54 protein-coding genes, 3 tRNA genes and 1 pseudogene (1 of these 58 running past the window's edge) are annotated in these 57,671 nt (G+C 42.1%); 47 read left to right on the top strand and 11 right to left on the bottom strand.

Features of this window, described 5'->3' with window-relative positions:
* Positions 1–899, bottom strand: partial view of an LPS export ABC transporter permease LptF gene (lptF, locus tag WCP75_RS00285; protein ID WP_336276261.1) — the 5' portion only. Its footprint begins 286 nt before the window's first position; only the first 899 of its 1,185 coding nucleotides appear in the window; it begins with the start codon at positions 897–899; the stop codon falls past the left edge of the window.
* Positions 900–1,297: 398 nt separating this feature from the next.
* Here lptF and WCP75_RS00280 point away from each other — a divergent pair, with 398 nt between their 5' ends.
* Together WCP75_RS00280 and WCP75_RS00275 are read left to right on the top strand one after the other, a co-directional pair.
* Entirely contained in the window at positions 1,298–1,744 is a 447-nt protein-coding gene (locus tag WCP75_RS00280; protein ID WP_336276260.1) for a DNA polymerase III subunit chi, read from the top strand.
* 155 nt (positions 1,745–1,899) lie between these two features.
* On the top strand, positions 1,900–2,169 hold the full coding sequence (locus WCP75_RS00275; protein WP_336276259.1) for a hypothetical protein: 270 nt from the start codon (positions 1,900–1,902) through the stop codon (positions 2,167–2,169).
* On the opposite strand, the gene WCP75_RS00270 is transcribed toward WCP75_RS00275, so the two are convergent.
* Positions 2,166–3,455 (bottom strand): MFS transporter, encoded by a 1,290-nt coding sequence (locus WCP75_RS00270; protein WP_336276258.1) that lies wholly within the window; start codon positions 3,453–3,455, stop codon positions 2,166–2,168. The two genes, WCP75_RS00275 and WCP75_RS00270, sit on opposite strands and share 4 nt — an antisense overlap.
* A 484-nt stretch (positions 3,456–3,939) precedes the next feature.
* On the opposite strand from WCP75_RS00270, the gene WCP75_RS00265 reads away from it, so the two are divergent.
* From WCP75_RS00265 to WCP75_RS00250, 4 genes are all read left to right on the top strand, one after another.
* Positions 3,940–4,131, top strand: coding sequence for a hypothetical protein (locus WCP75_RS00265; RefSeq protein ID WP_336276257.1), 192 nt, complete (start codon positions 3,940–3,942; stop codon positions 4,129–4,131).
* 533 nt (positions 4,132–4,664) lie between these two features.
* Positions 4,665–7,337, top strand: coding sequence for a BafA family autotransporter (gene bafA / locus WCP75_RS00260; RefSeq protein WP_336276256.1), 2,673 nt, complete (start codon positions 4,665–4,667; stop codon positions 7,335–7,337).
* A 402-nt stretch (positions 7,338–7,739) separates the two neighbouring features.
* Positions 7,740–7,883, top strand: a complete 144-nt coding sequence (locus WCP75_RS00255; protein WP_336276255.1) for a hypothetical protein — start codon at positions 7,740–7,742, stop codon at positions 7,881–7,883.
* A gap of 305 nt (positions 7,884–8,188) precedes the next feature.
* Complete coding sequence (locus WCP75_RS00250; protein WP_336276254.1) at positions 8,189–8,494, top strand: hypothetical protein; 306 nt, start codon at positions 8,189–8,191, stop codon at positions 8,492–8,494.
* Positions 8,495–8,505: 11 nt separating this feature from the next.
* Here the strand turns inward: WCP75_RS00250 and WCP75_RS00245 are convergent, their stop codons facing one another.
* Complete coding sequence (locus WCP75_RS00245; RefSeq protein WP_336276253.1) at positions 8,506–8,628, bottom strand: hypothetical protein; 123 nt, start codon at positions 8,626–8,628, stop codon at positions 8,506–8,508.
* 111 nt (positions 8,629–8,739) lie between these two features.
* On the opposite strand from WCP75_RS00245, the gene ndk reads away from it, so the two are divergent.
* Positions 8,740–9,162, top strand: coding sequence for a nucleoside-diphosphate kinase (ndk, locus tag WCP75_RS00240; RefSeq protein WP_336276252.1), 423 nt, complete (start codon positions 8,740–8,742; stop codon positions 9,160–9,162).
* A 99-nt stretch (positions 9,163–9,261) separates the two neighbouring features.
* Here ndk and pgsA read toward each other — a convergent pair whose 3' ends face one another.
* From pgsA to WCP75_RS05030, 3 genes and pseudogenes are all read right to left on the bottom strand, one after another.
* Positions 9,262–9,843 (bottom strand): CDP-diacylglycerol--glycerol-3-phosphate 3-phosphatidyltransferase, encoded by a 582-nt coding sequence (gene pgsA / locus WCP75_RS00235; RefSeq protein WP_336276251.1) that lies wholly within the window; start codon positions 9,841–9,843, stop codon positions 9,262–9,264.
* Between the two features lie 74 nt (positions 9,844–9,917).
* The gene (gene uvrC, locus WCP75_RS00230) at positions 9,918–11,900 is read right to left on the bottom strand and encodes an excinuclease ABC subunit UvrC (RefSeq protein WP_336276250.1); all 1,983 of its coding nucleotides are present in this window, start codon (positions 11,898–11,900) and stop codon (positions 9,918–9,920) included.
* A 73-nt stretch (positions 11,901–11,973) separates the two neighbouring features.
* A pseudogene (locus tag WCP75_RS05030) lies at positions 11,974–12,093 on the bottom strand (hypothetical protein); the annotation flags it as partial.
* A 327-nt stretch (positions 12,094–12,420) separates the two neighbouring features.
* Between WCP75_RS05030 and serS the strand changes: the two are divergent.
* The 7 genes from serS to WCP75_RS00195 all read left to right on the top strand — a co-directional run bounded on the left by serS (position 12,421) and on the right by WCP75_RS00195 (position 18,440).
* Positions 12,421–13,698 carry a serine--tRNA ligase gene (gene serS, locus WCP75_RS00225; protein ID WP_336276249.1) on the top strand — a complete coding sequence of 426 codons (1,278 nt, stop codon included), beginning with the start codon at positions 12,421–12,423 and terminating at the stop codon, positions 13,696–13,698.
* A 135-nt stretch (positions 13,699–13,833) separates the two neighbouring features.
* Positions 13,834–14,493 carry a protein-L-isoaspartate(D-aspartate) O-methyltransferase gene (locus WCP75_RS00220; protein ID WP_336276248.1) on the top strand — a complete coding sequence of 220 codons (660 nt, stop codon included), beginning with the start codon at positions 13,834–13,836 and terminating at the stop codon, positions 14,491–14,493.
* 164 nt (positions 14,494–14,657) lie between these two features.
* Positions 14,658–15,824 carry a peptidoglycan DD-metalloendopeptidase family protein gene (locus WCP75_RS00215; protein ID WP_336276247.1) on the top strand — a complete coding sequence of 389 codons (1,167 nt, stop codon included), beginning with the start codon at positions 14,658–14,660 and terminating at the stop codon, positions 15,822–15,824.
* A gap of 381 nt (positions 15,825–16,205) precedes the next feature.
* Positions 16,206–16,661: a preprotein translocase subunit YajC gene (gene yajC / locus WCP75_RS00210; RefSeq protein ID WP_336276246.1), complete on the top strand. Its 456-nt coding sequence runs from the start codon at positions 16,206–16,208 to the stop codon at positions 16,659–16,661.
* A 386-nt stretch (positions 16,662–17,047) separates the two neighbouring features.
* The gene (locus WCP75_RS00205; RefSeq protein WP_336276245.1) at positions 17,048–17,170 is read left to right on the top strand and encodes a hypothetical protein; all 123 of its coding nucleotides are present in this window, start codon (positions 17,048–17,050) and stop codon (positions 17,168–17,170) included.
* 14 nt (positions 17,171–17,184) lie between these two features.
* Positions 17,185–17,571 carry an Mth938-like domain-containing protein gene (locus tag WCP75_RS00200; RefSeq protein ID WP_336276244.1) on the top strand — a complete coding sequence of 129 codons (387 nt, stop codon included), beginning with the start codon at positions 17,185–17,187 and terminating at the stop codon, positions 17,569–17,571.
* Positions 17,568–18,440: a phytoene/squalene synthase family protein gene (locus WCP75_RS00195; protein WP_336276243.1), complete on the top strand. Its 873-nt coding sequence runs from the start codon at positions 17,568–17,570 to the stop codon at positions 18,438–18,440. The genes WCP75_RS00200 and WCP75_RS00195 overlap by 4 nt, the downstream gene beginning before the upstream one ends.
* A gap of 554 nt (positions 18,441–18,994) precedes the next feature.
* Here the strand turns inward: WCP75_RS00195 and WCP75_RS00190 are convergent.
* Positions 18,995–20,878 carry a peptidyl-prolyl cis-trans isomerase gene (locus tag WCP75_RS00190; protein WP_336276242.1) on the bottom strand — a complete coding sequence of 628 codons (1,884 nt, stop codon included), beginning with the start codon at positions 20,876–20,878 and terminating at the stop codon, positions 18,995–18,997.
* Between the two features lie 156 nt (positions 20,879–21,034).
* On the opposite strand from WCP75_RS00190, the gene tpiA reads away from it, so the two are divergent.
* From tpiA to WCP75_RS00110, 16 genes are all read left to right on the top strand, one after another.
* Positions 21,035–21,799, top strand: a complete 765-nt coding sequence (gene tpiA, locus WCP75_RS00185; protein WP_336276241.1) for a triose-phosphate isomerase — start codon at positions 21,035–21,037, stop codon at positions 21,797–21,799.
* 82 nt (positions 21,800–21,881) lie between these two features.
* Entirely contained in the window at positions 21,882–22,316 is a 435-nt protein-coding gene (gene secG / locus WCP75_RS00180) for a preprotein translocase subunit SecG (RefSeq protein ID WP_336276240.1), read from the top strand.
* 72 nt (positions 22,317–22,388) lie between these two features.
* The gene (gene pyrG / locus WCP75_RS00175) at positions 22,389–24,023 is read left to right on the top strand and encodes a CTP synthase (protein ID WP_336276239.1); all 1,635 of its coding nucleotides are present in this window, start codon (positions 22,389–22,391) and stop codon (positions 24,021–24,023) included.
* Between the two features lie 32 nt (positions 24,024–24,055).
* Entirely contained in the window at positions 24,056–24,892 is an 837-nt protein-coding gene (gene kdsA / locus WCP75_RS00170; protein ID WP_336276238.1) for a 3-deoxy-8-phosphooctulonate synthase, read from the top strand.
* A 74-nt stretch (positions 24,893–24,966) separates the two neighbouring features.
* Entirely contained in the window at positions 24,967–26,235 is a 1,269-nt protein-coding gene (gene eno / locus WCP75_RS00165; RefSeq protein ID WP_336276237.1) for a phosphopyruvate hydratase, read from the top strand.
* A gap of 81 nt (positions 26,236–26,316) precedes the next feature.
* Positions 26,317–26,583 (top strand): hypothetical protein, encoded by a 267-nt coding sequence (locus WCP75_RS00160; protein WP_336276236.1) that lies wholly within the window; start codon positions 26,317–26,319, stop codon positions 26,581–26,583.
* Entirely contained in the window at positions 26,573–26,725 is a 153-nt protein-coding gene (locus tag WCP75_RS00155; RefSeq protein ID WP_336276235.1) for a hypothetical protein, read from the top strand. The genes WCP75_RS00160 and WCP75_RS00155 overlap by 11 nt, the downstream gene beginning before the upstream one ends.
* A gap of 75 nt (positions 26,726–26,800) precedes the next feature.
* Complete coding sequence (locus tag WCP75_RS00150; RefSeq protein WP_336276234.1) at positions 26,801–27,199, top strand: TM2 domain-containing protein; 399 nt, start codon at positions 26,801–26,803, stop codon at positions 27,197–27,199.
* Positions 27,200–27,552: 353 nt separating this feature from the next.
* Positions 27,553–27,882: an FtsB family cell division protein gene (locus tag WCP75_RS00145; protein WP_336276233.1), complete on the top strand. Its 330-nt coding sequence runs from the start codon at positions 27,553–27,555 to the stop codon at positions 27,880–27,882.
* A 127-nt stretch (positions 27,883–28,009) separates the two neighbouring features.
* Positions 28,010–29,050 (top strand): pyruvate dehydrogenase (acetyl-transferring) E1 component subunit alpha, encoded by a 1,041-nt coding sequence (gene pdhA / locus WCP75_RS00140; protein ID WP_336276232.1) that lies wholly within the window; start codon positions 28,010–28,012, stop codon positions 29,048–29,050.
* Between the two features lie 16 nt (positions 29,051–29,066).
* Entirely contained in the window at positions 29,067–30,440 is a 1,374-nt protein-coding gene (locus tag WCP75_RS00135; protein ID WP_336276231.1) for a pyruvate dehydrogenase complex E1 component subunit beta, read from the top strand.
* Between the two features lie 14 nt (positions 30,441–30,454).
* The gene (locus WCP75_RS00130; RefSeq protein WP_336276230.1) at positions 30,455–31,777 is read left to right on the top strand and encodes a pyruvate dehydrogenase complex dihydrolipoamide acetyltransferase; all 1,323 of its coding nucleotides are present in this window, start codon (positions 30,455–30,457) and stop codon (positions 31,775–31,777) included.
* A gap of 216 nt (positions 31,778–31,993) precedes the next feature.
* Complete coding sequence (lpdA, locus tag WCP75_RS00125; RefSeq protein ID WP_336276229.1) at positions 31,994–33,454, top strand: dihydrolipoyl dehydrogenase; 1,461 nt, start codon at positions 31,994–31,996, stop codon at positions 33,452–33,454.
* 67 nt (positions 33,455–33,521) lie between these two features.
* Entirely contained in the window at positions 33,522–34,484 is a 963-nt protein-coding gene (gene lipA / locus WCP75_RS00120) for a lipoyl synthase (RefSeq protein WP_336276228.1), read from the top strand.
* A gap of 2 nt (positions 34,485–34,486) precedes the next feature.
* On the top strand, positions 34,487–34,948 hold the full coding sequence (locus WCP75_RS00115) for a type II toxin-antitoxin system RatA family toxin (protein ID WP_336276227.1): 462 nt from the start codon (positions 34,487–34,489) through the stop codon (positions 34,946–34,948).
* Between the two features lie 540 nt (positions 34,949–35,488).
* Positions 35,489–35,671: a hypothetical protein gene (locus WCP75_RS00110; protein WP_336276226.1), complete on the top strand. Its 183-nt coding sequence runs from the start codon at positions 35,489–35,491 to the stop codon at positions 35,669–35,671.
* Between the two features lie 73 nt (positions 35,672–35,744).
* On the opposite strand, the gene WCP75_RS00105 is transcribed toward WCP75_RS00110, so the two are convergent.
* Genes WCP75_RS00105 through rirA form a run of 3 tightly spaced genes read right to left on the bottom strand, consistent with a single transcriptional unit; the run spans position 35,745 to position 37,890 of the window.
* The gene (locus tag WCP75_RS00105) at positions 35,745–36,230 is read right to left on the bottom strand and encodes a CinA family protein (RefSeq protein ID WP_336276225.1); all 486 of its coding nucleotides are present in this window, start codon (positions 36,228–36,230) and stop codon (positions 35,745–35,747) included.
* A complete protein-coding gene (locus WCP75_RS00100) occupies positions 36,231–37,421 on the bottom strand; it encodes a bifunctional 2-C-methyl-D-erythritol 4-phosphate cytidylyltransferase/2-C-methyl-D-erythritol 2,4-cyclodiphosphate synthase (RefSeq protein WP_336276433.1) in 1,191 nt (396 codons plus the stop codon). It abuts the gene before it with no gap.
* Positions 37,422–37,434: 13 nt separating this feature from the next.
* On the bottom strand, positions 37,435–37,890 hold the full coding sequence (gene rirA, locus WCP75_RS00095) for an iron-responsive transcriptional regulator RirA (RefSeq protein WP_336276224.1): 456 nt from the start codon (positions 37,888–37,890) through the stop codon (positions 37,435–37,437).
* A 184-nt stretch (positions 37,891–38,074) separates the two neighbouring features.
* On the opposite strand from rirA, the gene WCP75_RS00090 reads away from it, so the two are divergent.
* The 13 genes from WCP75_RS00090 (at position 38,075) to WCP75_RS00030 (ending at position 56,167) form a co-directional block, all read left to right on the top strand.
* Positions 38,075–40,324: a sensor histidine kinase NtrY-like gene (locus WCP75_RS00090; protein ID WP_336276223.1), complete on the top strand. Its 2,250-nt coding sequence runs from the start codon at positions 38,075–38,077 to the stop codon at positions 40,322–40,324.
* Position 40,325: 1 nt separating this feature from the next.
* Positions 40,326–41,684: a nitrogen assimilation response regulator NtrX gene (ntrX, locus tag WCP75_RS00085; protein ID WP_336276222.1), complete on the top strand. Its 1,359-nt coding sequence runs from the start codon at positions 40,326–40,328 to the stop codon at positions 41,682–41,684.
* 3 nt (positions 41,685–41,687) lie between these two features.
* Positions 41,688–43,064 (top strand): Trk system potassium transporter TrkA, encoded by a 1,377-nt coding sequence (gene trkA / locus WCP75_RS00080; RefSeq protein WP_336276221.1) that lies wholly within the window; start codon positions 41,688–41,690, stop codon positions 43,062–43,064.
* 884 nt (positions 43,065–43,948) lie between these two features.
* Positions 43,949–44,578, top strand: a complete 630-nt coding sequence (clpP, locus tag WCP75_RS00075) for an ATP-dependent Clp endopeptidase proteolytic subunit ClpP (RefSeq protein ID WP_336276220.1) — start codon at positions 43,949–43,951, stop codon at positions 44,576–44,578.
* Positions 44,579–44,778: 200 nt separating this feature from the next.
* Positions 44,779–46,053: an ATP-dependent Clp protease ATP-binding subunit ClpX gene (gene clpX / locus WCP75_RS00070; RefSeq protein WP_336276219.1), complete on the top strand. Its 1,275-nt coding sequence runs from the start codon at positions 44,779–44,781 to the stop codon at positions 46,051–46,053.
* Positions 46,054–46,235: 182 nt separating this feature from the next.
* Complete coding sequence (gene lon / locus WCP75_RS00065) at positions 46,236–48,659, top strand: endopeptidase La (protein WP_336276218.1); 2,424 nt, start codon at positions 46,236–46,238, stop codon at positions 48,657–48,659.
* Between the two features lie 225 nt (positions 48,660–48,884).
* Entirely contained in the window at positions 48,885–49,163 is a 279-nt protein-coding gene (gene hbs, locus WCP75_RS00060; RefSeq protein ID WP_336276217.1) for a non-specific DNA-binding protein Hbs, read from the top strand.
* Between the two features lie 1,636 nt (positions 49,164–50,799).
* A tRNA-Leu gene (locus tag WCP75_RS00055) sits at positions 50,800–50,882 on the top strand.
* A 132-nt stretch (positions 50,883–51,014) separates the two neighbouring features.
* On the top strand, positions 51,015–52,442 hold the full coding sequence (tig, locus tag WCP75_RS00050; protein ID WP_336276216.1) for a trigger factor: 1,428 nt from the start codon (positions 51,015–51,017) through the stop codon (positions 52,440–52,442).
* A 126-nt stretch (positions 52,443–52,568) separates the two neighbouring features.
* Positions 52,569–54,068, top strand: coding sequence for an Asp-tRNA(Asn)/Glu-tRNA(Gln) amidotransferase subunit GatB (gene gatB / locus WCP75_RS00045; protein WP_336276432.1), 1,500 nt, complete (start codon positions 52,569–52,571; stop codon positions 54,066–54,068).
* Positions 54,069–54,224: 156 nt separating this feature from the next.
* The gene (locus tag WCP75_RS00040) at positions 54,225–54,623 is read left to right on the top strand and encodes an NADH:ubiquinone oxidoreductase subunit NDUFA12 (protein WP_336276215.1); all 399 of its coding nucleotides are present in this window, start codon (positions 54,225–54,227) and stop codon (positions 54,621–54,623) included.
* A gap of 85 nt (positions 54,624–54,708) precedes the next feature.
* A complete protein-coding gene (locus tag WCP75_RS00035; protein WP_336276214.1) occupies positions 54,709–55,107 on the top strand; it encodes a DUF2155 domain-containing protein in 399 nt (132 codons plus the stop codon).
* 319 nt (positions 55,108–55,426) lie between these two features.
* Positions 55,427–56,167 carry a rhomboid family intramembrane serine protease gene (locus WCP75_RS00030; RefSeq protein WP_336276213.1) on the top strand — a complete coding sequence of 247 codons (741 nt, stop codon included), beginning with the start codon at positions 55,427–55,429 and terminating at the stop codon, positions 56,165–56,167.
* On the opposite strand, the gene WCP75_RS00025 is transcribed toward WCP75_RS00030, so the two are convergent.
* Positions 56,157–56,987, bottom strand: coding sequence for a TrmH family RNA methyltransferase (locus tag WCP75_RS00025; protein WP_336276212.1), 831 nt, complete (start codon positions 56,985–56,987; stop codon positions 56,157–56,159). The genes WCP75_RS00030 and WCP75_RS00025 overlap by 11 nt on opposite strands.
* Before the next feature lie 204 nt (positions 56,988–57,191).
* Here WCP75_RS00025 and WCP75_RS00020 point away from each other — a divergent pair.
* From WCP75_RS00020 to WCP75_RS00005, 4 genes are all read left to right on the top strand, one after another.
* A tRNA-Tyr gene (locus tag WCP75_RS00020) sits at positions 57,192–57,275 on the top strand.
* A gap of 27 nt (positions 57,276–57,302) precedes the next feature.
* A tRNA-Gly gene (locus WCP75_RS00015) sits at positions 57,303–57,376 on the top strand.
* Positions 57,377–57,385: 9 nt separating this feature from the next.
* Positions 57,386–57,565, top strand: coding sequence for a hypothetical protein (locus WCP75_RS00010; protein ID WP_336276211.1), 180 nt, complete (start codon positions 57,386–57,388; stop codon positions 57,563–57,565).
* A partial coding sequence (locus WCP75_RS00005; RefSeq protein ID WP_336276431.1) for a GTP-binding protein occupies positions 57,546–57,671 on the top strand: 126 nt, incomplete at its 3' end. The genes WCP75_RS00010 and WCP75_RS00005, both read left to right, overlap by 20 nt.

Below are 57,671 nucleotides of genomic sequence, written 5' to 3'. Positions count from 1 at the left end.
CTTGCGTCTCCTGCTGCTGCTATTGCGATTAATGCAAAAACAATAGGGTAAAGCCATGCTGTGAGTCTTCGATGAAACTCGGCTCTATATTGGAGCGGTTTCCGTTGGTAGTAGGGATCTTTTGGGTCTGGATTTAGAAGGTAAGAGAGAGTTCTATCTTTAGGGTAAAGGGTAGGCGCTCCATCATTGGGGATAAGATCACTTAAGCTAAAAACGTATGAGCTGAACTGGATAATTGAAGCGTTGCTATTTTGATGATTGATTCTCTCTATTTCTCCCCCATTAAGAAGCAAAAAATTTCCGCTCTCATCACTAACGATTGATGCTTTTGTTGCATAATAAAAAACGTCAGCTTTAGGATCTCGTTGGTCAGCAATAAAAAGGCGACCGATAGTTCCATCCGGGTTGCGTTCACCAATTTCTACGTAGAAATTATTCGTTAATTTTTTGAAACTGCCTTCACGAATAAAAACATTAATAAGGTCAGAATGAGCATTTGCTACCATTTTACGCATGTTAAGACGCGCCTGAGGAGTGATGAAGTTGGCTATAGAAAAGGACAAGCACGATGCGATAACAGCGAGGAGAAAAATAGGTTTCCAAATAGAGCTTTTAGGAAAACCAGCGGCACTTATGATAGTAAGCTCTGAATCTTGATTCATCGTTGAAAGAGTGGTTGTAATTGCGATCAATAATGCGAACGGGATGACAAGAAAAACGACAGAGGGAAGCAATGACAGTGAGAAATATAAAATTGTCAAGAATGTTTGTCTGCTCGTTGTAAGAAAGTCAATTTTCGCAAGGATCTGCACAGTCCAACTAATAGCAACTGCCATAATCATTACAGTGCTGAACAAAACAAAAACGCGCTTTAGGATGTATAATTCAATGATACGCATAAGCTCAAATAACATCCCTAATTTTCAGAATCTGAGATTCTATAATGTGTTAGGTTAACCAATACATCCAAATTGAACAATCGTACTTAGACCTTGCATATATTTACGAGGGTTATTTTCGCATAAGCAACAGAAAATGATCGGACAATTCCCACTCATTCTGCCATATATTGTATTATATTTTCAAGTGTGGTTTACGAAGTGACTAAGGGATAAAAATTTTTATTAATTTTCAGAATGATAGTTTTTCCTTTTGTTTTGTAATACGCATGAAATAACAGAAGGTATATAATTGGGAAAGAGGGATCATGTTCTGCGACGATTTCTTTTTGGTCAGGGGGGGGTGGGATTTTGTGGAAAAATGTTGGGTTCTTTCAATTTGTACAAGGGCTAAGAGGGTGGATATTCTTTTTTATCATTTAATGCTGTCAACGCTAGAAGATATTTTGCCAACACTTGTGGAACGGGCGTTGATGCGCTTTAGCAAAGTAACAATACAGTGCGTAAGCAAAGAACAATGCGAAGCTATAGATACGCGTTTATGGGTTTATTCTGATGAATCATTCATTGGGCACGGGACCGAAAGTGATAAACATCAAAATTTTCATCCCGTATTTCTTACCACAGGGCAAGATAATCCAAATAATTCAAAAATACGCTTTCTTACGGAAGGAGCTGTTTGCTCAAGCATTGATGCTTATCAGCGACTTGTAGTGATATTTGATGGTCGAAATGATGAGCAGTTGAGACTCGCTCGTGCACAGTGGAAAAAATATAAAACGGAGGATTATAATCTAACTTATTGGCAGCAAACTGAAGGTAGAAGTTGGAAAAAACAGACTTAATGTGCATGATATTTTTTGTTATGATATTTTTATTCACAATACGTATGGGAACACTGATTTAGCGTTTTTTGTTGCAAAGAGGGCTTGTAGGAAATCATCATTTTTAGAAAAAGTTAAAATTAAAAATGTAGCCCATGATAAAAAAAGTGGACAGAATGGTTGTAATCTTTGATCGATTTTTGCTTATTTCTTGGGCTGTGATGCTGTCCTTTTTTTGTGTTTCGTGGTTGGGTACAACACATATTTTATCAGAATTGTTTTCTATTGCTTATGTTAGCGGCGTCGCGGATGTTTTGTTCTTTCTTCTAAGTGCGTTGTTTGCTGGAATACTGTGGTGGAGCGTGCCTAGACCACTACCTTTAAAAATGAGATTGGCGGCATTTTTGCCGCCAGCGCTTGCTTTGTTTTTTTTCATTGTGTTTTAGTTAGATATTTCCTCATCCGTAAATCCAATGAAGCAAGCAAGAGAAATAAAAGAAGAAATGAGCAAATAGTAGCCAATATAAGAAATACCAAAGTGTTGTACTAGATACTCTGCGATATAAGGTGCAAGAGATCCACCTGCGATACCGGACAAGTTAAAAGTTACAGCAGATCCTGTATACCGAATTTCTGTTGGGTATGGTGAAGCCAAAACAGCACCGAGCGGACTGTATACCATTCCCATTAGCGATAGGCCAACGATAGAGATTGCAAAGATTCCTACGATTCCAAGATCCAATAAAGAAGGAATTGCGAGAGAATAGACGCCAATGATCATTGTGCTCCAAATTACCAAGGTTCTGCGCTTAATGCGATCAGCGAGTTTTCCAGTTATGATGGTAAAAATTATGCAAAAGACGGAACCGATTCCTTCTACAACGAGAGTTTGAGTATATGATAATCTCAGATGATTTGCTGAGTAATTTAGCAAATATACAGTAATCAGATAAAATAAAACAAATATGGTCATCCCACCGAATGTTCCCAAGAATAAGATTCGCGGACATTTTAGGAAGACGTCTATTATGGGTAACTTGGCGCGCTTCTTGTCTTGGATAGTTTTTTTGAATTCGGCAGTTTCATTAATTGAAAGACGAACACACAACCCAATGATCATGAGAATGACTGAAAAAATAAAAGGGATACGCCAACCCCATGCCAAAAGTTCATTGTGATCAAAGAAATATAGAAGGCATAGATAAACTATAATAGACAAAAACAAACCGATTGGAACACCTAATTGAGGGAACATTGCGTACCAACCGCGTTTTTCTGGTGGGGCGTTTTCTATCGCGAGCAGGACGGCTCCCCCCGTTTCACCCCCTAGTCCTATTCCTTGCCCAATACGGCACAACACTAAAAATAAAGGCGCCCACCAACCGACTGTTTCATAAGTAGGCAATACGCCAATGATAGCCGTTGATACACCCATTGTGAGAAGAGCTGCAATAAGCGTTGCTTTTCGTCCAATTTTATCTCCAAAATGCCCAAAAATGATTGATCCCAGCGGGCGTGCAAAAAATGCCGCTCCGAAAATGAGAAAAGATTGCAAAATAGCAAGTTGACTATTTTGGGCAGGAAAAAATAGGTAGGGAAATATGAGAGCTGCAGCGGTTCCAAAAACATAAAAATCGAAATATTCAATTGTTGGACCAATTAGGCTTGCAAATAAAACCCTGTGAGGAGAATTTCCTTTAGTCATATTTTGTTTTTCTGAGTTTATAGACATGAATAGAATGCCCTTTTAGTATGTAACAAATTAAATTGTGAAACTGACATCTTAACTATAAAAAATTCAGATTAGTGTCGAGTCAATAATATCATGATTCCAACACATTAAAGCAATTAAAAGGGCATGATTGGCACGGACAACTGTGACGCGAATGTGGCTGACTTTGGCGCGGTTGGGAGCGCTATTTTCAACGCTAATCGAGGCAAGACCTCAGTGAACAGCGAAACTCCTTAATTGGATGGTATTCTGTCGATCTATGACATCATTTTCGTCCGCTTGCAGCTTAACACGAATTCTACATTTTTTATTGTAAAGAATAAATTTTCTACTAATGATTGTATATAACTTTTAAAGAATATGTGCAATATTTAATCAGTTAGAATTCGATATTTAGCGTTTTGTTGAAGGTTTTTTCGTTTTAAGGAACATGGGACAGAGTGCTATTATATCTCTGTGTGCGTAACTTTATTTAAAATGATCAGTGAAAACAAGGTTGTACAGGTTTAGCTTTGAGCCAATGTTAGTCTTTGTGGTTGGTAATTTGCTTGCAAAGATTGCGATGGTAGATGAAGTAGCTTTATTGATAGAAAGGGTTAATGTTCGGTGGTGGACAAGTGGCCTAGAAAAAGCGGAAGGTTCTTGTAAATGGGGAGAGGTTGAGTTCATTGGATAAAGAATTCTATAGATGCTTTGATGACTTAAAAAGATTCGTTCAGTGGTTCGGGAAAAACGAGAATTATAATTGGGATAGATTAATGGGTGAAAAATGAGTGCTTCCCGCGGAGATTTATCACTTCAAGAGGAGCGTAGGCTGAAAATTATTTTCGAATAGTTTTAATGTACATTAAGCGCACATTATATGCATCTATTTTATGATTCAACCCAGCACACGGTGCTTATTTGCAAATGAAAAGGCGGTGAAGATGGTGTCAGAACAGTGCTTCGGAGGGGATGTGTGCTTTTTTGATATTGCGTTTCTTTCTATATTTTGCTAACCTCTCCTGGTTTATTGTTTTGCTTCTTCCACTTTATGGTGCATTTTCTGTATAATACCACTAAAAGTAGAAAGATGTTTCTTTCGTGCTCTTGCATTAGGTCAAGGGTTCAACGGAGTGGGGGAAGCAGTTTTTGATGATTTTAGACTGAAGATAGATTTTATGTACGAGTCGCGTTTGGTGTCTGTTCAAACGCACAGAGAGGGGAGATATGATCACACGACGTAACAGGTGGAAACTGGGCTGTTTGGCGCTTATGGCTGGCAGCTGCCTTGTGCGCTTTGCAGTTGCAAACAACAGGGATGCTCAGCCTTTTTTTCAGCTTTCGGGTTATGGTATGGGCAAGGATTTATTTCGTGAACGAAGTGGGGGCTTCAAAATTGGAGAACGTGCGAAGTTCGATGCGCTTAGAAATGACATTGCTATAAGAAAATTCGATGAACTAGGCCTTTTTGTAAAGAATGGTGATATTACGGTAGATGAATATCCAAGGGTATTTGTTAATGAAGCGCAGAATGAGGGTAAAATTGCCAGCTATGGCGCGCGAGAAGGGGAGACAGCGGAGCTTGATGATTCCGAATACATGACTGTTCATAGTGAAGGAACTCTAAACGGTCATACGTTACAGAATAATGGTAAAATTTATGTTTTAAATGATGGTCCGGTCGATAATCCTGGGCGTGCTACCAATACTAGGATTAGAGATGGTGGTACGATCTATGTTGATGAGGGAGGATTGAGTGAGACCACTGTAGTGGAAGATGGTGGACATGAGGTTATTTCGGCTTCAAAGGGAAAACAGGGTTTCTCGAGAGATTCTACGATTAATGAGGGAGGACAGCAAGTTGTCGAGAATGGGGGGAAGGTAGACGGAGCCAAAGTTTATGGTGGTGAGCAAATTGTCTCTGGAAGTGGCGATGTTGGGGGAAAAACTACAGAAAGTTCTGCTCTTAACACAGTGGTTTTTGGTCAGGGAAGTGTGGTTGGAAAACAGGAAGTGTATGATGGAGGGATAGTCCGGGATACGGAAATTAAGCGGGGCGGTGTACAACACGTCGCGAAAAAGGAGCAAAGTGCAGAAAGTGGTGGTTCTGCATTTGATACTAAAGTCTTCGGGGGCGGTGAGCAGAGTGTATTAGAAGGCGGGCAGGCTATTCGAACCATTTTGAGCGAGACCGCTATCCAGGAAATCCATGCCGGCGGTTCTGCACATGCTTTGACAATCAATGATGAAGCAAGATCATTTGTGCGCGCTGGCGCAATTCTGTCCGGAAAGACATTGGTAAATGGCTCTGGAAAAATCTATCTCGATGCTGGAGGCGATCAACACCGCACCACAGTGGAAGATATTGTCTTAAATGGAAAAGGTACAGAACTACATTCGGTTGCTTCTGGATCTGACGGGAAAAGCTCCTTGATCAAAAAATTAAGCGGCGAAGGCCGTGTCATCTTTGAATCCACAGGATCTGGCCCATATTACTCCCAGCTTCACGTCAATGATCTTTCCGGAAATCTACATTTTAAGTTCAACACCTCCGTCGCAGATAGTCGTGGCGATTATTTGCTGGTTGATAATGGTGAAGGTAATCATATGGTGAGCGTTTCCGATTCTGGATCCGAGATTACTGCTCGTTTTTCACAAACGCGTGATTTAATTACTGACAAAAGCGGCGGTGCTGATTTTACTCTAACAGATTTTTCGAATAAAAAAGTTAACGCTATCGATGGCGGGGTTTATATGTATAGTCTGGAGCAGAGGCCGGATGGAGCAGATGGAGATGGAAAGACCTGGTTCTTATCTATGGAACGAAACGGTGATGCTGAATCTTTAGCTACAGGTCTTGCAGTTCCAGGCTTAGAAAACGCTGGTTTAGGAAGTTCCACTGGGGGAGGTGTTGGTTCAGGGGGAGTGGTAACTCCTTCAACTGATGCAGTGTTGTCTACGGCAGTGGCTCCTGGACTCATTTTTAATAATGATTTGCAAATCGTTCGCCTTGGTAGGGGAATCCTGGATAGAAACAAAAGAAATGCTGCTTTCTGGACGTATGCTACTGGAAGCAGAGAACATATCGTTGCTGACTATACAAATTTTAAGCTCGGACAGGGAGGTGTAATATTGGGTGGTGACCAGTTGCACGAACTGGCGTACGGAGATTTATATTTTGGTGGTTTTGGAAGTTATGATCGGGCAGATGTCGTGCATACACGGGGTGGAGCCAGTGGTATAGATTCTTATGGCATTGGAACTTACATGACCTATTTTGACGATAGAGGATGGTACTTAGATGGTATTTTGAAATATAGTTATTATCAGAATGATCTGAGAGCTATTTCGACAAACGGTTTGGCTGTCCAAGGCGAATATAATCAATGGGCGATAGGTGGGTCGTTTGAGATAGGTGGTCGTTTTGAGATAGGTGGTCGTTTTGAGACAGTAAAAGATGTTTGGATGCAACCTTATGTCAGACTAACAGGGGTACGAGTTGAAGGTAAGGAGGTGAGGCTCTCCAATGGAATGTCAAGCGATATAAATCCCTTCGTTTCCGTCCGGGAAGAGGTTGGGCTGTTTGTAGGTCACGAGTTCACTAGTAATATGGGTACTCCGTTGACGGCCTATGTTACGGGGGCTTGGGTGCACGAAAGTGCGGATCATAATCATACGGTGATTAACAAACGGCATAAATTTGTGACTGATTTATCTGGCAGTGCAGGGAAACTGGGAGTTGGCTTAAGTGGTTTGGTCAACGATAAGTTGACTTTTTATGCGGAAGCTTCTTACCTTAAAGGGTCGAAGCTTAAACGATCGCTCCAAGCCAGTTTAGGTATACACTATAGTTTTGATTATCGTGATCTGACTAATTTCATTACACTGCATTTTAGGTAAGGACGAGGTTTTTATACTTAGAAAATACTTGTTGAGAATATAGTACTTTGGGGTATATATTTCCCAAGTGGTGTGTTTCTTAGTCATTATCAATACAAGCCTAAACTTTGCTTTTGAAGCAGAGTTTAGGTTTTTCTATTATTATGGATAAACTCGGAATATTGATTCGCGCATTTTCCACTAATTAGCTTGCCAGAAATTATCACTGATCGTTTGTCGATAAAATAAGATACATTATGTTAATATTGAACGTTGTATACGCATTCACAGGATTTTATTTCGATATAAGGGAGCGTAGAATATGCGACGTGGACATTTGTTAGGTTTGTCACTGCAAACTATTAGTCGTTGTTTTGCGCAAATTATAAGCGCGAATGAAGAAAAGGATATACTGCTGAAAAAATGGGAGGAATAGCGGGGATTGATGGTACAATAGCGAACAACATTAGTATGCTAAAAGGTTCAGCATTAATTACTTTTTTCAGCAGTGATGCAGAATTCTTGGGTAGTGTTGAGGGGCTTATTGGGAATAACGGGAATTTATAAATTATTACCATTGAAAGATGTGAGGTGCAGGTGGTTACGTGTGGGGGGAATGCGGTAGATACAGAATTTATGGTAAGCAGTTTGTTTTCGAGAAAAGTGGTTTTATAAACTTTTACGATGAGGTGGCCGAGTGTTTTGGCGTCACATCAGGGTGGTGGCCGTTGTCGTTTAGGTTTAATGTGTCCCTTATTGGTCAATCAAATTATTGAGCACGAGAGCGATCAGTCTTCACGTCTTCTACAAGCGGCTTGAAACATAAAGATTTCCGACTTTTCGACAAGTCCTCTATTGACGCAGTTCTATCTATGTTTGTGAGTTATTTGCTTATTTTTAACAATGAGTTGCAAATCGTCTATCTTGGTAGGGGAATTCTGGGTAGAAGCAAAAGAGATACTGCTGTTTGGATGCATATCATTGGAAGCAGAGGATATGCCGCTGCGGGCTATGCAGGTTTTAAGCTCGAACAGGGAAGCATAATGAACCGCTGGCCGGGTTGTGTACGGAGATTTATGTGTTTGTTTTCGGTTAAGGTTGGCACTTTGTATTTTTTCTGCGGGTGGGAAGTATGGTATTTCGGTGATGCTCTAGAGGAAAGTCCGTGTGCTTTTTGAATATTGCATTTTTAATTTTTTTTCGTTGAGTTGGGAGTTAAAGTACTCAATGCTTGCAAGGGAGGCGATGCGTTATAATGAATGGCAGCATTCGACGGTGTTTTTATTTTTGTTGAAGTCTTATGATCTATCATGCGATAATGAGAGTCCGTGCGGATTTTCGTATAGCCACTTGGCAAGTAGTCTGTGGCTCGCTATAGAACAGCCAGATAGATAATGTTTTAAAAATAAATAAGGGTAGTTAAATGGCTGTAGAACGCACTTTTTCGATGATTAAACCGGATGCAACACGTCGTAATTTGACGGGAGAAATTACAAAAATTCTCGAGAATGCGGGGTTGCGTGTTGTTGCGTCTAAGCGTGTGTGGATGAGTCAGCGTGATGCTGAGAGATTCTATGCTGTTCACAAAGAGCGTCCATTTTTTGATGAATTGGTGGAATTTATGTCTTCTGGCTCGACTGTTGTGCAAGTTTTAGAAGGCGAAAATGCGATAGCAAAAAACCGCGAAATAATGGGTGCTACGAATCCTGCGGATGCAAAAGAGGGAACGATTCGTAAGATGTATGCTTTGTCAATTGGAGAAAATTCCGTCCACGGTTCAGATGGTGCTGAAACTGCGAAAGCGGAAATTGCCTTTTGGTTTTCTGAGATGGAAATCGTTGGCTGATAAAAAAAATTAAAAAACTATAAAATCCCGAAACGTATCGTTTTGGGATTTATTTTATGGGGGCTATAAAAACTAAAGGTGCATGTAGGTATTTGCTGTTCACGCGATAACATGTTTTAATCCTGCGCGAAAATAATCCCATCCTGTCCACAACGTAAGGAGAGCTGATATCCACAGCATCGTAATGCCGAACTCTATTGTGTAGGGGAGAATTTTATTGCCGGCTGGCCCCGCTAAAAGAAAAATAATAGCTATCATCTGCACGAACGTTTTCCATTTTGCAAGGCGGGAGACGGGAACGCTGACTTTCAATTCAGTCAAATATTCACGCAATCCTGACACAAGAATCTCTCTGCAAAGAATGATGATAGCCGCCCATAGTGTCCATCCGGCGATAGTACTGTCTGCAGCGAGCAATAGCAAACAAGCGGATACAAGAAGTTTGTCTGCGATTGGGTCCAGCATGCGACCGATATTAGATGTCTGTTCCCAAATACGGGCAAGATAGCCATCAAGAAAATCAGTAATGGATGCAGCTATAAAAATGGAAACAGCAACCCAGCGTGCAATATCGCTGGATTGCAACCGCCCTTCTAGAAAAAAACAAGCGACAACCATTGGGACTGCTACAATCCGCGCATAGGTTAAAATATTAGGGAAAGAAAAAGTATGATTTTTCATAGAGCTGTTTTTAATTCTTAGTGGAATATAATTTACTTCATAAAGGTAACAAGGCAGAGACCGCGAAACAAGATTTATTTTTCGTTAAAGTGGTCATGAATTTTTTGTGCAATTTTGGCAGAGATTCCTGTAACTTTTGTTAAGTCCTTTATAGAAGCTCCAGCAACAAATTTAGCACTTCCAAAATGATGGAGTAAAGCGCGCTTCCTTGTTGCTCCAATGTTTTCGATTTCATCAAGTGGATTTTTGAATGTTTCTTTTTTTCGCTTTGTTCTGTGTGTCTCAATTGCAAAACGATGAGCTTCATCGCGTAAAAGTTGTAAAAAATAGAGGACAGGGTCATGTGGAGGGAGTGTAAAAGGCGAACAGCCTTTTATAAAAAAGCGTTCACGTCCTGCGTTTCGATTAGGACCTTTTGCTATTCCTACTACTGCAATGAGATTGTCTAATCCTAGTTCAGACAACATTGCATGAACACTGCTCGTTTGTCCTTCACCTCCATCGATTAGTATAAGATCTGGCCACACAGGAAAGTGATCATCATTTTTATTTTTTGTATCGTTGCCCCTATCGGGTAGTCCATGTTCTTTGATGAGACGTGAAAATCTTCGTTTAATAATTTCCTTCATCATGCCGAAATCATCGCCCGGAGTGATATCTGTTGAACGAATGTTGAATTTTCGATATTGATTTTTGGCAAATCCCATTTGACCCGCGACAATCATTGCTCCTACTGCGTTTGTTCCCATGATGTGTGAATTGTCATAGACTTCTATTCGGCGTGGGGTGTAGGGAAGTTGGAGTGTTTTTTCGATGCTTTGAAGTAGTTTTTTTTGTGTAGCTGTTTCGGCAAGCTTTCTCCCAAGTGCTTCACAGGCATTGGCATAGGCGTGATCGACGAGAGCTTTACGTTCGCCTTGTTTCGGCGAAGATAGGGATATTTTGCGGTTTGCTTTTAGGCAAAATGCTTCTGCAAGGAGCGCTTTTTCCTCGACCTCTTCGGATAAAAGAATGAGTTTTGGAATAGGCTTATTATCATAAAATTGGGCGAGGAAACTTGCTAAAATTTCAGAATTAGAAAAAGACGGGTCAGCTTTAGGAAAATAGGCCCGGTTTCCCCAATTTTGTTCCATCCGGAAAAAAAAGACCTGAATGCAGGTTATACCCCCAAGTTGTGCAATTGCGAATACATCTGCTTCTTCTATCGTTTGAGGGTTAATGCCTTGATGGCTTTGTATTTGAGATAGGGCTGATAAGCGATCACGATAGGCTGCAGCTCGTTCAAAGTCAAGATTTTCTGCCGCTTTATGCATGGTCTGGGCCATATCGTTTTTTACTGATTGGCTTTTTCCTGAAAGAAAATCCTTTGCTTTTTCAACCAATTCTACGTAATCACTGTCTTTGATTTTGTGTGTGCAGGGTGCAGAGCATCGCTTAATTTGGTAAAGCAAGCAAGGACGTGTACGGTTCTCAAAAACTGAATCGGTACAAGTTCGCAATAAAAAGGCGCGTTGTAGAGCGTTGATCGTTTGAGCAACTGCGCTCGAAGAGGCAAAAGGACCAAAATAATGAGCCTTTCGTGTCCGGGCCCCACGGTGTTTGTACAGTGCGGGGGCTCGATGATCGTCAGTAATAATGATGTAAGGAAAACTTTTGTCATCACGCAGTAATACATTAAAGCGTGGATGTAACCTTTTGATAAGATTAGCTTCTAGGAGTAGAGCTTCAGTTTCTGTATGTGTAATGACGAATTCCATGTGGTATGTCGCATTAATCATACTGGCAATACGGTTGTTATGTCCCTTTTCACGGGTATAGCTTGAAACGCGTTTTTTCAGATTACGTGCTTTTCCCACATAAAGAACATCACTGTTTTCACCAAACATTCGATAAACTCCCGGCATACACGGAAGGCATTTGGCAAATTCTTGTATAAGTTTGGTGCCTTTGAGCTGACCTTTTTCTTTATTAGCATCACCATCCCACGCGATGTCAGAGAGAAAAGGTAGGTTTTGTCGTCCATTTTTGGGATAAGTTGCGCTGTTTTTTAAAATCATTCAGTTCGTCCACGGATGTTCTTCAGTTTCCACACGAAATGTTTCTCCTTTATTGAGCGTCACACCTACGTATTTACAGTTTTTTGCTATGTAAATAATTCATTATGGCATGAGATGATGCAATTTGGGAGTTATTATTAAAAAAAAACGGAGAGGTATTTTTTGAAAACGTTTCTATAAATTTGTCATCTTTATTTGGCGATGATCGGAGTAAAAAGCGGAGTTATGACAGTTTAAAAAATGATTAGCTTTTTTACAAAAGTTGAATTCTTAATGTATGTTGGTGCTCAAACGAAAGTAGGATACCTTTGCTTCTTTCGTATTTAGGGTTGTAGCAACGGCAACCTTTCTTGGATTTTTTGCTACGTTTGTGGCAGAATTACCAGCGATGGCTCTTTGTAAGCTTTCAGTTTTGGAGATTTGTTGCGTAAATAGCGAGGAAGATCCCTTAATAAAGGGTTGGTTACTTTGTGCAATGCAATAGGAAAAGACGTAAAAACAATGCAAATGAGGAATTTTGATGCTTGATATTAAGTGGATTCGTGAACATCGTGAAAAATTAGATGAAGCGCTGGCAAATAGGGGTATTGAGCCACAATCTGAGAAATTGATAAAACTTGATCTTGAACGCAGGTCGCATATTGCTAAGATGCAATTTGCGCAGGAGCGTCGCAATACGGCATCAAAGGAAATTGGTCAGGCTTTAGCTGCGTGTGATCAGGAAGTCGCTGGACGTCTTAAAGCTGAAGTTGAAGAAATTAAGATATTCCTTTCTTCTGCTGCTGCAGAGGAAAAGCGGTTGACTGAGAATTTTGAGCAGGTGCTTTCAGCGCTTCCAAATATTCCATTGGATGATGTTCCGGTCGGTAAAGACGAAAGTGATAATGTTGTTATTCGGCATTTTGGTACGCCTCCTACGTTTGATTTTACTCCAAAGGAACATTTTGATCTCGGTCGAAATCTTCAGCAAATGGATTTTAAACGGGCAAGCCGTTTGTCAGGGGCGCGTTTTACAGTGCTCTCTGGCGCATTAGCGCGACTTGAACGCGCATTGGGTCAATTTATGCTTGATGTGCATGTTGCTGAACATGGTTATACAGAGGTTTCTGTGCCTCTTCTTGTTCGTGATGAAATTGTCTATGGGGCGGCCCAATTACCAAAGTTTGCTGATGATCTTTTTCGGACTACAGATGGTCGATGGCTCATTTCTACGGCGGAAGTGCCGTTAACAAATTTGGTAAACAACGAAATTCTTGAAGCATCGGATTTACCGCTACGATTTTCTTCTCTGACCCCCTGTTTTCGCTCAGAAGCAGGATCAGCAGGCCGTGATACGCGTGGAATGCTGCGTCAACACCAGTTCTGGAAGGTTGAAATGGTATCAATTACCACTGATGAAGAATCTTTGATTGAATTGGAACGTATGACGGAGTGTGCAGAAGATGTTTTGAAACGGCTTAACTTACCTTTTCGTACGATGGTTCTTTCCACTGGTGATATGGGATTTGCTGCGCGAAAAACCTACGACATCGAAGTTTGGCTTCCAGGCCAGGGATGTTATCGCGAAATTTCCAGTTGTTCAGTTTGCGGAGACTTTCAAGGACGGCGCATGAACGCTCGATATCGTAAAGAAGGTGATAAAACATTGCATTTCATTCACAGCCTTAATGGTTCCGGTACGGCTATTGGTCGTTGTCTCATTGCTATTCTTGAAAATTATCAGCAGGCTGATGGCTCAATCGTTGTTCCAGACGTTTTGCAACCCTATATGGGTGGTATGCGTCGTATCACTGCTTAACATTGTGTTGCTTCTTGACTGTGTGAAGGGGGATCCGGCGTGTGTTTGTTGCTCACGAGTGTGGGGGCGGTTGTTTTTTCGAGAAATGGTTTATGCGTGCGATGAGAGTGACATTATTGGGAACCGGATGATATTATGGGGCAGGAAGGCGTTTTACGATTTCGTGAGGAGTTGGCGGGTCTAGTGCTAAAAATGCGGAGCAAAGGGATCGACGACGTTCGTTTTTTTTCTGCATTTGAGAGGATTCCGCGTCAGCAGTTTGTTACTTCTCCTTGGCTTAATAGCGCTTACGACAATCAAATTATTCCAATTGAGTGTGGTGAGTATATTGAGCGTTTGGAAGAGCAGCTTTTGATCCTTTTTGCTTTATCGTTGAAAAAAAAGCACCGTGTCCTAGAGATCGGTACAGGTTCTGGCTTTTGCGCGGCTCTTATGGCATGTCTCAGTGATCGTGTAACGACGGTTGATCGCTATAAGACGCTTGTTGATTTAGCACGACAAAAATTTCAGGCTTTGGGGATTACAAATATTGTCGTTCAGCAGGCTGATGGGAGCTGTGTTTCTCCGAGTTTTGGATCGTTCGATCGCATCCTTATTTGGCCGTCACGCTCTGATGAACCAAAAAAAATTTTGGAACTTTTAGCCGAAAACGGAATTCTTATTCAAGCCATAGGACCAGATGAAGGAGTGCAAACAGTTAAGCGTTATATCAAAGCTGGGAGTCAATTTCATTGTTCAGAAATGTTTCAGGTGCGTTATCAGCCCTTCATTGATGGTGTCGCTGAGGTGCTCTGATTCTCGGGATAGCGTTATAGAAAATATCTTGCTTTCATCATTTATTGATGGATTTATTTTGAGTTTATCGTGAAGATGTTTTTTGAGCAGAATACTTAATTTTAACTCTTAGGTGGTACCCAGAAAGCTTTAATTGAGTCGAGTGTTGGTAAGTGGAAAAGACTATGTATTTCAAGGTTTTGAGTGATGTTTTTCGGTATAAGTTCCGGGGGATAGTTTTTTTTGCTGCAACGGTGATTTTAGCAGGATGCAGTTCTGGTACGCAGCGTTTCGCGAGCATTTTTCCCGGTAGTGCGACTTCTGCTCAGAAAAATCTGCAATTAAGAGTACCTGCTGATATGCGAACGTCGTCGTATGGTGGTGTGATACAGAGCACTGAATTGCCGCCAACAGAGCCTAATAACAACTCATGGGCCCACAATTTTCAGCATGATTCTCCAATGCAAAGTGCGGAATATTCTTCAGATGGGAAAATTATGGGGGCGCCACCACGCAATCTTGGTGTGCTCCCTCGTTCGCAAATGAGTGATGCTTCTATTTTTCAGCGCAATTCTTATATCGTTCAAAGCGGAGATACCCTTCTAAGTATTGCTCGGCAAGTGGGGGTTAGCGTTGACTCGTTAAAGTTGGTAAATGGTATGAGCAATAATTCCATTTATATTGGCCAGGTACTTGCGATTCCGGATAGGCGAATAGCTGTGGGATCTGATGCAAAAAGTTCCAATTCTCTCGTGCCAACGATGAGATCTTCTTTTCAGTCTCATGGTGCATCCTCTACAAAAAATGGGAAGGATTCGCTCACATCTAGGCCCTTTGTTCCAACTCCTTCTACAAAAAATAAGAAACACACTGAAAAAACATCTATTGAACGGATGTCGAATCGCGAGATCGGTTTATCAGATACCGTTATTGATAGGGGTAGTGATGCAGTACTTCCACCACAGGTTACGGGAATTTCTAGGATGCGTTGGCCAGTACGGGGGCGTTTGCTGAGCAAGTTTGGCCAAAAAAAGGGGGTGAATATTAATCGGGGAATAGATATAGCTGTTCCTGAAGGTTCATCGGTAAAGGCGGCGGAAAATGGTGTTGTTATTTATGCAAGTGATGGGTTAAAGGAACTTGGCAATGTCGTTATGATCCGACATGAAGGCGATGTTGTTACTATTTATGGGCATAATAGTAAGCTCGTTGTTACCAGATGGCAAAAAGTACGGCGCGGTGATGAGATTGCAAAATCTGGTATTTCGGGAAGCGTAAAGACTCCACGCGTCTATTTTGAGGTACGTAAAAACTCTGTGCCCGTTGATCCTATTGGATATTTAGAAAATTGATCGATGATACTGTTATTTTAAGTGGGTTCATCACATTTTCGGAGAGGCGGTTTGTCAACTTTAATTCGTTATATTTGAAGTCTGGGGTTTTGCGTACTTTGTGGTAACGGTCAGTTGGGTTAATTAAAAAAAGACGAATTGTTCTATCCTTGATTCATGAGAACGTACGTGCCTAAAGAAAGGAGGATAGAGCTTGTTCTCTAAAAATTTTTGCTTGTTGCCTCCTGCATTTTAAGGATTTATTGCTTTTCGGCAAGATTTTGGCTACGGTGTGCAGTGATTTTCATTTTATAATACTTCTAAAAGGCTTTTTTCTTTGGAGACAAAAGTTTATTTTAGTAGAGTGAGAAATACCTAAAGTTTAATCTATAGGAGATAAAAATGTTTATTACTAACGCTTATGCTCAAGTTGCAGGCGGTGTTTCCAGTGGGAGCTCATTTGTTACGTTCATTCCATTCATTTTGGTTTTGGGAATTATGTACTTTTTTATCATTCGCCCACAGCGTGTGCAGATGAAAAAACGTCAAGAAATGCTTAATGCTGTACGCCGTGGTGATACAGTTGTAACTGGTGGTGGTATTATAGGAAAAGTCACGAAAGTCCATGATGGAAATGGTGAATTAGAGGTCGAAATTGGTGACGGTATACATATTCGCGTTGTTCACTCTACATTGGCTGATGTTCGGGTTAAAGGCAAGCCAGTTTCAGAGAAAAAATCAAAATCTGATTCTAAAGGAAAAGAACAACAAAAGTCTAAAGCTGCGAAGATTACAGCGAAAGAAAGTGTGAGCACGTCTAAAGAGAAAAAAAACGCGCCAAAGGAAGATGAGCTCTAAAGTATAGAAGACGAGTTTGTTGAGCAGTTTGCAAGTTCGTCGATTCATGGGGGCGTTCGTTGTTTTTTTTATATATCTGTTTCAGGAATTGTCTGTCGTTACGATGAAAGGGGTGGCTTTTACGGTTTTGGGGGGTGTTTTCTTCGTATTTTTAATTGTTTTTTATAGAATCTCTCTATTCTAAGGGTGATCGTTGCGGGGTATCGCAACGATTGTGGGCCTTCTTAAATAATTTTATTATTCTCAATGGAAGAGGCTATTTGTCATCGTATGAAATGAGGGAAAGTTTTTCATACGAATGTTTCTTAGTGGGACTGGTTTTCCGTGCTTTTTTGTGAGCTTTTCTGCATTAGCTAAAAATTAGCTCAAAAAATTATTTTTCTTTTATGAGTGGTATTTTTGTATTGAGGCAGCTTGTATCAATATTGGATGTTGTTATACTGGTTGCGCTTGTCGTTAATTTTTTATTGGACTTAAAAGGAAAGGCATTGTTGAGTTTTCAAAAATAGAGGATGCTTAGCTTATGTTTCATGCAATTCAGATTCGTGAAGCGCATTTCCCGGGGCGCGCGCCTATCGATGCTTACGGAAATGGGGGATTTCGTTTTGCTGATATGTCTCATAGGGGGTCCATCGTTTGTGTTCCGTCGGGGATTTATGGTGTTGAGATGCCAGATCCTATTCCTACCCAACAAGATATATCTCGTATTTTGCTAGAATCTGATAAGATCGAAATTTTACTTGTGGGTACTGGGGCTGAGTTATTGCAGTTGCCTGAGGAGCTGCGGTCGCTTTTACGAGGGAGGCATATTGCATCAGATACAATGAGCACAGGGGCAGCGGTGCGTACATTTAATGTTCTTCTAGCTGAAGATCGTGCAGTTGCTGCATTGTTGTTTGCTGTAGAATGATCACTTCTCTTCCGTATTGTCTGGAAATTTTACGCAAAACAGATCGAGATCGCTATATTTCGGTTTTATTTGCGCCTAGAGAAAAGCGTAGAGCATTGGCTGCTCTCTATGCTTTCAATACAGAGATTGTCCGTATCCGTGAAAGCGTGCACGATCCGCTAATTGGTGAGATAAGATTACGATGGTGGTACGATACTATTGCTAATAGTGAAGTGAAAAAAGGAACAAATAGTCCGATTTTGGATGATTTATTTGCGGCGATAGTCTCTTTTAATTTACCTAAATCTGCCTTTTTACGTTATTGTGATGCACAAATTTTGGATATTCATCGTAAATCGATAGAAACTATTTATGATTTTGAATTATATTGCGGTGAAACAGTAAGTGTAATTTTACAGCTTGCTTGCCAGATACTGGAGCCTGATCTTGATGCCGCGCAAGAACTCACAGATGTCTGCAAACATGGGGGGATTTCTCAGGGGGCAAGTGGTATACTGCGCCTCTTATCGTTTATGCGACCTCGATATCAACATTACCTCCCTTTTGATATGTTAAAAGCTGTGGGAGTGGATAGAGAAGAGCTGGAATTCAATCGTGTCAGCGATGAGAAGAAGCGTCGCATTGTTGACACTATGGTGGCGTTGTCGCGGGAGCATTATGTCCAGTTTTACAAACATTCAGTTGTTTTATCCAAGGCGCTTAAACTAGCATTTCTTCCGTTGGCAATTATGCCAGCTTCTCTCAGAAAAGCATCAAGGTTGGGGGCTGCAGCTTTTCAAGAAAGTGTGACTTTACCGTTACTTTTTCGCTATTTGTTGATAACAAAGGCAGCAATGAAGAGAGATTTTCCAGAAATATTAATAAAATAAAAAAACGCATTAAAAAGCAAGAGAGACGAAAAAACTGTGCTCTCTGTGTTTAAAGAGGGCGTGGCCTTTAAATCTGAATTGTCATCATTGTAAAAAATGTTGACTTTGCAGTATTAACGACTTTTGAGTCATGAAAAGTTGCGTTTATGACGTCGGGGGCGTTATTCTTTTGTTTTGTGCACTTTGTTTGATGAGGCGCATAAGGTAAGCCTTAAAAGTGGAGTTATGATACTCAATTTTTAGATTTGTTGGTTGATCTTATAAAAGGCAATAGATACAGAGTGATATGTTTGCGGTTATGCATGGCGCCTTCCTGGCTTGTCATGGAGTCACAAGCTTCGCTCGTCTGCCACGATATAATCGAGAAGAAGATATTTTTGAGTAGGGTTCCCTGTAATATTTCGTGATACATTGGAAAATTTATTCCGCATTATTGCTCACGTTTTTGCAAAACTCCGAATCTGTAAAAAGCACCCCCTTTTGCAATTTTTGCTGTAGGAAAAATTGTCACAGAAAATTCAATAAACCTGCTTCCCAAATGGTTTGCACTGTTCCTACTGAAGAGCATTAAATATTTGATTATAATTAGCGCCATTAATTGTTAAAGGATGTTCTTTATTCGCAGCTTTTAGCATCTCCATCATGACATCTTCTTTTACCATCATATTTATGCTTTCACGCGTATCTGCTGAAGGGATGTCAGCACTGGTATCTCCAGGGGCAATGACTTCTTTTATTTGATAAATAATACGATTTTTCGCCATTGGAGTTTTTATTATGCCATAGTGATTCTTAGGTCCTGAAAACAACGCTTTAACGCCTGCAGTCCCGAAAGTCTTAAATGAATCTCGGCGCCGCAGGGCCGGTGTTGTTTGCTGTGTAACACCGAGCTCATGGATCAGAGAGATAAAGCTTTTTCCCTCAGAAAGTTGTTTAAAAATATCTTCTGCCTTTTTATCGAGAAGACGCTGTATCTCCTCATCTGTCCATTGAGAGACGGCAGCTTGTTCGGTTTCTTCAAGTGTTTGATTGCGAGCTGGAATGATCTCGTCTATCCTATACCAAAGATATCCACCTCCTTGAAGGGGGAGTGGATCAAAATCTGATCCTTCATTTGCTTGATAAATAGCGTTCAGCAAAATATCTTTTTGTGGCAAATCTGTGATATCTGTTCCTCCGATTATTTTTCCTGCTTTATCAAGTGTAACTGTACGCAAAGACAATTCATACTGTTTGGAAAGCTCTTTGAGAGAAGCTCCCTCAAAACGCGCGTTTTCAATCTCTGTGTAGCTTTTGCGCACATAGTCTGCGGCACGGTTTTGAGCAAGGATTTGCCGAATATCTTGCTCTGCATCTTTGAATGGAATTGGATTCGAAGGCGTAATATGCGCGATACGAATGATTACAGGCCCTTGTAAATCATTTATTACAGCACTGACTTGTCCATGTTTTAGCTCGAATACTTCGGATGCTAAATAATTAGGGAGTTCATTTTTTGCAAAAGGCCCTTTTTTTATATCATCGAGAGTCTTTTTCTCAGCTTTAACTAGATCTTCAAAGTTTACTCCTTCGGCTATTTTTTGCGCTGCGTTGTCTGCGGCTTCACGCGTTGGAAATCGCAATTCTTCAATTATACGCTTTTCAGGAGTAATAAAACGTGAAGAATTTTGAGCGTAATACGCTTTGGCTTCATCCACTGATATATCTGCTGGTTTTATAAAGTCAGCGAGTTTCATAGACAGTAAAGAAACAGTGCGGTATTCTGGAGTGCGAAATTCATTTTTGTGAGTTTCAAACCATTCTTGCAATATTTCCTGAGTTGGGGCAGCAACTTTTTCTTTTAAATCGATAATAAAAAAATCGGCGATACGACTTTCTCCTTGATAAAGGGCGAGTGCTTTATGAAAGGTATCTGGTGCTTTTATGCCAGTTAGCGAAGCTGAAAGAATCTGGTTGCGCTTTTCTTTTTGGACGTAATAATCCAAGAAATTATTTTCGTTGATACGTAGTTGTTGGAGGTAGCCAAAAAACAAAGCCTTATTGAAAATTCCGTTTTCTTGAAACATATTATCAGCACTAATGGCACGGGCTATTGCATCTTTTGAAAGACTAATTTTCATTTTGCGCGCTTGTTCATTGAGGAGTGTGTCTTGTTGTAATTGATTGAATACAAAAGTGGGAATCTGGTATTGTTGCATTTCATCTGGAGTAAATAGCCGACCGAGGCGGTAAGCAAGCGCTAGGCGCGAGCTCTGGTCAACAAGTGTAAGATAATAATCATCGATGGTTGTAGTAGATTTTCCAGAAGTTATGAGGTCTCTTTCTCTTTTTATATTTGGTTGCGGCATACCCCACAAAAGGATGAAGCATAAAAGCAAGATTGCAAGAAAAAATCTGGCAAGACGGGAGTTTGTTGCATTTTTTATGATGTCTAGCATCGTTCAGGTTATCCTATCTTCTGGCATTGATGATCACCAAATAACGATGGAATTTGCAATAAAGATGCATAAGATGCAAGCTTTAAAGGCTTGCTTTCATTTTTTTATTTGATATTTAAGAAAAAAATACCTTGTGATGTTTTTTGGGGTAGGAGCATGTCTTTTAGCATTAAGCCTTTGGTTGCTGGAAATTGGAAAATGAAGGGAACTCGTGAGTCCCTCGGGGAGCTGCGCGCTGTTGTTGCTGGCATAGACTCCGATCTAAGCTCTTTATTGGAAGCTCTTATTTGTGTTCCGACAACGCTTTTGCCACGCGCTTTTGATATTATAGGCAATGAAAATCTTCTCCTGGGTGGGCAGAATTGTCATTTTGATGATAGTGGTCCTTATACTGGAGAGGTTTCTCCTTTCATGCTTAAGGAGGCGGGGGCAAGCTACGTCATTGTTGGACACTCAGAACGTCGTACGGCTCATTATGAGAGTAGTGCGATTGTTCGTGCTAAAGTGCAGGCAGCGTGGCGGGCGGGTCTTGTCGCCCTTGTTTGTATTGGTGAGACACTGGAAGATCGTAGGGATCGTAAAGTATTTGATGTTCTTACGGAGCAGCTTGATGAGTCTTTACCGGACGATGCAACTGCTCAAAATTTGGTTATTGCTTATGAACCTGTGTGGGCTATAGGTACCGGAAATGCTGCAACTCCAGCTGATATTGCAGAAGTTCATGATTTTGTTCGTGGTAGGGTAAGCACTCGTTTTGGTGATGATGGATGTAAGATGCGTTTGCTTTATGGTGGATCAGTAAAAGCGTCGAATGCATTTGAAATTTTGAGCACGGCCCATGTTAATGGTGCTTTAGTAGGTGAAGCGAGTTTAAAAGCAAATAGTTTTTTGGATATTTGCGGTGTTTATCGTAAATTATAATTAAAGAACCTTTGTTTTTCCTTGGATTATGTGTAGTTTAGGTGTAAAAGCGGCTAGAGATAGTTATTAAAGAGCAAGGTTTATGCAAACAGTACTCATTGTTATTCATTTTTTGGTTGTTATCACTTTGGTTGGTGTTGTTTTGCTTCAGCCTTCGGAGGATGGCGGATTTGGCGCTGGTAGCGGCTCGGGATTTATGAGGACTCGTGGTACGAAGAATGCTTTAACGCGTCTCACTGCTATCTTAGCGTTTTGCTTTTTTGCAGTGTCGATTGGACTTACTGTGGTTGGAAGTATATCAAACTCAAGTTCAGATATTTTGAACCGTATACCCACCAATTCGGGAACTGTGCCGTCGTTGAATGATAAATCTCAGCCTTCTATTCTTGAGCAGCTTGGTGGTGTTTCAGCTCCTGGTCATGGGGAGGATGAGCCTACAGCTCCTGTGGATGAAAATCCGGTTCCGTCGTCATTTGAAGAGTCATCTAGTACGCCCAATAATGAAAGTGCGAAGTAGTTTTTATAAAAAAGGCTTTTTTGCATTTTTTTACTGGAAAAATTATAAGAAACTGCTTATCACCGTGAGTTCATGATACGTTATATTTTTATTACTGGTGGTGTGGTTTCTTCTCTTGGAAAGGGCATCGCTGCGGCGGCGTTGGCCGCGTTATTGCAGTCCCGCGGGTATCGTGTTCGGCTTCGCAAACTTGACCCCTACTTGAATGTTGATCCAGGCACTATGTCGCCTTGTCAGCATGGTGAGGTTTTTGTGACTGATGATGGTGCTGAAACAGATCTTGATCTTGGTCATTACGAGCGTTTTACTGGGTGCCCTGCAAACAAACAGGATAGTATCACAACAGGGCGCATTTATCGCAATATCATTGAGCGAGAGAGACGCGGTGATTATTTGGGGGCGACCGTTCAGGTTATCCCTCATGTTACAGATGAAATTAAGCAATTCATTACTACGGGGAATGAGGGGTTTGATTTCGTTTTGTGTGAAATAGGCGGAACGGTTGGTGATATTGAGGCAATGCCTTTCCTTGAAGCGATTCGTCAGCTTAAAAATGAATTGCCGAGGCATAGTGTTATCTATGTACATCTCACATTGATGCCTTACATTTCTTCGGCTGGTGAACTAAAAACAAAACCGACGCAGCATTCTGTTAAAGAGCTGCAATCAATTGGCATTGCGCCTGATATTTTGTTGGTGCGCGCGGATCGCTCAATTCCAGAGACAGAGCGGCGGAAGCTGGCCCTCTTTTGCAACGTTCGCAAAAGTGCAATTATTCAGGCGCTAGATATGCCCACTATTTATGATGTTCCCATAGCGTATCACGAAGAAGGTCTGGATTCCGAGGTTCTTTTTGCTCTTGGGATTAATTCTGCGCCTCAGCCTAAAATGGATCATTGGAAAGATATCGCGTATCGGATCCGCCATCCGGAAGGAGAGGTCACAATTGCAGTCGTTGGAAAATACACAGGCTTGAGGGATGCTTATAAATCTCTCACCGAAGCAATTGCGCATGGTGGATTGGCTAATAAAGTAAAAGTCAATATTGAGTGGATTGAAGCAGAGCTTTTTGAAAAAGAAGATCCTACGTCTCATCTACAGAAAGTTCATGGAATTTTGGTTCCTGGCGCTTTTGGAGTTCGTGGTGCAGAAGGTAAAATTCAAGCGATTCGATTTGCACGGGAGCATGGCATTCCTTTTTTTGGTATTTGTTTTGGAATGCAGTTGGCTTGCATAGAGGTTGCGCGCAATATCGCAAATATTAAGAATGCTTCATCTAGTGAATTTTGTGGAGTGGCAGAAAAGAATCCAATTGTAGGCTTGATGACAGAATGGCTCAGAGGAGATGTTCTCGAAAAACGCATGAAATGTGGGGATTTGGGTGGTACAATGCGTCTTGGTTCTTTTTTAGCTGAGTTGCGGGAAGGCAGCCTTATTGCTCAAATTTATGGGACAACGAAAATTTACGAACGGCATCGTCATCGCTATGAAGTAAATATTGCTTACAAGGATGTGTTGGAAGAGTGCGGCTTGCTTTTTTCGGGTGTGTCGCCAGATGGTATTTTGCCAGAAACAGTAGAATATGTAGATCATCCATGGTTTATTGGTGTTCAATATCATCCAGAATTGAAGTCACGTCCGTTTGATCCGCATCCGCTTTTTTCTTCTTTTGTTGAGGCTTCTGTGAGACAGAGTCGGTTAGTTTAATTAGCAGGTTTGGTTATTTATTGAGGGATGAAATGTTTCAACCAAATGCCATTGTCAAAGTTGGAAATGTCGCTTTTTCAAATGAAATGCCCATTTCATTAATTGCGGGTCCGTGTCAGATAGAAAGCCGGGATCATGCTTTTGAAATGGCCGGACGGATAAAGACAATTGCGGATCAAGCCGGCATTGGGTTCGTTTATAAATCCAGTTACGATAAAGCCAACAGGACGTCTCTTAATGCAGCGCGTGGTGTCGGTCTTGAAAAAGCGATAACCATTTTTTCTGATTTGAAAAAGGAATTTGATTGCCCGGTATTAACTGATGTACATACTGAGGAGCAGTGTGTTGCTATCGCTCAGACAGTAGATGTTTTACAAATACCCGCTTTTTTATGCCGTCAAACAGATCTTTTAGTGGCGGCAGCTAAAACAGGGCGTGTTGTCAGTATTAAGAAAGGTCAATTTTTAGCTCCGTGGGATATGGAGAATGTTTTAAAAAAAGTGACTCAAAGTGGTAATTTAAACGTTATGCTTTGTGAGCGGGGGACTTCGTTTGGTTATAACCGGCTCATTTCTGATATGCGTGCATTGCCTATCCTTCGTTCTTTTGGAGCTCCTGTGATTTTTGATGCAACACATTCTGTTCAGGAACCTGGTGGTAAAGGCGGTTCATCTGGCGGGCAACGTCAATTTGTTGAAATTTTGGCACGTGCGGCTGTTTCTGTTGGAATTGCCGGTATTTTTTTAGAAACGCATCAAGACCCAGATAATGCACCTTCTGACGGACCTAATATGATTGAGATTGATAAGTTACAGAGATTGCTCGAGATATTAATGGAATTTGACTGTTTGTCGAAGAAAGTGGGTTAAGTGTGCATTGTGGGGCGTTTTATCATCGTGGAATTTAAAGGGAATCGAGATTTTCGTTAAATAAGGGAACTCATATGACTGTCATCATTGATATTGTTGGTCGCGAAGTATTAGATAGCCGAGGTAATCCGACGGTAGAGGTCGATGTCCTTTTGGAGAATGGAGCTTTAGGTCGTGCCATTGTTCCTTCTGGGGCGTCAACGGGTTTACATGAGGCTGTAGAGCGGCGTGACGGTGGTGGGCGTTATCGAGGTAGAGGTGTTGAAAGGGCTGTGGCTGCGGTCAATGGAGAAATTTTTGAAGAGCTTTGTGGGCGAGATGCTGAAAATCAGGTGGCTATTGATCAGGCAATGATTGCTTTAGATGGAACATCGAACAAAGAGCGCCTCGGTGCTAATGCTGTTCTCGGTGTTTCATTAGCTGTTGCGAAAGCGGCTGCAGAATCGTTGCGTTTACCTTTGTATCGTTATATTGGAGGGATTCAAGCGCATATCCTTCCGACGCCGATGATGAATATTATTAATGGTGGTGTTCATGCTGATAATCTGATTGATTTTCAGGAGTTCATGATTGTTCCTGTAGGGGCTCCTACATTGAGGGAGGCAGTACGTTATGGCTCTGAAATTTTTCACACACTAAAAGCACGTTTAAAGGGTGCTGGTTATAGCGTTAATGTTGGTGATGAGGGTGGCTTTGCTCCTCAGTTGAAAAGTTCTGATCAAGTTATTGATTTTATAATGGAATCTATTATTGAATGTGGATATAAGCCCGGTGAAGAAGTTGCTATTGGTTTAGACTGCGCTTCTACGGAGTTTTATAAAAACGGTTCCTATTTTTATAAAGGTGAAGGGAAGTGTCGCGATGTCCAAGAGCAAGTAGATTATTTAGCGCGGCTTATTGAGGCTTATCCGATCGTTACAATCGAAGATGGAATGGCCGAGGACGATTGGGAAGGCTGGAAACTGCTCACCAATTCTATTGGTGGAAAATGTCAGCTCGTCGGTGATGATTTGTTTGTAACCAATTCGGCGCGTTTACGCGATGGTATTAAAATGGGTGTTGCTAACTCTATTCTCGTTAAAGTTAATCAGATTGGTACGTTAAGTGAAGCGCTTGATGCTGTGGAAACAGCTCATAAGGCTGGTTATCGTGCCATCATATCTCATCGTTCAGGCGAAACAGAAGATACTTTCATTGCGGACCTCGCTGTTGCGACAAATTGTGGGCAAATTAAGACGGGTTCACTTGCGCGTTCTGACAGGTTAGCAAAATATAATCAATTGATTCGCATTGAAGAAATGTTGGGAACTCAGGCGTGTTATGCCGGTGATTTTCGTCGCTGATGGTCACGTAAAGAGGGCGTTTTATGCTGTTTAATTGTTGATTAATGTTGCTCGAAAATAAATGCTTCAAAGAGGATAGAGATGAGGGGCGTCGTTGTTGATCAAAATCAGGGGTTTTATTTTGTTTCGGGTGGTGGCAGTGAGCGTCGTCAAATTTTGATTGTTGATTGGTTAGGGAAAATTTTCCTTGATATCAGCGGTGCCGTTGATTTTCTGTGTAATGGCTATATCATTAGTTCTGTTTTCCTTTTGTTGCAACGACAGCCAAAACCGCCGGCGGGGGGAAGGTGCTGTTTGTATTCTTTTGTGTTTTTTATATGTTCGGCATTCTTCTTTTATGGTCGGTAAAATCGGGACAGATGTTCTGATGCTTGCGCTATTTGCAATGAGTGTTTTGGTGATTTTGTGGTTCAATAGGGTTTGTACTAGTCACGCTCATTTAATGAGAGGATTGGTAATTTGGCATTCGTTGGGGTTGGTGAATTTTTGAGAAATTGTGAATTAGAAGTTTTTTAGGTTGAGCTATTTTTGTGGCGTATGGGCAATGGTTTCATAGGTGGTGAAGATGAGAGGTATAATTATTAGTAAGGACGAAGGAACTTATCTTGTCTCGGGTGATGATGGTAAGCGTTATCAGTTTGCGGTTTGGGATTGGTCAGGAAAAAAACCGCCAAGAATTGGTGATACCGTTGATTTTGTATGTGAAGGTGATGCTGTTAACTCTGTTTTTCCGTTGTTTTTTCAGAAATCAGAACAGTCACGAGTCATGCTCGCGCTTATTTGCTGGTTTGCTGGTGTGTTTGGTGTTCATCGCTTTATGATTGGTAAAATTGGGACGGGTATTTTAATGCTTGTTTTGTCTTTGTCTGTTGTCGGGCTGGTTATTAGTGGAACTTGGGCGATCATTGATTTCATACTTATTGTAGCTGGACAGTTTTCAGATAAAAATGGGCATAGGATATAGAATTGTAAGTGAGGAGAAGCGATCAGATTTTGACGTTTTATTTTGAGAGGCTTCTGGGGTGGTGTTGTCGCTTTGGGTTGATTAGAAAAACTCTGTCCTGGGGCGGCGTGCCTTTGTTCCTTTATTATCAGGCTATTAGGACGAGGTTGGGGCGAGGAATTTTATGGGGTCTGTTTTGCGTTTGTGAATCTCTTAGGTTGGGAGTTCGATTGTTGGTAGTGTTTTTCTGATTTTTCGTGGAAGAAGTATTGATGGGTGGAGGCAAGTTGCTTGAGTGTTTCTTTTGGTAAGGAGGTGTTAATAAAAGATATGCATACTCGGGTCGGGATATCTAGAGAAGATTGTACTATTTTATGTGGACAAAGCAGAAACGCAGATCGGTCAAGGTGCGCTTTGTGTTGCCGTTTATAACGGTGGGTGTTTTGGGCTATTTTGGTTACCACATTTACCATGGCGAATATGGGTTATATTCGCGTAGCGAGGTTAATCGGTACATTGTAGAATTAGAAGGAGAGCTCCATAAGGTGGAAGCTGAGCGCGCGTCCATCGAGAAGCGTGTTTCTCTCTTGCGCGATGGAAATATTGAAAAGGATATGCTAGACGAGTACGTTAGGAAGAATTTAAACTTTTCTAAACCGAATGAGTTGATCGTCCTAAATCCTTTCGATGATATTAAGAATTAGCAAAAATTGCTCAATTAAAAGGGCTGATTCGGGTTAGTTCTCTACGATATCATCCACGCTGGTTGATAATGCTTGTAACTTTTGTTCGTAAAGGTTATTCCTAAGTGATCATGAAAGGGAGTTTAATATGGCAGAACGGCTTAAAAAAAAATCTGAGCCGGTAGTGCGTCCTGCATTATCAAATACCACGGCGGCAGCACCGATGGCTGTTTTTACGAAAGAAGAGGAGATTGACTGCTACCGTGATATGTTGTTGATTCGCCGTTTCGAAGAGAAGGCAGGGCAACTTTACGGTATGGGTTTGATAGGTGGTTTTTGCCACCTCTATATTGGGCAAGAGGCCGTTGTTGTTGGAACGCTGAAGGCGGCAAAAGAAGGCGATCAGGTCATTACATCTTACCGTGATCATGGGCATATGTTGGCAGTTGGCATGAGCCCACGCGGCGTCATGGCCGAATTGACAGGGCGTCAGGGCGGTTTTTCTAAAGGAAAAGGTGGCTCTATGCATATGTTCTCTAAAGAGAAGAATTTTTATGGTGGGCATGGTATTGTCGGCGCTCAGGTTCCTATTGGTTCGGGTTTGGCGTTTTCGAATCAATATTTAGGCAAAGATAATGTGACGTTGGTTTACTTTGGTGATGGCGCTGCAAATCAGGGGCAAGTTTACGAAAGTTTTAATATGGCTTCGCTTTGGAAGCTTCCAGTCGTTTATATCATTGAAAATAACCAGTACGCTATGGGGACGTCAGTTGCACGTTCATCTGCGGAAATAGATTTTTCTCGTAGGGGGCTCTCTTTTGAAATTCCGGGTATGGCTGTTGATGGTATGGATATTCGCGCGGTTAAAGGGGCTGCTGATGAGGCAATTTCTTGGGTGCGTTCAGGAAAAGGTCCGATTATTCTTGACATGCAGACTTATCGTTATCGGGGTCATTCTATGTCTGATCCAGCAAATTACCGGTCAAAGGAAGAAGTTCGGAAAGTAAAAGAGGAACATGATCCAATTGATCAGGTAAAAAATCGACTTCTCAAACAAGGTTTTGTGAGTGAAGACGATTTGAAATCTATCGACAAAGAAGTGCGTGCGATTGTTACTGATGCAGCGGGTTTTGCACAAAATGACCAAGAGCCAGATGCTTCTGAGCTCTATACTGATGTTTTAGTTTGATGCCAGGGGGGCCAGTATGTCTGTTAATATTTTAATGCCGGCGCTTTCGCCAACTATGGAAGAGGGTAAGTTACATAAATGGCTCAAAAAGGAAGGGGATAAAATTAGTTCTGGTGATGTGATCGCAGAAATTGAGACCGACAAAGCGATTATGGAAGTGGAATCCATTGACGAGGGTGTTATTGGAAAAATTATTGTACCTGAGGGCTCTGAATCCGTGAAGGTTAATAGCGTTATTGCGGTGCTTTTGGAGGAAGGTGAAAATATTGAGGATATTTCGCAGACTGTTGATTCGTTAGATTCTCATCAAAAAACTGTGGGCAAACCTTCGTCTTTTTCTCCGTCGTTGCCGGAGCTTCCCGCTTCTAGTGTTTTTTCGGATCCTGATATCCCCACGGGGACAAGGATGGTTACTATGACGGTTCGTGAGGCGCTTAATCAGGCTATAGCTGAAGAGATGCGGCGTGATAAGATGGTTTTTTTGTTGGGGGAAGAAGTCGCGGAATATCAGGGTGCTTATAAAGTTAGCCAAGGTTTGTTGGAGGAGTTTGGTGCGCGACGAGTGATTGATACGCCGATTACGGAACATGGTTTTGCAGGATTGGCTGTTGGCGCCGCATTTGGGGGGTTACGTCCCATTGTTGAGTTTATGACATTTAATTTTGCTATGCAGGCGATTGATCAGATTATAAATTCTGCAGCAAAGACTCGTTATATGTCTGGTGGTCAAATGTCTGCTCCTATGGTTTTTCGTGGTCCTAACGGTGCGGCTGCACGTGTTGGTGCGCAGCATTCTCAGTGCTATGCTGCGTGGTATAGTCATGTGCCAGGCCTCAAAGTTGTCATGCCATATAATGCTGCGGATGCAAAAGGTTTGCTAAAAGCTTCCATTCGTGATGACAATCCTGTTATTTTTCTTGAAAATGAGATTCTGTATGGTCATCAGTTTGATGTTCCTCAGGTAGATGATTTTGTTTTGCCTATTGGTAAGGCGCGCATTCATAAGTCTGGTCAGGATGTTACTGTTGTTGCATGTGGGATCGGGATGCATTATGCGGTTCAAGCGTTGCCGGAAATCGAAACGCTCGGTGTTGATGTGGAATTGATTGATTTACGGACCATTCGCCCGATGGATCTTCCGACGATTATTTCATCGGTCAAGAAAACGGGGCGTTTGGTGACAATCGAGGAAGGATATCCTCAGTCGTCTGTTGGAACTGAAATAGCTACGCGGGTTATGCAGCAGGCTTTTGATTATCTTGATGCACCAGTGGGTACAGTTTCTAGTAAAGATGTTCCTATGCCTTATGCTGCTAATCTTGAAAAATTGGCTTTGCCTAACACTGCCGAGATTGTTGATGCTGTTAAGGCTGTAACTTATAAAATATAACGGAGGAGAGCGTTATGCCTATTAAGATCACAATGCCTGCGCTTTCTCCTACGATGGAAGAAGGAAATTTATCAAAATGGAATGTTAGGGAAGGTGACAGGGTTTCTTCGGGGGATGTTATCGCTGAAATTGAGACGGATAAGGCAACGATGGAAGTGGAGTCCGTTGATGAGGGAGTTGTCGCTAAGATTATTGTCCCTGCTGGGACGCAGGGAGTTAGGGTTAATGCTTTAATTGCGGTGTTAGCTGAAGAGGGTGAGGGGTTAGCTGAAGCTGCAAAAATTGTGGAAGAAAATTCTTTCCCTTCTGCGATGAAAGAGTCAGAGAGTACAAAACAAGAAGATCGGGAAATAGTGCAGATGTCTCATTCACCAATTCAGCAGCCAATGCGGCAGGATAAAAAAAATGGGCGTTTTTTTGCTTCTCCTTTGGCTCGGCGATTGGCAATGCAAGCAGGTCTTGATCTATCGCTTATTTCTGGTAGCGGTCCGCGTGGACGTGTCGTCAAGCGTGATGTAGAAAAAGTCATGAATGATGGTGTTGTGGGGGCGTCTTCTTCGTTGCAAGTTGGACAGTCGTTGGTGGATAGTTCTGACAGACGGATATTGCAATTTTTCAAAGAAGGTGAATACACACTTGCACCCCACGATAATATGCGTACAACAATTGCTAGGCGTTTGGTTGAATCCAAGCAAAAAGTGCCTCACTTCTACGTAACAGTGGATTGCGAGCTTGATGCGTTGTTGGAGTTGCGCGCGAAGTTGAATGCTGCTGCTTCGGCTATTAGCGCTCATGAAGGGGCTGGGTCCGCTTATAGAATTTCAGTTAATGATATGATTATCAAGGCTGTAGCGCTTTCTTTAAAGGCTGTCCCCGATGCCAATGTATCTTGGCTTGAGGGAGGGATGCTTCGTCACCAGCATTGTGATGTTGGTGTTGCTGTTTCTGTTCCAAATGGGCTGATTACGCCGATTGTCCGCCATGCAGAAGAGAAGCCTTTGTCAACCATTTCAAGCGAGATGAAAGATTTAATAGGTCGTGCACGTGAGCGGAAGCTGAAAATGGAAGAGTATCAGGGGGGAACAACCACTGTCTCGAATATGGGGATGTATGGTGTAAAAAGCTTTTCTGCTATTCTTAACCAACCACATGCAACGATTTTTGCAATCGGTGCAGGTGAGCAGCGCGCAGTTGTTAAGAACGGGGCGTTAGCTATTGCGACGGTCATGTCGGCTACGCTTTCTGTTGATCATCGTGCCGTTGATGGCGCATTAGCAGCAGAACTTGCTGAAACCTTTAAGAGAACCATTGAGAATCCATTGGCAATGCTGGTTTAAGCTCTTAAAAGTGGTTTGTGTGTAGTATGGGTGTGTTGATTATGATGAAGGCGAATTTAGAAGGCTTGAAAGACTGGGGTACTACTTTTTTTAGTGCAGCGAGAGTATCCACTTCTAGCTCAGACAGGAGACACGAGGCGACTGCGTTTGCGTTAGTGCCAAATTTTAAGCTAAGAAAGTGTGTTTCTGCTTTAGTGTGTTAACGGAGGAATAACTGTGGCGAATCTTTATGATGTAATTGTGATTGGCTCGGGACCTGGCGGATATGTGGCTGCAATTCGCGCGGCGCAGTGCGGTTTTAAAACTGCAGTTGTTGAGCGCGAGCACTTGGGTGGGATTTGTTTAAATTGGGGGTGTATTCCGACAAAGGCGCTTCTGCGCTCGGCAGAAATAAAGCATTTTGCTGAAAATGCAAAAGATTATGGCTTAAAGCTTGATGGCTCTGTTGAGGCGAGCGTTAAAGATGTTGTAGAGCGTTCGCGCGGAGTTTCGGCGCGTTTAAATGCTGGTGTCGGCTTTCTTATGAAAAAAAACAAAATTGATATCATTTGGGGAGAAGCGAAGCTTAGCAGAGCGGTTGAGGGAAGTCACCCTGCGGAAATTGTGGTTTCGCCATCGTCAAAACTCGTTATGCAACCACAGAATCCGGTACCTAAGGGGACGCTGGGACCGGGTACTTACAATGCGAAGAATATAATCATCGCAACCGGCGCACGCCCTCGCTCTCTCCCTGGGGTCGAGCCAGACGGTAAGCTTATTTGGACCTATTTTGAGGCGATGGTCCCGCGCAAAATACCAAAATCGCTTTTAGTGGTCGGGTCTGGGGCGATTGGTATTGAATTTGCCTCTTTTTATCATCATATGGGGTCAGAAGTAACGGTTGTCGAGATGTTACCTCGTGTCATGCCTGCTGAGGATGCTGAAATTTCGGAATTTGCTCGCAAACAACTTGAGAAAAGAGGTATAAAAATTCTTACTGAGGCAAAGATTACGGAGGTTAAAAAAGCTTCCGATTCTGTTACTGCTCGCGTTGATATTAAAGGTACGACGGAAGTGATTGCGGCTGAGAGATTGATTTTGGCTGTTGGGGTTCAGGGTAACACCGAGAATCTCGGATTAGAAATGCTGGGCGTAAACATTGATCGTGGGTGTGTTACAACCGATGAATGGGGTTGGACGGGTATAAAAGGTATTTATGCCATTGGTGATGTAGCTGGTCCTCCTATGTTGGCGCATAAAGCAGAAGAAGAGGGAGTCGTATGTATTGAAAGGCTTGCTGGCTTAAAGGGTGTCCATCCGCTCGATAAGAGAAAAATCCCGGGATGTACGTATTGTATGCCGCAAGTTGCTTCTGTGGGACTTTCGGAAGAAGCGGCTAAAGAAGCTGGGTATGATATACGCGTTGGTCGTTATTCATTTTCTGCTAATGGAAAGGCCATCGCTTTGGGAGAAGATCAAGGGGTGGTAAAGACCATTTTTGATAAAAAAACAGGGCAGCTTCTGGGTGCGCATATGGTAGGGACAGAAGTAACGGAGTTAGTTCAAGGATTTGTTATTGCCATGAATCTCGAAACAACTGAGGAGGAATTGATGCGTACTGTCTTTCCACATCCGACATTATCGGAGATGATGAAAGAGAGTGTGCTGGATGCTTATGGTCAAGTTTTAAATGCTTAATGGCTGTATCTCATGAAAAATTTTATATTTTTCGTCGACGTTCTGTATCTACAAGGTAGAGGCTTAGATGGTTACGGTTGTTGATAGGGTCACGAATAGGCGTTTGCGTCATCCTGAAAAAGCGCATCGTCCGGATACAAGTGTTCAAAAAAAGCCGGATTGGATTCGCGTGAAAGCGCCAACGTCGCAAGTGTACAAGAAAACACATGATATTGTTCGCACTAATAAATTGGTGACTGTATGTGAAGAAGCGGGTTGCCCGAATATCGGTGAATGTTGGAGCCAAAGGCATGCTAGTTTTATGATTTTGGGTGAGATATGTACGCGGGCTTGTGCTTTTTGCAATGTTGCGACGGGGATTCCGGTTGCCGTTGATAATGATGAGCCAGAGCGCGTTGCGGATGCTGTTGCTCAAATGGAACTGAAGCATGTCGTAATTACGTCTGTCGATCGGGATGATCTTGCTGATGGAGGTGCGCAGCATTTTGCAAAGGTTATTTACGCTATCCGCTGTAAAGCGCCAAAGACAACAATTGAGGTTCTCACACCTGACTTTCGCCATAAAGACGGTGCCTTAGAGACTGTTGTTGCTGCTAAGCCGGATGTTTTTAATCACAATTTAGAAACAGTTCCATCTAAATATTTGAAGGTTCGCCCCGGAGCGCGCTATTTTCATTCAATTCGCTTACTGCAGCGCGCTAAAGAGCTCGATCCCACGATTTTTACGAAATCAGGCATTATGGTTGGCTTGGGCGAAGAAAGGAACGAGATTCTCCAGTTAATGGATGATCTACGTTCTGCTGATGTTGATTTCATGACGATTGGGCAATATTTGCAGCCTACGCGGAAGCATCATCCGGTTATTCGTTTTGTGCCTCCCGAGGAGTTTGAATCTTTTGCCAAAATTGGTAAAGTCAAAGGCTTTTTGCATATGTCCTCCAACCCTCTAACGCGTTCATCTCATCATGCGGGAGATGATTTCAGAATTTTGCAGAAAGCGCGTGACGAAAAATTTTCCTTACAGAGATAATTATGCCGACCTTTACGACACATCGGCAAATTGCCCATAGTGCCAATGAAATGTTTGATCTCGTTTCAGATATTGAACTCTATCCTGAGTTTTTACCGATGTGTGAGGCTCTAACGGTACGATCTCGGAAAAAATATGGAGAAAAGACATTGCTTCTTGCTGATATGACTGTCGGCTACAAGGTTATTCGAGAAACTTTTACGACTCAAGTGTTCCTTCAGCCGGAGGAGAGCCTCATAGAAGTCCGATATATTGATGGTCCATTCAAATATCTTGAAAATCGCTGGGCATTTCACAATATCGGGGACAAGAATGTATGTGACGTGGAATTTTTCATCGATTACGAATTTAAAAATAAAATGTTAGGTCTTGTGGTGGGGGCGATGTTTGATGTTGCGTTTCGTAAATTTACCGACGCTTTTGAGGTGCGTGCTCATAAAATTTATGGTTTTCCAGAGGATTGATTCTGTTGAATTTATTGCGATGATAAATGCCATTTTAATAAAGGTAACTTTACTTGATGTGTACAGTTTGCAGAATTCGTGTAAGAGGATAGTTTTTGTTGCATAGAAAATAAGAGGGCTCATTCTTAAGGATGTTCTGCTATTTTTTTGGTTTTTTTGCGGGAGTTTCCGTATTTTCTTTATGCTGTTTAGGGGTACTCTCTTTTCAGTAGGGTGGGGCGGTTCAAGGTTGAATTTCCTACTTAGTTTTGGGTTTTGGAGTGTTCTTCATTGACAGAGTAAAGCGAGTTAGCAGGCAATTGATAATGTTTCTTTCCGCAGAGAGAATGGGGAAAATATAATTGCTGCAGCAATGAGTGGTGGCGCGCCATTAAAGCTCAAAATTCCCGAAAATTTTAGATAAAAAACTGTGAACCTAGGCAGTCGGATAGAATTAAGGAGAGGCACGACTTGTTATTATACGGAATGTTTTGATTGTCTTATAATGGTTGGCGGCTTACGGTATTTCTCATCTTTACAGCGGTATCTATGCTCGTGGTAATGCCAAATTTTGGCGGTACGGGAGGTGGTGAGGTTTGTAGAAATTTTGAAATTTCTGGCGTTAAACGGCCTCTCAGAGGTCCGTGGGAGCACGATGTATTATTGGTTATTTGTGCTATAATATCGTTTCCTCGCTTACTGTATGGGCTCATTTTAGTGTATTTTTTACGAAAGTCATTGTAGATTACAAAAAAATTGGAGCTTACTTGTTATAGTCGTTTTGGAGTGAAATTTGGAAAGTGGACTGACAGAAACATTACTGGAGAGATTCTAAGGTCATTTTTAGGGCATTTTCGACAGTTGCATGGCGGATGATGTGGCGGTCGAGGTTTCCGAAGTGCATTTTCGTGTGTCGAGTTTTATGATTTTTGCGGGCAACCGCAAGGTGTACAAGACCCACTGGTTTATTTGGGGTTCCCCCTGGTCCAGCAATTCCTGTTACAGAAATCGCGATTTCAGCTTGTGAGTACTTTAATCCGCCTTCTGCCATTGCAATGGCGACTTCTTTAGAAACTGCACCGTATGTTTTTATCAATTCGGCACATACACCAACGAGGCGTATCTTAGATTCATTAGAATAAACGACGAATCCGCAGTCAAATACATCTGATGATCCTGCGATATTGGTAAGATTGGAAGCAATAAGGCCTCCTGTACAAGATTCAACGGTTGTTAAACGAAAACTCTTTTTGCGACAGGTTGCAAGGATCGCACGCGTTTGCTCTTCAAAAAAATATGTCATTTAGTAGATATCTCCCGGATAAAGGACAGTGGCTGTTGCAAGGGCAGCGATGCCTTCTTCACGACCGATGAATCCAAGTTTTTCATTTGTTGTTGCTTTTATGGATATTCGATTAGGTGAAATTTTGAGTATATTCACAAGATTTTCCACCATTTTATTGTGATAAGGCCCAATTTTTGGGTTTTCAGCAATTAGCGTGATGTCGATATTTGTGATACGACCACCTGCTTGTTTGACAATATTGAGAGCGTGTTGCAAAAAAGTTTCTGATAATGCATTTTTCCACTGAGGGTCGGAGGGAGGAAAGTGGGTGCCGATATCCCCCGCTCCTTGAGTTGCGAGAAGGGCATCTGTTAGTGCGTGAAGAGAAACATCAGCATCTGAATGCCCGCTCAATTTTTTGTGAAAAGGAATTTTTATACCGCACAGCGTAACGTGATTTCCTTCCTCGAAAGGATGGACATCATAACCATTTCCGGTGCGGATGTCGGGGAATATTTTCGTTTTTTTTTGAAGATAGCAATGCGCAGTTTTAAAATCTTCCTGCCATGTAATCTTGATGTTATTAGGACTTCCAGGGATGGTGCGCATAGGAATACCAAACCATTCGGCAATTGCAGAATCATCAGTGAATTCCTCCATACAGACTTTCTTTGCTCGTTCATGGGCGGCCAAAATGCGTTCAAATGGAAAGCATTGTGGAGTCTGTGCATTATAAAGATTTTTACGCGAGATTGTTTCAATAACACGCTGTTCTTGATTAACACGTTTAAGGGTGTCAGAGACGGAAATAACGGGAAGAACACCTTCCTCATGATTGACAGTGGTGTGGATTTTATCAAGAAGTTGCTTTTCGATAAAGGGACGTGCACCATCGTGAATATGAACATATTGAGGTCTTGTATTTTTAAGTGCTTGCAGCCCGCATAAAGTAGATATTTGGCGTGTATCGCCCCCTTCAATGATGATGAGCTGCTCTTTCAAATCACCTATAGCTTGTTCGCAAATTCGGTAATCCTCTGGATGAATGACGAGGATGGTGGTTGTGATTGCAGGGTGTTTCAAAAAACAACGCACAGCATGGGAGACAACCGGCTCTTGTCCTAAAAGCCGATACTGTTTCGGAATTTTTTGCGAAGATTTTGCTCTTTCGCCGCGTCCAGCGGCCAGTATTATGGCTGCAATAGAAATGCTTAATTTCCTTTCATATTATTTTAGCTGGTTGCCTTTCGATCATTAATTTTCTTTGGTTTTGAAAAGATATCTGTTGTAGGTCAGCAAGAGATGTTACTGACAAAACATCAAAAAAAGCATTTAATGCTTTTTTTAGGGTGGCATTTAGACCGCAGAAATTTACTAATGGGCAGCTAGTTTCCTCAGCATCAAAACATTCTGCCATGGAAAAATTATCTTCCGTTACTCTTATGACATCAGCTACAGAAATTTCTGCAGCGGGTTTTGCCAGCTTAACACCGCCATTGCGCCCTCGTACTGTTTGTATGAATCCTGCTTCAACGAGTGGTTGGAGGATTTTGAACAAAAAAAGTTCAGAGATAGCGTACGCTTCGGCAATTTCTGGAACACGATTCAGAGATTCTTGATTATCCGCACAATACATGAGCATTCGAAGGGCATAATTTGTCTGTTTCGTTAATCGCATTTCACCTCCTATATTAAAGCTCTACCGAGCGCACTTTGATTTGAAAACATTTCAAAAAACATTTCAAGAAGTGCTGGAACTTTAATTGTCAAGTCAAGTGCATTTAAAACGCGGTATTGGTATTGTCAATTTTTATCACGAGGAATTATATGATGGTTGTAATACAGGATAACGTGAGCTAATCATGAACACAACATCTGCGACAAATTTTCAAGATTGTGACAATGAGCAGTATCGCTTGAGTAAAGTGTACACATTTTTGGGTATAACGATTATCGTGTTGGCTTTGCTGACAGCTTCTGTTTCATTTATCATTCTTATTGGATTAACTCCTGTCGTTCCCAGTAGAGATATAACACTGATCCTTATAGGGGTTAATAGTGTTTGGGTTTTGGGGCTTGTGATCATCGTTCTCTACGAAATGATCCCTATCGTTCGCGCGTGGCGTTCGAGGCGTGCCGGATCACGTTTACATGTGCGCCTTATTTCATTATTCGCACTTGTGGCAACCATGCCAGCTGTCGCTATAGCTCTCGTATCAGGTCCTGCGCTTAATTTAGGACTTGACCGGTGGTTTGATACGACAACGCGGCAAATCGTAGGCTCTTCCATTGATTTGGCAAATGCGTACGCGGATGAAATGCTCCAAAATTTAAAAAATTTATCTTACACTATGGCGTTCGCACTTGATAATAAAAAGCTTCTAGAGCGTAATCCAGCTGAATATAGAATGCAGTTGACTCGTCATGCCGCAGGGCGCAATCTCCGTGGTGCATTTTTGCTAAGTTCAAGCGGGACTGTTTTTATATCAAGTGATCTTGGAGATGAAAGTGAATTGCCCATCCCGCCACCTAGTCTTATTGAGCGGGCAACAAGAACGAGTCCTTTTTCTTTTCAGCCGGGAGTTCATGATTATTTTGGTATTATTTTAAAATTTACCAATATACCAAATACATTTTTGTATTTGGTTCGCGACATCAATAAAGATGTTCTATCTGCTCTGCGCCTAACGGAAGTTAATACAGATCGTTATCATGATTTGAATGAAAATCGTTTGCCGACGCAAATCGCCTTTGGTGTGCTCTATTTATGTCTTTTTTTAAGTTTATTTCTGTCGGCTATTTGGACTGGCATCGGTGTGGCTGATCGCTTAGTGCGTCCCATTCGTCTTCTTATTGGTGCTGCTGATGATGTTGCAGCCGGGAATATGGAGGTTTTTGTACCAGTACGTGCTAGGGATGGAGATATTGGGCAGTTATCAAAAACTTTCAATTACATGGTGAGTGAGCTAAAGGGTAGACGCAATGAATTGATTGCAGTTCGCGATCAGATTGATGAGAGGAGGCGTTTTTCTGAGGCCGTTTTGTCTGGTGTGACGGCAGGTGTCGCTGGGATTGATTCTAGCGGTGATATTACGATTATAAACCGGTCTATTGAAGCGATGTTTGGTATTCGTTCTGAGCAAGTTATTGGACAAAGTCTTTTGTCATTAAGTTCTGAAATTTGGCAGGTTTTTAATTTTACGCGCTCACTAGGTCGTAAGAATCACCGTGAGCAAGTGACTCTGAGTGTTGCTGGGAAAGAGCGCGTTTGTAACGTGCGAATTACGATGGAAGAAGATGATGGACAAAGGCAGTCTTGGGTTTTGACAATTGATGATATTACGGATCTTGTTGAGGCACAGCGTTCATCCGCGTGGGCGGATATTGCGCGCCGCATTGCGCATGAAATTAAAAATCCACTGACACCTATTCAGTTATCTGCTGAGCGTATTCGCAAACGTTACGACAAAGCTATTACACAGGATCGAGAGGTCTTTGAACGGTGCATTGATACGATCATCCGACAAGTTGGAGATATTGGGCGTATGGTCGATGAGTTTTCTTCTTTTGCTCGCATGCCCAAACCGCGGATGCGTGTTTTAGATATACGAGGATTGCTGCGTGAAGCATGTTTCTTGATAGAAGTTGCTCGGCATGATATTGATTTTGAGCAAGATTTAGGAAATATGCCTCTTATGGGCGAATTTGATAATCGTCTTATTGTCCAGGCTTTTTGCAATGTTATCAAAAATGCAAGCGAGTCCATCGATTCCGTGATGCGAGAAGAGGGCATTCGCGGCCATATTTTGGTTCGTTCTTACCGTGAAGACGGGGCTTTAGTTGTGGATGTCATTGATAACGGTAAAGGACTTCCTAAAGAGCAACGACAAAAACTATTAGAACCTTATATAACAACGCGAGAGAAGGGGACAGGGCTTGGATTGGCTATTGTGCGAAAAGTTATTGAAGATCATGGTGGTTATATGGAACTGCATGATGCGCCGAAGAACTTTCATGAAGGTCGTGGTGCGATGATCCGTTTAGTGTTTTCGGTTGATGTGGCTGAACAAGGTGGTGTCGAACAAGTCACAGATTATAAAATAGGGGAATGAGATGGTGTCAGATATCTTAATTGTTGATGATGAAGCGGATATTCGTGAGCTTGTTGCTGGTATTTTAGATGATGATGGCTATGAAACACGCGTTGCATGTAATTCTGATGAAGCGCTGGCACAAATTAATGAACGTGTTCCAAAGCTGATTTTTTTGGATGTTTGGTTACAGGGAAGTCGTCTCGATGGATTGGCGTTGCTTGATGAAATAAAAACGCGATATCCTGCTCTTCCGGTGGTTATGATTTCTGGTCATGGTAATATTGAAACGGCTGTTTCCGCTATAAAGCGGGGTGCGTATGATTTTATCGAAAAACCTTTTAAAGCTGACAGGCTTGTGTTGGTTGCTGAACGGACTCTTGAGAATTCGAAATTAAAACGTGAGCTTTTAGAATTGCGTAAACGCTCAAATGAAACTCAAGAATTGCTCGGTACATCGTCCGCTATGAAGCATTTGCGCCAAACCGTGGAAAAGGTTGCACCGACCAATAGCCGCATCATGATTACTGGCCCTTCTGGTGCGGGAAAAGAAATGGTGGCACGCGCTATTCACGCACTTTCAGCGCGTTCTAATGGGCCGTTCGTCGTGATCAATGCAGCCATGATCACTCCAGAAAGAATGGAGATAGAGTTGTTTGGTAACGAAATGGAAGGAGGGGAGCGCAAGATTGGTGCGTTAGAAGAAGCTCACGGAGGGACATTGTATCTCGATGAAGTTGCTGATATGTCGCGTGAAACTCAAAGCAAAATTCTTCGGGTCTTAACGGGTCAGGCATTTGAACGAGTTGGTGGTACAAAGCGTGTTAAAGTGGATGTTCGTGTAATTTCTTCAACGGCACAGAATCTTGAAAATCTTATCGCTGATGGATGCTTTAGGGAAGACCTTTTTCATCGTCTTTCGGTTGTTCCTGTTTCTGTTCCATCGCTTTCCGCACGTCGTGAAGATATTCCAGAATTGGTGCGTCATTTTGTTAAAGTGATATCTCAACAAGTTGGTATTAAGCCGCGTGAAATCAGCGATGATGTTATGGCCATTTTTCAAACGCATGCTTGGCCAGGTAATGTGAGACAGTTACGCAATAATATTGAGCGTCTTCTTATTCTTGTTCGTGATGGCGATGATCCAATAACAGCAAAGAGTCTTCCTTCTGAGATGAGTGATTCGTTTCCTCGCCTTCAAATGGATGCAGATGAAAATATAATGAATTTACCTTTGCGTGAAGCGCGGGAATTGTTTGAAAAAAAGTATTTGGCGGCGCAAATTGGGCGTTTGGGTGGAAATATATCGCGTACAGCTGAATTCATAGGAATGGAGCGTTCGGCTTTGCATCGTAAATTAAAGGCACTTGGGGTTTCGTAGGTTATGCGCGTTATCATTTGTGGAGCTGGACAGGTCGGTTATGGGATAGCAGAGCGTCTTGCTGCCGAGAACCACGATGTTACTGTTATTGATATTGAAACGAGATTAATTAAAAAAATTTGCGATACGTTGGATGTCAGAGGATTAGTTGGCCATGGCTCGCGGCCCGAGGTGCTTTTAGCTGCAGGTGCGGATAAAGCTGATATGCTAATTGCAGTGACTTTATTTGATGAAGTTAATATGGTTGCCTGTCAAGTGGCGCATTCGTTATTTAATATTCCAACTAAGATAGCCCGTATTCGTTCACAATCTTATTTAGAATCATATTACAAGACTCTCTTTTCTAGAGAAAATATTCCTATCGATATGGTTATTTCTCCAGAGATTGAAGTTGGTGAAATGGTTTTACGTCGCATTTCTTTACCTGGTGCAATAGATGTCCTTTATTTTTGTAATGATGATATCGTTGCGTTGGCTTTAGAGTGTATGGAAGATTGTCCGGTTATTAATACACCTTTGCGTCGGTTGACGGAACTTTTTCCGGATCTTCGTACGACAGTTACTGCTATAAAGCGTGGGTCGGAATTATTAATTGCACATTCGGATACACAATTACGCGTTGGTGATGTGACTTATCTTGTTGCTGCTCGTGATCAGATGCGCCGTGCGGTTGGGCTTTTTGGTCAAAAAGAGCAAGATGCGCATCGCATGGTCATTGCAGGGGGTGGGCATATTGGTCTTTATGTTGCTCAGGCTATTGAAAAACGCGTACATAAATCAAAGCTGAAAATTATAGAATCGCAAAGGGAGAGGGCGCTAATAATTGCTGATCAACTCGAGAGGACAACTGTTTTGTATGGTAATGTGCTAGATCCAGTAATCCTCCAAGATGCTAAAATAGGCCAGGCTGATTTAATGATTACGTTAACTAATCAGGATCAGGTCAATCTTTTGAGCGCTATTATTGCCAAAAGACTAGGGTGTAAGGCTAATATGGTGTTAATTAATAATGTCGCTTATCAAGAGTTTAGCCGTGCGGTTGGTGTAGATGCATATCTTAATCCTCATAGCGTTACCATATCAAAAATTTTACAACAAATGCGTCGTGGCCGTATTCGGGCTGTTCATTCAGTTTTTAATGGTCAGGCAGAAATTATTGAGGCTGAAGCGATGCAAACATCCTCATTGGTTGGTAAGACGTTGTCAGAGCTGAATTTATCGGATGGTTTGAGGATTGGTGCGATTTATCGCAATAGAACGATAATACAACTCTCCGCGAACACGCGCATCTTACCTGGAGATCGAATAGTGATTTTTTCTCTCGCTGATAGTGTTCATGATGTTGAGCAATTATTTCGGGTGAGTCTCGAGTATTTTTGAGTGTTTTCCACGGTATTCACATATTTAGACACAGTAGTTGATATAGGTTAACTACGAGGCTGGCCGTATTTTTCTCCAACGACCGTGATTAGAAAAAGCATAAAATTTTTCAGCTAAGTGCTGGGAAATTCGCGTATTTGTTTGCGCTATGGTATAGGAATCCGAATCACTCTTGCTGATTCTGTGTCTTAATTTTGTCAATTTAATGTTTAAAAGAGTCTATAATCGTCTAATTTTTAGATTTTTTAGTGTTATATTGATGAAATATTAATAGAGTGGTTGATTAGAAACAGATGTTTACCTAGTTAAGTGTTTTTATGAGATGAAGGCGGGGTTTTGTTTGTTAAAAATACCCCGTGAGGGGGTGTGTGCATTTTGTTTTCCATCCTATAATCTTGTTTTTGGGCTGTGTGGGTGTTGTGGGGGCAAGCACAAATAGGTACTTACGAGTGGAATGGAAGAAAGTGCCGATTTTTTGTAGGGCGCGGGTGTCGGTAGTTTTTCGTGACTAATAAATTTTATCTTTATGAATTTTAAGGAAAAGAAATATTGTTGTTGAACTAGGCAAAAAGTTGAATACATTTTTCATTCGGTTTTTTGTACTGTATTGTTCGTTGTAGCGCGATTTATTGGGGCTTTATGTGAGCAGAAGAGTAAACATTGTTCGGTGGGTATCGAGGAGAGTTTTTTCGTTCGGTGAGTGGTGTTCTGCATTTTTTTTTCTCGTAATTTGTTTAGGTATGGTTGTTATGGTTATTTTAACTAATGCAGTTTTAGCTTTGTTTAAACAGATTTAGTGTGGTTCGTGTAAGGGACTTTTGTAGTTTAGGGGTGAATATATTGGACATGTAGGGCCAATTATCACAGTTAGTGGAAGTGAAAGTATGAATGATTCGATAGAAACAGCGTTAAGTCTTGTTCCCATGGTTGTCGAACAGACTAATCGTGGCGAGCGGGCTTATGATATTTTTTCTCGTCTTTTAAAGGAGCGGATCGTTTTTATTAATGGTCCTGTCGAAGATGGTATGGCGATGCTTGTTTGCGCGCAATTGCTTTTTTTGGAAGCAGAAAATCCCAAAAAGGAAATCAGTATCTATATTAACTCTCCGGGTGGTGTTGTGACGTCTGGCATGGCAATTTATGATACCATGCAATTCATCCGTCCTCCTGTTTCTACGCTTTGCATGGGGCAGGCAGCATCTATGGGATCGTTACTCTTAACTGCTGGAGCGAGGGGCCGCCGCTTTGCATTGCCAAATGCGCGTATTATGGTGCACCAGCCATCAGGTGGTTTTCAGGGTCAAGCCTCAGATATTGAGCGGCATGCTCAGGATATTATAAAGATGAAGCAACGTTTAAACGAAATTTATGTTCAACATACGGGGCAGGAATATGACGTTATCGAGAGAACTCTTGATCGTGACCATTTCATGACAGCAGAAGAATCAAAGCAATTTGGTTTGGTTGATAGTGTTATACAATATCGTACAGAGACTGAAAAGGGAGAAGATTAAGGTCTTGCTCTTGGAAGGAGTGGCTGCTTTAGATAAGAGGTTTCTTGGAGATATAATTTGAAGGTATAATGAGTGGTAAAAAATGCTTAAGTTATTGTGATGTACGATGCGTGGTGTTTTGAGTTTTTTATGGTTGTTATTATGAAAAACTTCCTTTGAAAAGACGAAGTCTTCATATATCGTGGTGAAAGGAAAGTGAGATGAGCAAAATTGGCAATAGCGGGAGCGAATCGAAGAATACTCTCTATTGCTCGTTCTGCGGCAAGAGTCAGCATGAGGTGCGTAAGCTCATTGCAGGTCCTACAGTGTTCATCTGTGATGAATGCGTGGAGCTTTGCATGGACATTATTCGTGAAGAAAATAAGTCTTCTGGGGTTAAGGCGCGTGACGGTGTTCCTACTCCACAGGAGATTATAACGGTTCTCGATGATTACGTTATTGGTCAGCGGCACGCGAAGCGCGTTCTTTCTGTTGCTGTCCATAACCATTATAAGCGGCTTGCGCATCAGTCCAAGAGTGATGATATCGAATTGGCAAAGTCCAATATTCTCCTTGTTGGTCCAACGGGATGCGGCAAAACCTATTTAGCGCAAACATTGGCACGTATTATTGATGTTCCTTTTACTATGGCTGATGCGACTACGTTGACTGAGGCGGGTTATGTCGGTGAGGACGTTGAAAACATCATTTTAAAGCTTTTGCAAGCGGCTGATTACAATGTTGAGCGTGCTCAGCGTGGTATTGTTTATATCGATGAGGTTGATAAAATTTCCCGTAAAGCGGAAAATCCCTCCATCACAAGAGATGTTTCAGGGGAGGGTGTTCAGCAGGCGCTATTAAAAATTATGGAAGGAACGGTAGCTTCGGTTCCTCCGCAGGGAGGGCGCAAACATCCGCAGCAGGAGTTTCTTCAGGTTGATACGACAAATATCTTATTTATTTGTGGGGGCGCTTTTGCGGGTCTGGAGCGGATTATTTCTGGGCGTGGAGAGAAGACTTCTATTGGTTTTTCTGCTACCGTTAAGGCGCCTGATGAGCGTTGTGTTGGCGAGATTTTTCGCGATCTAGAGCCCGAAGATCTTATAAAGTTTGGTTTGATACCGGAATTTATCGGCCGTCTTCCTATTGTGGCTACTTTGGAAGATTTGGATGTTAACGCGCTAGTTCAAATTTTGTCGCAGCCGAAAAATGCGTTGGTGAAGCAGTATCAGCGCCTTTTTGAGATGGAGAATGTTGAATTGGTGTTTCATGAAGATGCTCTACGGGTTATTGCCAAGAAGGCTATCGAGCGGAAAACAGGCGCGCGCGGTTTACGTTCAATCATGGAAAAGATACTGCTTGAGACAATGTTTGAGTTACCTGCTCTTGAGGGTGTTCAAAAAGTTGTGATTTCGAGTGATGTTGTTGATGGGAAGGCTCGCCCTCTTTACCTTTATTCTGAGTGTGCTGAAGATAAAGAAAATGTATCGGCATGATATTATTAGGTATAGAGGGTTGCGGTAGATGTCGTTCAGAAGTGGGTGTTTTGGATGTTTTAGGCATATGATTCTCGCCTTGTATCTTGCAGCTGTCATTTTGCATGTTGTGAAAGATTGGAAGGTCTTATAAAGGTGGGTTTGTGTGTTAGTGCAGGTCGTAGGCTCCAGAAAGGAAAGTTATGCAGTATATTGATGAAAAGGCAAGCGAGATAAAAGGGGAACTTTACGCTGTTTTACCTCTTCGCGATATTGTTGTTTTTCCGCATATGATCGTGCCACTTTTTGTAGGGCGAGAGAAGTCGATTCGCGCTCTTGAGAGGGCAATGGAGGCCGATAAACAGATATTGCTGGTTACGCAAAAAAACGCTTCCGATGATGATCCTAAGTCGGAGGATATTTACGATATCGGTACGTTTGCTAATGTGCTCCAATTTCTAAAGCTTCCGGATGGAACCGTAAAGGTTTTGGTCGAAGGTACAGCTCGTGCAAAGATTAGCCGATTTACTGAAAACGATGACTATCATCAAGCGTTTGCAATTTTCCCAGAGGAGCCACAGGAGGATGTTGTTGAGATTAAGGCTCTTTCTCGGTCCGTGATTACCTACTTCGAAAATTATGTAAAGCTTAATAAGAAAATTTCTCCTGAGGTTGTTAATGCAATCAGCCAGATTGATGACCCCTCTAAGCTCGCCGACACCATCGCCTCGCATTTGGTGATCAAGCTTGGAGAGAAACAGGAAATGCTAGCTTTGCTGCCTATACGTGGTCGTCTCAAGCGTATTTTGTCATTCATGGAAGGGGAAATTTCTGTTTTGCAAGTTGAAAAGCGTATTCGTTCGCATGTTAAGCGCCAAATGGAAAAAAACCAACGAGAATATTATCTCAACGAGCAGATGAAGGCCATTCAGAAAGAATTGGGTGCAGGTGATGATAGCCGCGATGAATTGTCTGAATTAGAGGAACGCATCGCTAAAACTAAATTTTCAAAAGAGGCTCGTGAGAAGGCTGGTGCGGAGCTGAAAAAATTACGCAATATGTCACCTATGTCTGCAGAGGCGACGGTCGTGCGTAATTATCTTGATTGGCTTCTGGCGATACCTTGGGGCAAGAAGTCAAAAATTAAGAATGATTTGGACTTTGCTGAAAAAATAATGGACAATGAACATTTTGGTCTCGGTAAAGTTAAGGAGCGGATTATTGAATATTTGGCAGTACAAAGTCGGGCTTCAAAGATAAAAGGTCCTATCATTTGTTTGTTGGGTCCTCCCGGTGTTGGAAAGACATCCCTTGCACGTTCTATTGCGAAAGCAACGGGTCGTGAATACGTCCGTGTATCGTTAGGCGGGGTGCGAGATGAAGCAGAGATTCGCGGGCATCGTCGTACTTATATTGGATCTATGCCTGGTAAAATTGTTCAGTCCATGAAAAAGGCAAAAAGATCAAATCCGCTTTTTCTGCTCGATGAAATTGATAAAATGGGACAAGATTTTCGTGGGGACCCTTCGTCGGCTTTATTGGAGGTGCTTGATCCTGAGCAAAATGGTGCGTTTATTGACCATTATCTGGAGGTAGAGTACGATCTCTCTGATGTGATGTTTATCGCGACGGCAAATACGCTTAATATTCCAGGACCGTTAATGGACCGGATGGAGATTATTCGTATTGCTGGTTACACTGAATGTGAAAAGATGGAGATCTTTAAGCGGCATCTTTTTCCGAAGGCGTTGAAGGATCACTGTTTATCTAAAAAAGAGTTTAGTGTCTCTGATGATGCCGTCAGATCGATTATTCAATTTTACACGCGTGAGGCTGGAGTTCGCAGTCTTGAGCGTGAATTGATGAAGATGGCGCGTAAGTCAGTAACAAAGATTTTTAAGACTCGTCAGAAGTCTGTGAGAATTACAGAAGATAACGTCGGTGATTTTTTGGGCACTAGGCGTTATCGGTTTGGACAAATCGAAGGGGAAAGCCAGGTTGGTGTTGTTACTGGGCTTGCGTGGACTGAAGTTGGCGGGGAATTGTTGACTATCGAAGGTGTTGTTATGCCAGGTAAAGGCAAGATGACTGTCACGGGGAATTTACGTGATATTATGAAGGAGTCAATCTCTGCGGCGGCGTCTTATGTGCGTTTTCGTGCTGTTGATTTTGGTATAGAGCCTCCGCTTTTTGATAAACGTGATATTCATGTGCACGTTCCAGAGGGGGCTACGCCGAAGGATGGTCCATCCGCTGGGATTGCGATGGTTACGGCGATCGTTTCGGTGTTGACTGGGATAGCTGTACATAAAGATATTGCAATGACTGGAGAAATTACTCTCCGTGGGCGCGTTTTGCCGATTGGTGGTCTGAAGGAAAAGCTCCTTGCAGCTCTCAGAGGAGGTATAAAAAAGGTGCTTATTCCTGAGGAAAATGCAAAAGATTTGATAGAAATTCCTGATGATGTTAAAAACAATATGGAGATCATTCCGGTTAGTCACGTCAGTGAGGTTCTTGAGCACGCTTTAGTTCGGTTTCCTGAGGCTATTGAGTGGATAGAGTCTCCTGCGGTGACTGCAGGCGTCGGGACAGAGAGCGATAACGGGGGGATGCAGATTGCTCATTGATTCATCGTATAGTTGTGATCGTGCTTTTAGAAGTCGTAGAGCTTATTTTCTGTTCGCCGTCTTTCTTTGGTTGCAAAAAGTGAAAAAAACCGTGAATAACTATGATTTTTGCCAAAAAAACAATGATCTGGGTAAAAATAAGACTTCTGTTTGCTGTACTTTTAAATAAACTGGTCGGTGTGGTGAGGTCATGTCATCCAATAATATAGGGAAAGGAAATGTTCAATGAATAAAAGTGAATTGGTTAGCTCTGTTGCCGAAAAGACAGGTATTTCGAAAGCGCATGCTGGTTCTATGGTTGATGCTTTTATTGATTCCGTGACAGAAGCTTTGGCTTCTGGAGATGATGTTCGCCTTCCGGGTTTTGGTTCTTTTGAAGTTTCTCATCGTGCTGCAACAAAGGGGCGTAATCCTTCAACCGGTGCTGAGATTGATATTCCAGCTCGATCAGTGCCTAAGTTTTCTGCAGGGAAAAGCCTTAAAGAAGCTGTTAACAAGAAATAATTTAGGTCGCACTAAAAAACCCGATTTATTGATAAGCGGGTTTTTTCCGGGGTTATCTCGCGTGCTTTAGCTTTAAAGTTCTAAAAGGTTCTGATTCAAGTATCGTGGGTGGTATCAAGGGGGTTTTTGTGCTTTTTTTTGCGTGCGGTTGGTGCGTATTTTTCTGAGCTGAGGTTTTTTGTAACAGCAGAAATTGCTGGTTTTGAATTGTGGTTGATCAGTTGAGGGTAGGTATTTAAGAATCGTCATCCCACAATGTCGGGGTTTTTTTTGATTTTGCGTTGTTTGTCGGGTCCTGTGATAGCACAATTGGTGTTTGTTGGTTTTTGCGGGATGATGTTACGTCGATATAAGGACTCTGGGGGGCGGTACTGTGGAAGCGGGGTTTGTTCATTGAGTAAGTCCATCGAGTAAAGTGGTGAGTGGTATAAGTTTTCAGGAATTAGGATGTATGGATGACTAGGGACTGATTTTTTTCGTCCGTTGGTTGTTTTTTTTGAAACATTCAAGAATGTTGTGGTTCGTAGTGGTTAAGGGGGCGCTGCAGCCTACATTTAAAAAGGTAACCCGTGTCCTCTGGGGTTTCTGTTGTGGGTGTTTTTGTGCGTCCTTTGTGCCATTGAGTTTTCCCAGCGAAATGTGATTTTAATTTTTAAAAACGAGGTGTTTCATTGGAAATATCGGTAAGTTCGGGAGGGGTTGTAACGACAGTCCTGCAAGGCTTTGGAATTTCTCCTGAAAATGCTGATCCATTTTCTGTATTTTGTTTCGTTATTTGAAAAAATGCGCTTAAGTAAGTGTTTCTGAGTTCGCTTCTCTAGTGGAGCTGGGCGGTGGTGAGGGCGTTGGTTGATTCCGATGTGGTTGAATGGGATTATTTTTCTACGATTTTTTGTAAGTTTTTGAAAAGATATAATTTTTTTCTTGATTTTCTGAATTGTATTTTTTGTTATTTTCAATGTTTGAATTTTTATGTGAATTTCATTACCCTTCTTCGAAAATGCAGATCAGAACAGTTCTTTCTTGTTTTTTGCGGGGCCGGTTTTGTTTCAGTGAGGTTAATACTTGTACTGATTAAGCTTAAGCGGGTTTTACGGGATAGAGGGACAGCGATAGTGGCGATATAATGCAAATTTTCGGAAAGTTTTTAGATTTTCGTGTTTTTGTTCTGATGATAGCTGATAGGGAGATTTTTAAGCTTTTATGACATTTTCAACTCTTCATGGTTAATAGTCGGTGTACTTTAAAAAAGGTCCCTTGTTGATACACGTAATTTCGCTTGTTTATGAGGCATCAGGGTAGAGGGGGCGGGATAGGTCAGTTTTTGGGCTCATTCGTTTTATGGGCAGAAGTTTTTTTGTTACGTTTGTGCATAAGATAGGGAATCTTGAGTTCAGCAGTTTGGTATTTTTTCTCGTTGTTTTCGTCATTGCTCCAGGTGATGTGGATTGGAAAATTGAAATCAACGTGATCTGCTTTTAGCGGGAGTACTCTCTTTCAAAAAAGCGCGAATTTGATTTTAATTAATTCGTAAAAGAGGTGCGTGTTTGGCTTTTTTATATATTTATTTGCTTTTTTTCTTGAATTAATGGTATAGAAACGCCGCTTGTATAATGTTATTGGTTTGCAAATTTGAGCGGATGTGGCGAAATTGGTAGACGCACCAGATTTAGGTTCTGGCGGGAGACCGTGGGGGTTCGAGTCCCTCCATCCGCACCAGTGTTTTTTTGATGTGATGGACTTCGGTATATTTTGAAGTTTGTTTTATATAGTTTGACACTTGAGTGTTGAAATGCAGTTGTTACCAGAGCGGGTTTTTTTCCCTCTCCTTAGATATATGAAGGTTGTTTGATGCAGGTTACCGAGACGCTTAATGAAGGACTGAAGCGCGAAATTAAGATCGTGGTTCCGGCGAGGGATCTAGAGGAAAGACTGAATGAACGGTTAGATGATACAAAGGGAAAAGTCAGAATTAATGGTTTTCGCCCTGGTAAGGTTCCTACTGGGTACTTGCGAAAAATGTATGGTAAGTCTTTCATGGCGGAAATTCTGAATGAGATTCTCAGCGATGCTCCCCGTTCTGTTTTGGCTGACCGTAATGAACGTTCGGCAATGCAGCCGCAAGTTGATATGGATGAAGATGAAAAAATTCTGGACGGTAAAACCGATTTTGTTTTCAGTTTGAAATATGAAATTTTGCCAAGTTTTGAAATTAAAGATTTTGACCATATCGAGGTTGTTCGTGAGGTTGTGGCTGTTCCTGAACAAGAGGTTGATGAGCAAGTGGAGCGTGTTCTAGCTTCTACGCGCAATTATTCTCCTAAAAGTGGTCCTGCTGAAGAGGGGGATCGCATTGAGGTGGATTATTTGGGCAAAATTGATGGTGTTCCATTTGAGGGAGGGGCCAGCAGTGATGCAAAGTTGATTTTAGGGTCGAGGCAGTTTATCCCAGGTTTTGAGGAACAGTTAGTTGGAGCAAAGGCTGGGGATGTTAAGACGATTTCTGTTAAGTTTCCTGATGATTATAGTGCTGCGCATTTAGCTGCTAAGAATGCGGAGTTTGATGTCACTGTCAAAGCTGTCTCTAAACCAGATGATTTGAGGATTGATGATGAATCGGCAAAAAAGCTTGGTTTGGAGTCTCTAGATCGATTGCGTGAGGTTGTGCGCGGGCAAGTTGAAAGTCAATATGGAGTGGTGGTACGTCAGAAAATTAAGCGCCAGATCCTTGATGCTTTAGATGCCGATTATAGTTTTGAGATACCTGAAGGGCTTCTGGAAATTGAGTTTAATAACATATGGTCTCAGATTAATAGAGATTTAAAGGAAGCTGGCAAAGGTTTTGAAGATGAGGGGGTTACTGAAGAGCAGGCGCGGGAGGAGTACCGCGTGCTTGCACGGCGTCGTGTTCGCCTTGGTCTGGTGCTTTCTGAAATTGGGATGAAGGTTGGTGTCCAAGTAAGTGATGATGAGTTAAAGGCGGCAATTTTTGACCAGGTTCGACAATATCCTGGACGAGAAAGAGAAATGATGGATTTTTTCAACAAAAGCCCGGAGGCCGTTGCGGGGTTGCGTGCTCCAATTTTTGAAGAAAAGGTTATCGACTATTTGTTGGAACGGATAAAAGTTGTAGATAAAGAAGTGACGGTCGAAGAACTGATGAAGGAAGATGGCGAATTGGGTTGTGCTGAGTCCAAGTCGGAAAAGAAAAAATCTACGGTGAAGGGAAAAAGTGCAGAAAAAAAATCGGCCAAAAAGAAGATGTCTAAAAAAAGTTAATATTTGCGTTGAGAGTGTTGCCGGTAAGGATTGGCTTTTTGTTTAGATTATGCTGTGGGCTCGTGGTCGCTGCGTCTTTTAGATTGGCCATTTGGTGTGTTTTTTAATGTTTGTGATGGATTGGCAATGGAGATCATTGATACGCGTGTTCCTGATTCTAGGCGTTTAATTTCTGGAAGCACAGGTGAGTGGGAGGTTGTCATTGGCGTGGAGGTCCATGCGCAAATTGTGTCGGATTCGAAGCTTTTTTCAGGGGCATCGACTGGGTTCGGTGCTGAGCCAAACAGCCATGTATCTCTTATTGATGCGGCTATGCCCGGCATGCTTCCTGTCGTTAATCAGGAATGTGTTCGTCAGGCAGTTCGCACTGGTTTAGGGTTAAGGGCTAATATTAATCTGAAGTCTGTTTTTGATCGTAAGAATTATTTTTATCCAGATTTACCACAAGGATACCAAATTTCGCAGTTTCGGCATCCGATAGTTGGCGAAGGGAAGGTCGTTATATCGGTCCGTCCGGATTCAAGTGCCCAATTTGAGGATATTGAAATTGGAATTGAAAGACTGCATCTTGAGCAGGATGCCGGAAAGTTGATGCATGATCAGCATCCGACAATGTCGTTTGTTGATCTTAATCGTTCCGGTGTAGCACTCATGGAAATTGTGTCTAAGCCAGATATGCGCTCGTCTGATGAAGCAAAGGCATATATGACAAAGCTACGAGCAATCGTTCGTTATCTGAATACTTGTGACGGTAATATGGATGAAGGTTCTATGCGCGCGGACATCAATGTGTCGGTTCGTCGTCCTGGTCAAAAATTTGGTACACGCTGTGAAATTAAGAATGTTAACTCTATTCGGTTTATTGGTCAGGCGATTGATTATGAGGCGCGGCGTCAAATTTCTATTCTGGAAGATGGTGGTGTCATAGATCAAGAGACGCGGTTGTTTGATGCTGCCAGAGGTGAGACACGGTCTATGCGTTCAAAGGAAGAGGCGCATGATTACCGTTATTTTCCAGATCCTGATCTTTTGCCGTTGGAACTTGATCAAGCATTTGTGGACGCTTTGGCGGCGGAATTGCCTGAATTGCCTGATGAGAAAAGGAGGCGTTTCATTGATGATATGGGGTTGACCGCATATGATGCTTCCATTCTTGTGACGGAGAAGGCTATCGCTGATTATTTTGAAGAAGTTGCGCGTGGTCGTGATGAAAAAATGGTAGCTAATTGGGTTATTAATGATTTTCTTGGGGCTTTAAATAAAGGTAATCGTGAGATTAAAGATGCGCCAGTGACGCCGGATCAATTGGGATGTATCATTGATCTTATAAAAGAGGGGGCTGTATCCGGAAAAATCGCCAAAGATCTATTTGAGATTATTTGGAGTGAGGGTGGTGATCCTCGTCAGGTGGTAGAAAAGCGCAATATGAGGCAGGTGACGGATATAGAAGCCATTGAGAAAGTTGTCGATGAGGTTGTTGCTGGTAATTCCGATAAAGTTGAGCAAGCAAAAAAGAAGCCTGCCTTGGTAGGTTGGTTCGTTGGACAAGTGATAAAAGCTACTGCTGGTAAGGCAAATCCTCGGATTGTCAATGAGTTGATCAAGGAAAAGCTCGGTATAGACTGACCCAATGTTGTTATTTTAAGAGGGATTGGGCGTTTGTGAATACGCTGTCTTCTTTTTGTTGAGGGGAGGCTAGGGTTGTGGGGGAGGATGCTTTCGTTCGACGATGTTTGTACAATTCTGATTGTTTTGGTGTGCGCTTTGAGGATGGAATAGGGTATGATTGTTTTCTTTAAGCAGGTTTTTACGTGGTGGAATGGTAATACCGTGGGTACGCGCTTTTTTACGTGGCGCAAGGGTAGATGTATAGGAAAGGACCAGTTTGGTAATATTTATTATGAAGGGGGCCGTCACAAGGATGGTTATCCGCGTCGTTGGGTGATTTACAAAGATTACTCTGAAGCCTCTACTATTCCGCCGGGCTGGCATGGCTGGATTCATCATCGTTGCGATGTACCTCCTACGCAGGAGATGTATCAGCCATATGAGTGGGAGAAGATTTACGTTGCAAATATGACGGGGACGAGCGCGGCTTATCGTCCAAAAGGATCGATTGCTCGCGGTGGTGAGCGTTCTTGTGTGCATGAGGATTACAGCGCATGGTCGCCAGAGACGTAAAGTATTTTCGTGGTCCAGGGTGTTTTTTATTTTTTTTATAAATTATAGTAGAGACGGTATTTTTTGGTGCGATTGGTTTAGTGTTATGAGTTTTTGTGTCCCTTCAGGATTAAAGCGCGCATGGTGTGTTTGTTTTATAGGAATTGTGGCGGCTTTGTCTTCGTCTGGTTTGGGGAGGGCTGGGCGTGTTAGCAATGGGATTGCAGTTTTTGCGGGGCTTGATAAGATCACTGGCCGGACCACCCGTTTTGAAGTTTCTCTCGGTGAAGTTTATCAATATGGTGCTTTGCAGGTGACAGCGCGGGCATGCTATACGAGTTCTAAGGATGAGCCGACTCGTACAGCTGGTTTTGTTGAAGTTAATGAGGTAGCGTTGGATAGGGAGATACAGCGCATTTTCACAGGGTGGATGTTTGCAGATAGCCCTGGCTTAAACGCTGTGGAACATCCCATTTATGATGTGTGGCTAAAAGATTGCAAGTGAGGTTTTTGGTCTTGGCACGTTATGATTAAAATTTGGGGGCTCCATTGTTGTTATTTTGTATTAGGGGAGTCTTCGCTCGCGGCGGTTTCTGAAAAGATAGTAGATGAGAGATGCGTAAGTGTGTGAGCAGTTTTGCTTTTCCATTTTTGTGGAAATATATCAATGGGTGGGCGGTGATTTTTTGTGTTATTGGCAGAATAAGGGTTTCGTCTAGTTTTTCAGCGGTGTCAGTTTAAGCTGAGTGTGATTGCGCTAGCGTTGCTGGTTACTTTCTGCATAGGGGGCTGTCGGTTGTTTAAAATGATGTAGATTTTACGCAATGAGGAACACTAATCATCGATACGGCAGCGGTTTTTTGTCAGGAAAACAACAGAGAGAGTGGTTGTTGGATGTGCCGTCGGTTGTAGTTGCCTTAGCGATATTTTGTTTTTGTATTCATTTCATTTCCAGATACTTTCTTTCTGACCAATTATACAGTAGAATTTTCGGACTTTTTTCTTTTACGCCGGTATCATTTAAGGCTGATCCTTTGTTTTTTTTTCATACTGTTATTAGCTATTCGTTTATGCACGGTAGTTTTGAGCATACTGCTATCAACATGGCTTGGCTCTTAGTTTTCGGATCTTATTTGGTGAACCGTTTTGGTAATTTTCGCTTTTTGATTTTTTTGGCTTTAACAGCGGCTGTTTCCGCATTAAGCTACTTTTTCTTGCATCAAGATAGTGCAGCGTCGCTTGTCGGGGCATCAGGCGCAATTTCTGGAATGATGGGCGCTGCGGCACGTTTCGGTCTTCTTTCTGCCCATTTTAATTATGGTTCGCAGAGTGGAAGGCACTCTCGTTCTCTGTTGTTTATCAAACAAGAACCTCGCTCAAGAACTATGTTTGTTTATGTGGGTGTGTGGTTGATTGGTAATTTCGTCGTGGGTATTTTTAATTCTTTGTTCGAAGATGGTAGTGCCAAAATAGCTTGGGAAGCGCGCGTTGGGGGGCTTTTGTCAGGTTTTTTGTTAGCTCGTTTTTTTGATAATTCGCGAAGAAAAGAAAAAATCATGGTCTAAGATATTTGTGGGCTGCATAAAGTGCCACCGTTGCTGCATTAGAGACGTTTAATGATTTAATACTTCCTGGCATATCGAGTCGTGCTAACGTATGAACAGTTTCTCGCGTTTTTTTGCGCAATCCTCTTCCTTCTGCTCCCAGGACAAGGGCAATTTTTTGTCCTGTTAATGTTATTTCCAGTGGTAGATCACCTTCTGAATCGAGCCCAAAGCTGATAAAATCTGCTTTGTGAAGTTCTTCAAGTGCTGAGGCAAGGTTTCGTACGGTAATATAATCGATTAATTCCAAAGCTCCAGAGGCCGCTTTAGCGAGGACGCCACTTTCTTGAGGTGAGTGGCGATGGGTGGTAACAAGTGCGCCGGCGTTAAACGCAACTGCAGAACGCATAATAGCACCGACATTGTGTGGATCGGTGATTTGATCCATTACGATGATGAGGTCGGTATTTGCTAATTCGGATAATTGGCATGGCTCAAGAGGTTTAGTTTCTGCAACAACGCCTTGATGGACTGCGTCATTTCCGACAAGCATATCGAGTTGTTTGGGTGAGCATAGAGCAACGGGACAGGGAAAATCTGATTCTGGCATATTTAGTCGTTTGAGAGCATTTGGTGTGATGTAGATGCAATCAAAAATTCTTTTTGGGTTTTTTAAAGCTGCATAAACCGAATGAATTCCGTAAAGACGGATCATTTCTTGCTTGAAGGGGGAAAGTTTTTGTCTCGAGCGCGTTGTCAGAGAAGGGAACGAGCTTCCCGCGTCGCGGCGCCGGCGATGCAAATGAGCACAACGAGAACGTTTGAGTATTTTTTCTTTCATGTATTTATTTATAACCTATTAATGATAAAAGCAGATAGAAAACCATAATTTTTAATTATTCCTGAAAAAATCCGTAAAATTGTATTTATTTTGTTGACAGATACGATACTAATCGTCATAACCGCTCCGCAGGCCTGGTATTGATGAGGTGGTCAGAGTTTTAGTCGTAGATTATATCTCGTTGCGCAGATTTGTCGATGTAATGGAGGGGTGCCCGAGTGGTTAAAGGGGGCGGACTGTAAATCCGTTGCGTATGCTACGTTGGTTCGAATCCAACCCCCTCCACCATTTATCGAAGGAGAGTTTGCGTGTTCTGCGGGTATAGCTCAATGGTAGAGCAGCAGCCTTCCAAGCTGAATATGCGGGTTCGATTCCCGCTACCCGCTCCATAGTTGTTTGTGGCGACGAGTGGTTGTGATGCAGTGGCGCCTTTTATTGTGGGTTGGGCTGCGTTTTCGTCTAAAAGTGTGGTCGTTGGATTAAGAGTATCAAGCCGGCAGGGTTTAGTTTTGCGGGCCTATTTTTTAGGCGTTAGTACAAGACGAGAGATTGACGACAATGGCGAAGAGCAAATTTGAACGTAAGAAGCCGCATGTTAACATTGGTACGATTGGTCACGTTGATCATGGGAAGACCTCTCTGACTGCGGCGATCACCAAGTATTTTGGTGAATTTAAGGCGTAT

It is taken from the genome of Bartonella numerosa, assembly GCF_037070845.1.
In the GTDB taxonomy this organism is placed as follows: Bacteria; Pseudomonadota; Alphaproteobacteria; order Rhizobiales; family Rhizobiaceae; genus Bartonella.
Note: the sequence above shows the minus strand (reverse complement) of the source record. Positions and strands in the feature narration are given on the sequence as shown.

Excerpts from the sequence above, each read along its gene's own strand:
- clpP (WP_336276220.1), top strand. The coding sequence starts at position 43,949 with ATGAATGATTCGATAGAAACAGCGTTAAGTCTTGTTCCCATGGTTGTC.
- WCP75_RS00135 (WP_336276231.1), top strand. The coding sequence starts at position 29,067 with ATGTCTGTTAATATTTTAATGCCGGCGCTTTCGCCAACTATGGAAGAG.
- ntrX (WP_336276222.1), top strand. The coding sequence starts at position 40,326 with ATGGTGTCAGATATCTTAATTGTTGATGATGAAGCGGATATTCGTGAG.
- hbs (WP_336276217.1), top strand. The coding sequence starts at position 48,885 with ATGAATAAAAGTGAATTGGTTAGCTCTGTTGCCGAAAAGACAGGTATT.
- WCP75_RS00200 (WP_336276244.1), top strand. The coding sequence starts at position 17,185 with ATGTTTCATGCAATTCAGATTCGTGAAGCGCATTTCCCGGGGCGCGCG.
- bafA (WP_336276256.1), top strand. The coding sequence starts at position 4,665 with ATGATCACACGACGTAACAGGTGGAAACTGGGCTGTTTGGCGCTTATG.
- WCP75_RS00155 (WP_336276235.1), top strand. The coding sequence starts at position 26,573 with ATGGTCGGTAAAATCGGGACAGATGTTCTGATGCTTGCGCTATTTGCA.
- WCP75_RS00040 (WP_336276215.1), top strand. The coding sequence starts at position 54,225 with ATGATTGTTTTCTTTAAGCAGGTTTTTACGTGGTGGAATGGTAATACC.
- pyrG (WP_336276239.1), top strand. The coding sequence starts at position 22,389 with ATGATACGTTATATTTTTATTACTGGTGGTGTGGTTTCTTCTCTTGGA.
- WCP75_RS00195 (WP_336276243.1), top strand. The coding sequence starts at position 17,568 with ATGATCACTTCTCTTCCGTATTGTCTGGAAATTTTACGCAAAACAGAT.
- uvrC (WP_336276250.1), bottom strand. The coding sequence starts at position 11,900 with ATGATTTTAAAAAACAGCGCAACTTATCCCAAAAATGGACGACAAAAC.
- trkA (WP_336276221.1), top strand. The coding sequence starts at position 41,688 with ATGCGCGTTATCATTTGTGGAGCTGGACAGGTCGGTTATGGGATAGCA.
- eno (WP_336276237.1), top strand. The coding sequence starts at position 24,967 with ATGACTGTCATCATTGATATTGTTGGTCGCGAAGTATTAGATAGCCGA.
- WCP75_RS00110 (WP_336276226.1), top strand. The coding sequence starts at position 35,489 with ATGCCAAATTTTGGCGGTACGGGAGGTGGTGAGGTTTGTAGAAATTTT.
- WCP75_RS00190 (WP_336276242.1), bottom strand. The coding sequence starts at position 20,878 with ATGCTAGACATCATAAAAAATGCAACAAACTCCCGTCTTGCCAGATTT.
- WCP75_RS00255 (WP_336276255.1), top strand. The coding sequence starts at position 7,740 with ATGGGAGGAATAGCGGGGATTGATGGTACAATAGCGAACAACATTAGT.
- WCP75_RS00090 (WP_336276223.1), top strand. The coding sequence starts at position 38,075 with ATGAACACAACATCTGCGACAAATTTTCAAGATTGTGACAATGAGCAG.
- WCP75_RS00245 (WP_336276253.1), bottom strand. The coding sequence starts at position 8,628 with ATGATAGATCATAAGACTTCAACAAAAATAAAAACACCGTCGAATGCT.
- WCP75_RS00130 (WP_336276230.1), top strand. The coding sequence starts at position 30,455 with ATGCCTATTAAGATCACAATGCCTGCGCTTTCTCCTACGATGGAAGAA.
- pgsA (WP_336276251.1), bottom strand. The coding sequence starts at position 9,843 with ATGAAAAATCATACTTTTTCTTTCCCTAATATTTTAACCTATGCGCGG.
- WCP75_RS00105 (WP_336276225.1), bottom strand. The coding sequence starts at position 36,230 with ATGACATATTTTTTTGAAGAGCAAACGCGTGCGATCCTTGCAACCTGT.
- lon (WP_336276218.1), top strand. The coding sequence starts at position 46,236 with ATGCAGTATATTGATGAAAAGGCAAGCGAGATAAAAGGGGAACTTTAC.
- WCP75_RS00035 (WP_336276214.1), top strand. The coding sequence starts at position 54,709 with ATGAGTTTTTGTGTCCCTTCAGGATTAAAGCGCGCATGGTGTGTTTGT.
- WCP75_RS00220 (WP_336276248.1), top strand. The coding sequence starts at position 13,834 with ATGGGGCAGGAAGGCGTTTTACGATTTCGTGAGGAGTTGGCGGGTCTA.
- kdsA (WP_336276238.1), top strand. The coding sequence starts at position 24,056 with ATGTTTCAACCAAATGCCATTGTCAAAGTTGGAAATGTCGCTTTTTCA.
- lipA (WP_336276228.1), top strand. The coding sequence starts at position 33,522 with ATGGTTACGGTTGTTGATAGGGTCACGAATAGGCGTTTGCGTCATCCT.
- WCP75_RS00275 (WP_336276259.1), top strand. The coding sequence starts at position 1,900 with ATGGTTGTAATCTTTGATCGATTTTTGCTTATTTCTTGGGCTGTGATG.
- WCP75_RS00250 (WP_336276254.1), top strand. The coding sequence starts at position 8,189 with ATGTTTGTGAGTTATTTGCTTATTTTTAACAATGAGTTGCAAATCGTC.
- WCP75_RS00145 (WP_336276233.1), top strand. The coding sequence starts at position 27,553 with ATGTGGACAAAGCAGAAACGCAGATCGGTCAAGGTGCGCTTTGTGTTG.
- WCP75_RS00115 (WP_336276227.1), top strand. The coding sequence starts at position 34,487 with ATGCCGACCTTTACGACACATCGGCAAATTGCCCATAGTGCCAATGAA.
- tig (WP_336276216.1), top strand. The coding sequence starts at position 51,015 with ATGCAGGTTACCGAGACGCTTAATGAAGGACTGAAGCGCGAAATTAAG.
- yajC (WP_336276246.1), top strand. The coding sequence starts at position 16,206 with ATGTTTATTACTAACGCTTATGCTCAAGTTGCAGGCGGTGTTTCCAGT.
- WCP75_RS00030 (WP_336276213.1), top strand. The coding sequence starts at position 55,427 with ATGAGGAACACTAATCATCGATACGGCAGCGGTTTTTTGTCAGGAAAA.
- WCP75_RS00160 (WP_336276236.1), top strand. The coding sequence starts at position 26,317 with ATGAGGGGCGTCGTTGTTGATCAAAATCAGGGGTTTTATTTTGTTTCG.
- pdhA (WP_336276232.1), top strand. The coding sequence starts at position 28,010 with ATGGCAGAACGGCTTAAAAAAAAATCTGAGCCGGTAGTGCGTCCTGCA.
- tpiA (WP_336276241.1), top strand. The coding sequence starts at position 21,035 with ATGTCTTTTAGCATTAAGCCTTTGGTTGCTGGAAATTGGAAAATGAAG.
- secG (WP_336276240.1), top strand. The coding sequence starts at position 21,882 with ATGCAAACAGTACTCATTGTTATTCATTTTTTGGTTGTTATCACTTTG.
- ndk (WP_336276252.1), top strand. The coding sequence starts at position 8,740 with ATGGCTGTAGAACGCACTTTTTCGATGATTAAACCGGATGCAACACGT.
- gatB (WP_336276432.1), top strand. The coding sequence starts at position 52,569 with ATGGAGATCATTGATACGCGTGTTCCTGATTCTAGGCGTTTAATTTCT.
- WCP75_RS00270 (WP_336276258.1), bottom strand. The coding sequence starts at position 3,455 with ATGTCTATAAACTCAGAAAAACAAAATATGACTAAAGGAAATTCTCCT.
- rirA (WP_336276224.1), bottom strand. The coding sequence starts at position 37,890 with ATGCGATTAACGAAACAGACAAATTATGCCCTTCGAATGCTCATGTAT.
- WCP75_RS00150 (WP_336276234.1), top strand. The coding sequence starts at position 26,801 with ATGAGAGGTATAATTATTAGTAAGGACGAAGGAACTTATCTTGTCTCG.
- WCP75_RS00025 (WP_336276212.1), bottom strand. The coding sequence starts at position 56,987 with ATGAAAGAAAAAATACTCAAACGTTCTCGTTGTGCTCATTTGCATCGC.
- serS (WP_336276249.1), top strand. The coding sequence starts at position 12,421 with ATGCTTGATATTAAGTGGATTCGTGAACATCGTGAAAAATTAGATGAA.
- WCP75_RS00215 (WP_336276247.1), top strand. The coding sequence starts at position 14,658 with ATGTATTTCAAGGTTTTGAGTGATGTTTTTCGGTATAAGTTCCGGGGG.
- clpX (WP_336276219.1), top strand. The coding sequence starts at position 44,779 with ATGAGCAAAATTGGCAATAGCGGGAGCGAATCGAAGAATACTCTCTAT.
- WCP75_RS00205 (WP_336276245.1), top strand. The coding sequence starts at position 17,048 with ATGAGTGGTATTTTTGTATTGAGGCAGCTTGTATCAATATTGGATGTT.